The 57,671-nt window shown below is 62.2% G+C and carries 49 protein-coding genes and 3 tRNA genes (2 of these 52 cut by a window edge); 32 read left to right on the forward strand and 20 right to left on the reverse strand.

Annotated features, from left to right (window positions below; all coding sequences use genetic code 11):
• From aat to ASD12_RS09190, 6 genes are all read right to left on the reverse strand, one after another.
• A protein-coding gene (gene aat / locus ASD12_RS09165) for a leucyl/phenylalanyl-tRNA--protein transferase (protein ID WP_056584462.1) crosses the window boundary here: on the reverse strand, positions 1–610 show its 5' portion. Its footprint begins 8 nt before the window's first position; only the first 610 of its 618 coding nucleotides appear in the window; the start codon lies at positions 608–610; its stop codon lies off the left edge, out of view.
• A gap of 12 nt (positions 611–622) precedes the next feature.
• Positions 623–1,966, reverse strand: a complete 1,344-nt coding sequence (gene accC, locus ASD12_RS09170; RefSeq protein ID WP_056584465.1) for an acetyl-CoA carboxylase biotin carboxylase subunit — start codon at positions 1,964–1,966, stop codon at positions 623–625.
• Positions 1,967–1,976: 10 nt separating this feature from the next.
• Positions 1,977–2,435 carry an acetyl-CoA carboxylase biotin carboxyl carrier protein gene (accB, locus tag ASD12_RS09175; protein ID WP_056584659.1) on the reverse strand — a complete coding sequence of 153 codons (459 nt, stop codon included), beginning with the start codon at positions 2,433–2,435 and terminating at the stop codon, positions 1,977–1,979.
• A gap of 26 nt (positions 2,436–2,461) precedes the next feature.
• Positions 2,462–2,896 carry a type II 3-dehydroquinate dehydratase gene (aroQ, locus tag ASD12_RS09180; protein WP_056584469.1) on the reverse strand — a complete coding sequence of 145 codons (435 nt, stop codon included), beginning with the start codon at positions 2,894–2,896 and terminating at the stop codon, positions 2,462–2,464.
• Positions 2,897–3,046: 150 nt separating this feature from the next.
• Positions 3,047–3,850 (reverse strand): DsbA family protein, encoded by an 804-nt coding sequence (locus tag ASD12_RS09185; protein WP_056584473.1) that lies wholly within the window; start codon positions 3,848–3,850, stop codon positions 3,047–3,049.
• A gap of 61 nt (positions 3,851–3,911) precedes the next feature.
• Complete coding sequence (locus ASD12_RS09190) at positions 3,912–5,306, reverse strand: M48 family metalloprotease (RefSeq protein WP_082525340.1); 1,395 nt, start codon at positions 5,304–5,306, stop codon at positions 3,912–3,914.
• Positions 5,307–5,451: 145 nt separating this feature from the next.
• On the opposite strand from ASD12_RS09190, the gene ASD12_RS09195 reads away from it, so the two are divergent.
• On the forward strand, positions 5,452–6,600 hold the full coding sequence (locus ASD12_RS09195) for an aminotransferase class I/II-fold pyridoxal phosphate-dependent enzyme (protein WP_056584479.1): 1,149 nt from the start codon (positions 5,452–5,454) through the stop codon (positions 6,598–6,600).
• A gap of 4 nt (positions 6,601–6,604) precedes the next feature.
• A complete protein-coding gene (locus ASD12_RS09200; protein WP_056584482.1) occupies positions 6,605–7,552 on the forward strand; it encodes a glutaminase in 948 nt (315 codons plus the stop codon).
• 107 nt (positions 7,553–7,659) lie between these two features.
• On the opposite strand, the gene ASD12_RS09205 is transcribed toward ASD12_RS09200, so the two are convergent.
• Positions 7,660–10,614: a ribonuclease E/G gene (locus tag ASD12_RS09205; RefSeq protein ID WP_056584485.1), complete on the reverse strand. Its 2,955-nt coding sequence runs from the start codon at positions 10,612–10,614 to the stop codon at positions 7,660–7,662.
• A gap of 654 nt (positions 10,615–11,268) precedes the next feature.
• Between ASD12_RS09205 and ASD12_RS09210 the strand changes: the two genes are divergently transcribed.
• The 9 genes from ASD12_RS09210 to ASD12_RS09250 all read left to right on the forward strand — a co-directional run bounded on the left by ASD12_RS09210 (position 11,269) and on the right by ASD12_RS09250 (position 20,969).
• A complete protein-coding gene (locus tag ASD12_RS09210; protein ID WP_056584489.1) occupies positions 11,269–12,531 on the forward strand; it encodes an N-acetylmuramoyl-L-alanine amidase in 1,263 nt (420 codons plus the stop codon).
• Between the two features lie 213 nt (positions 12,532–12,744).
• The gene (locus ASD12_RS09215; protein WP_056584492.1) at positions 12,745–15,201 is read left to right on the forward strand and encodes a penicillin-binding protein 1A; all 2,457 of its coding nucleotides are present in this window, start codon (positions 12,745–12,747) and stop codon (positions 15,199–15,201) included.
• A gap of 117 nt (positions 15,202–15,318) precedes the next feature.
• Positions 15,319–16,450, forward strand: a protein-coding gene (gene prfB / locus ASD12_RS09220; RefSeq protein WP_156389105.1) for a peptide chain release factor 2 whose coding sequence is annotated in 2 segments (ribosomal slippage) — positions 15,319–15,384 and positions 15,386–16,450 — 1,131 coding nt in all. Because the reading frame shifts where the segments join, the coding sequence is not laid out codon by codon here.
• 78 nt (positions 16,451–16,528) lie between these two features.
• Positions 16,529–16,951: a GFA family protein gene (locus ASD12_RS09225; protein ID WP_082525342.1), complete on the forward strand. Its 423-nt coding sequence runs from the start codon at positions 16,529–16,531 to the stop codon at positions 16,949–16,951.
• Between the two features lie 192 nt (positions 16,952–17,143).
• Positions 17,144–17,521: a hypothetical protein gene (locus ASD12_RS09230; protein ID WP_056584501.1), complete on the forward strand. Its 378-nt coding sequence runs from the start codon at positions 17,144–17,146 to the stop codon at positions 17,519–17,521.
• A 158-nt stretch (positions 17,522–17,679) separates the two neighbouring features.
• Positions 17,680–18,048, forward strand: coding sequence for a GFA family protein (locus tag ASD12_RS09235; protein WP_056584504.1), 369 nt, complete (start codon positions 17,680–17,682; stop codon positions 18,046–18,048).
• 175 nt (positions 18,049–18,223) lie between these two features.
• Positions 18,224–18,874 (forward strand): OmpA family protein, encoded by a 651-nt coding sequence (locus ASD12_RS09240; protein WP_013531371.1) that lies wholly within the window; start codon positions 18,224–18,226, stop codon positions 18,872–18,874.
• A gap of 409 nt (positions 18,875–19,283) precedes the next feature.
• Positions 19,284–19,889, forward strand: coding sequence for a hypothetical protein (locus tag ASD12_RS09245; RefSeq protein ID WP_056584507.1), 606 nt, complete (start codon positions 19,284–19,286; stop codon positions 19,887–19,889).
• Positions 19,890–20,141: 252 nt separating this feature from the next.
• The gene (locus ASD12_RS09250; RefSeq protein WP_162252229.1) at positions 20,142–20,969 is read left to right on the forward strand and encodes an ankyrin repeat domain-containing protein; all 828 of its coding nucleotides are present in this window, start codon (positions 20,142–20,144) and stop codon (positions 20,967–20,969) included.
• Between the two features lie 195 nt (positions 20,970–21,164).
• Here the strand turns inward: ASD12_RS09250 and ASD12_RS09255 are convergent, their stop codons facing one another.
• The 3 genes from ASD12_RS09255 to ASD12_RS09265 all read right to left on the reverse strand — a co-directional run bounded on the left by ASD12_RS09255 (position 21,165) and on the right by ASD12_RS09265 (position 27,270).
• Positions 21,165–22,769 (reverse strand): DEAD/DEAH box helicase, encoded by a 1,605-nt coding sequence (locus ASD12_RS09255; protein ID WP_056584511.1) that lies wholly within the window; start codon positions 22,767–22,769, stop codon positions 21,165–21,167.
• Positions 22,770–22,961: 192 nt separating this feature from the next.
• Positions 22,962–23,735, reverse strand: coding sequence for an NAD kinase (locus ASD12_RS09260; protein WP_056584515.1), 774 nt, complete (start codon positions 23,733–23,735; stop codon positions 22,962–22,964).
• Between the two features lie 523 nt (positions 23,736–24,258).
• Positions 24,259–27,270 carry a caspase family protein gene (locus ASD12_RS09265; RefSeq protein WP_056584518.1) on the reverse strand — a complete coding sequence of 1,004 codons (3,012 nt, stop codon included), beginning with the start codon at positions 27,268–27,270 and terminating at the stop codon, positions 24,259–24,261.
• A gap of 274 nt (positions 27,271–27,544) precedes the next feature.
• Here ASD12_RS09265 and ASD12_RS09270 point away from each other — a divergent pair, with 274 nt between their 5' ends.
• From ASD12_RS09270 to ASD12_RS09295, 6 genes are all read left to right on the forward strand, one after another.
• The gene (locus tag ASD12_RS09270; protein WP_056584662.1) at positions 27,545–28,627 is read left to right on the forward strand and encodes an ABC transporter ATP-binding protein; all 1,083 of its coding nucleotides are present in this window, start codon (positions 27,545–27,547) and stop codon (positions 28,625–28,627) included.
• A gap of 5 nt (positions 28,628–28,632) precedes the next feature.
• On the forward strand, positions 28,633–29,553 hold the full coding sequence (locus tag ASD12_RS09275) for an ABC transporter permease (RefSeq protein ID WP_056584520.1): 921 nt from the start codon (positions 28,633–28,635) through the stop codon (positions 29,551–29,553).
• Positions 29,546–30,346: an ABC transporter permease gene (locus tag ASD12_RS09280; protein ID WP_056584665.1), complete on the forward strand. Its 801-nt coding sequence runs from the start codon at positions 29,546–29,548 to the stop codon at positions 30,344–30,346. Before ASD12_RS09275 ends, ASD12_RS09280 begins: the two co-directional genes overlap by 8 nt.
• Positions 30,347–30,386: 40 nt before the next feature.
• Positions 30,387–31,421, forward strand: a complete 1,035-nt coding sequence (locus tag ASD12_RS09285) for an extracellular solute-binding protein (RefSeq protein ID WP_056584523.1) — start codon at positions 30,387–30,389, stop codon at positions 31,419–31,421.
• A gap of 88 nt (positions 31,422–31,509) precedes the next feature.
• Positions 31,510–32,937 carry an amidase gene (locus ASD12_RS09290; RefSeq protein ID WP_056584525.1) on the forward strand — a complete coding sequence of 476 codons (1,428 nt, stop codon included), beginning with the start codon at positions 31,510–31,512 and terminating at the stop codon, positions 32,935–32,937.
• 128 nt (positions 32,938–33,065) lie between these two features.
• A complete protein-coding gene (locus ASD12_RS09295; RefSeq protein ID WP_056584668.1) occupies positions 33,066–33,767 on the forward strand; it encodes a TetR/AcrR family transcriptional regulator in 702 nt (233 codons plus the stop codon).
• A gap of 7 nt (positions 33,768–33,774) precedes the next feature.
• Here the strand turns inward: ASD12_RS09295 and ASD12_RS09300 are convergent, their stop codons facing one another.
• From ASD12_RS09300 to ASD12_RS09320, 5 genes are read right to left on the reverse strand one after another with little or no spacing between them, the layout of a single operon-like run.
• Positions 33,775–34,533, reverse strand: coding sequence for an MBL fold metallo-hydrolase (locus ASD12_RS09300; RefSeq protein WP_056584528.1), 759 nt, complete (start codon positions 34,531–34,533; stop codon positions 33,775–33,777).
• Between the two features lie 2 nt (positions 34,534–34,535).
• Complete coding sequence (locus tag ASD12_RS09305; RefSeq protein WP_056584531.1) at positions 34,536–35,600, reverse strand: ABC transporter ATP-binding protein; 1,065 nt, start codon at positions 35,598–35,600, stop codon at positions 34,536–34,538.
• On the reverse strand, positions 35,597–36,379 hold the full coding sequence (locus ASD12_RS09310; protein WP_056584534.1) for an ABC transporter permease: 783 nt from the start codon (positions 36,377–36,379) through the stop codon (positions 35,597–35,599). The genes ASD12_RS09305 and ASD12_RS09310 overlap by 4 nt, the downstream gene beginning before the upstream one ends.
• Before the next feature lies 1 nt (position 36,380).
• On the reverse strand, positions 36,381–37,247 hold the full coding sequence (locus ASD12_RS09315; RefSeq protein ID WP_056584537.1) for an ABC transporter permease: 867 nt from the start codon (positions 37,245–37,247) through the stop codon (positions 36,381–36,383).
• Positions 37,248–37,260: 13 nt separating this feature from the next.
• The gene (locus ASD12_RS09320; protein WP_056584540.1) at positions 37,261–38,352 is read right to left on the reverse strand and encodes a spermidine/putrescine ABC transporter substrate-binding protein; all 1,092 of its coding nucleotides are present in this window, start codon (positions 38,350–38,352) and stop codon (positions 37,261–37,263) included.
• A 91-nt stretch (positions 38,353–38,443) separates the two neighbouring features.
• On the opposite strand from ASD12_RS09320, the gene ASD12_RS09325 reads away from it, so the two are divergent.
• Together ASD12_RS09325 and ASD12_RS09330 are read left to right on the forward strand one after the other, a co-directional pair.
• Complete coding sequence (locus ASD12_RS09325; protein ID WP_056584543.1) at positions 38,444–39,058, forward strand: TetR/AcrR family transcriptional regulator; 615 nt, start codon at positions 38,444–38,446, stop codon at positions 39,056–39,058.
• A gap of 109 nt (positions 39,059–39,167) precedes the next feature.
• Positions 39,168–39,734, forward strand: coding sequence for a DUF2569 family protein (locus ASD12_RS09330; RefSeq protein ID WP_056584546.1), 567 nt, complete (start codon positions 39,168–39,170; stop codon positions 39,732–39,734).
• A gap of 706 nt (positions 39,735–40,440) precedes the next feature.
• On the opposite strand, the gene ASD12_RS09335 is transcribed toward ASD12_RS09330, so the two are convergent.
• Positions 40,441–40,516: transfer RNA gene (locus ASD12_RS09335), tRNA-Thr, on the reverse strand.
• Between the two features lie 155 nt (positions 40,517–40,671).
• On the opposite strand from ASD12_RS09335, the gene ASD12_RS34820 reads away from it, so the two are divergent.
• The 5 genes from ASD12_RS34820 to ASD12_RS09360 all read left to right on the forward strand — a co-directional run bounded on the left by ASD12_RS34820 (position 40,672) and on the right by ASD12_RS09360 (position 43,701).
• Entirely contained in the window at positions 40,672–40,839 is a 168-nt protein-coding gene (locus ASD12_RS34820; RefSeq protein WP_082525344.1) for a hypothetical protein, read from the forward strand.
• A gap of 156 nt (positions 40,840–40,995) precedes the next feature.
• A complete protein-coding gene (locus ASD12_RS09340) occupies positions 40,996–41,214 on the forward strand; it encodes a hypothetical protein (protein WP_056584549.1) in 219 nt (72 codons plus the stop codon).
• A 353-nt stretch (positions 41,215–41,567) separates the two neighbouring features.
• Positions 41,568–42,494, forward strand: coding sequence for an IS110 family transposase (locus ASD12_RS09350; RefSeq protein ID WP_056584555.1), 927 nt, complete (start codon positions 41,568–41,570; stop codon positions 42,492–42,494).
• A gap of 339 nt (positions 42,495–42,833) precedes the next feature.
• A complete protein-coding gene (locus ASD12_RS09355) occupies positions 42,834–43,139 on the forward strand; it encodes a BA14K family protein (RefSeq protein ID WP_056584671.1) in 306 nt (101 codons plus the stop codon).
• Positions 43,140–43,341: 202 nt separating this feature from the next.
• Entirely contained in the window at positions 43,342–43,701 is a 360-nt protein-coding gene (locus tag ASD12_RS09360) for a hypothetical protein (protein ID WP_056584558.1), read from the forward strand.
• Here ASD12_RS09360 and bhcR read toward each other — a convergent pair whose 3' ends face one another.
• Entirely contained in the window at positions 43,702–44,523 is an 822-nt protein-coding gene (bhcR, locus tag ASD12_RS09365) for an HTH-type transcriptional regulator BhcR (RefSeq protein WP_056584561.1), read from the reverse strand.
• A gap of 213 nt (positions 44,524–44,736) precedes the next feature.
• Here bhcR and gcl point away from each other — a divergent pair, with 213 nt between their 5' ends.
• From gcl to ASD12_RS09380, 3 genes are all read left to right on the forward strand, one after another.
• On the forward strand, positions 44,737–46,518 hold the full coding sequence (gene gcl / locus ASD12_RS09370) for a glyoxylate carboligase (RefSeq protein WP_056584564.1): 1,782 nt from the start codon (positions 44,737–44,739) through the stop codon (positions 46,516–46,518).
• Between the two features lie 13 nt (positions 46,519–46,531).
• A complete protein-coding gene (hyi, locus tag ASD12_RS09375) occupies positions 46,532–47,329 on the forward strand; it encodes a hydroxypyruvate isomerase (RefSeq protein WP_056584567.1) in 798 nt (265 codons plus the stop codon).
• 225 nt (positions 47,330–47,554) lie between these two features.
• On the forward strand, positions 47,555–48,472 hold the full coding sequence (locus ASD12_RS09380; protein WP_056584570.1) for a 2-hydroxy-3-oxopropionate reductase: 918 nt from the start codon (positions 47,555–47,557) through the stop codon (positions 48,470–48,472).
• A gap of 131 nt (positions 48,473–48,603) precedes the next feature.
• Here the strand turns inward: ASD12_RS09380 and ASD12_RS09385 are convergent, their stop codons facing one another.
• A complete protein-coding gene (locus ASD12_RS09385; protein WP_056584574.1) occupies positions 48,604–49,452 on the reverse strand; it encodes an RNA methyltransferase in 849 nt (282 codons plus the stop codon).
• Positions 49,453–49,650: 198 nt separating this feature from the next.
• On the opposite strand from ASD12_RS09385, the gene ASD12_RS09390 reads away from it, so the two are divergent.
• From ASD12_RS09390 to ASD12_RS09405, 4 genes are all read left to right on the forward strand, one after another.
• Positions 49,651–49,735: transfer RNA gene (locus tag ASD12_RS09390), tRNA-Tyr, on the forward strand.
• A gap of 88 nt (positions 49,736–49,823) precedes the next feature.
• Positions 49,824–49,897, forward strand: a tRNA-Gly gene (locus ASD12_RS09395).
• A gap of 137 nt (positions 49,898–50,034) precedes the next feature.
• Positions 50,035–51,393: a DUF6538 domain-containing protein gene (locus ASD12_RS09400; protein ID WP_056584577.1), complete on the forward strand. Its 1,359-nt coding sequence runs from the start codon at positions 50,035–50,037 to the stop codon at positions 51,391–51,393.
• A gap of 80 nt (positions 51,394–51,473) precedes the next feature.
• Positions 51,474–52,064, forward strand: a complete 591-nt coding sequence (locus tag ASD12_RS09405) for a tyrosine-type recombinase/integrase (protein ID WP_056584580.1) — start codon at positions 51,474–51,476, stop codon at positions 52,062–52,064.
• Here ASD12_RS09405 and ASD12_RS09410 read toward each other — a convergent pair.
• Together ASD12_RS09410 and ASD12_RS09415 are read right to left on the reverse strand one after the other, a co-directional pair.
• On the reverse strand, positions 52,024–52,278 hold the full coding sequence (locus tag ASD12_RS09410) for a hypothetical protein (RefSeq protein ID WP_056584583.1): 255 nt from the start codon (positions 52,276–52,278) through the stop codon (positions 52,024–52,026). The two genes, ASD12_RS09405 and ASD12_RS09410, sit on opposite strands and share 41 nt — an antisense overlap.
• Positions 52,279–53,393: 1,115 nt before the next feature.
• Positions 53,394–53,972: a phage integrase N-terminal SAM-like domain-containing protein gene (locus tag ASD12_RS09415; RefSeq protein WP_200953689.1), complete on the reverse strand. Its 579-nt coding sequence runs from the start codon at positions 53,970–53,972 to the stop codon at positions 53,394–53,396.
• A gap of 420 nt (positions 53,973–54,392) precedes the next feature.
• Between ASD12_RS09415 and hsdR the strand changes: the two genes are divergently transcribed.
• Positions 54,393–57,671: the 5' portion of a type I restriction-modification system endonuclease gene (gene hsdR / locus ASD12_RS09420; RefSeq protein ID WP_056584674.1), read on the forward strand. Its footprint extends 132 nt past the window's final position; the window shows 3,279 of its 3,411 coding nt (coding positions 1–3,279); it begins with the start codon at positions 54,393–54,395; the stop codon falls past the right edge of the window.

The raw sequence follows: 57,671 nt of genomic DNA on the forward strand, positions 1-57,671 counted from the left end.
AGAATACGGCCTCGCCCTTCAGCGCGTCGGCCAGCATCTTCTCATATTTGCCGCGCGGCACGTCGACCGCGCCGAAGCGCTTGAGGTGCTCGGTGGTGAACTGCGTGTCAAGCAGAACAAAGCCGCGCGCCTTCAATCGCTCGACGAGATAAAAAAGGCAGGTCTTGGAGGCGTCCGTCTCCCGGGCGAACATGCTCTCGCCAAAAAACACCCGGCCAAGCGATACGCCATAGAGACCGCCGACCAGCCGGTCCTCGCGCCACGCCTCGACCGAATGACAATGCCCTATCCGATGCAGTTCGACATAGGCTTCCCGGATCGGCGCGTTGATCCAGGTCGACCGCCGTTCCGCGCGCTTTTCGGCGCAGCCGTCGATCGTGGCTTCGAAATCGAAATCGAAACGGATGTCGAAAGGGTGCTTCTTGATCGTTTTCTTCAGGCTTTTCGGCGCGTGAAAACCATCGAGTGGAATGATGCCGCGTGTCTCCGGCCGCACCCAGAACACCTCCGGGTCGCTGGCGCTTTCGGCCATCGGGAAGACGCCCGAGGCATAGGCCTTGAGTAAAAGGTCGGTGGGGATGCGATAGCCGGGCGCGTAGGGACGGGTCATCGCGTTTCCGCGTTACTCTTCCTTGGCCAGATATTTTTCCAGCCAATGGATGTCATAGTCGCCATTGGCGATGTCGGCATTGCCGACGAGATCGCGAAACAGCGGCAGCGTCGTCTTGATGCCGTCGACGACGAATTCATCGAGCGCCCGGCGAAGCCGCATCATGCACTCGACGCGGTTGCGCCCATGCACGATCAGCTTTCCGATCAGGCTGTCGTAGTAGGGCGGAATCTTGTAGCCGGAATAGACGCCGGAATCGACGCGGATGCCGAGGCCGCCCGGTGTGTGGAAGTGGGTGATCGTGCCGGGCGAGGGGGTGAAGGTGCGCGGGTCCTCGGCGTTGATGCGGCATTCGATGGCGTGGCCGTTGAACTTGATGTCCTCCTGCTTCACCGAGAGGCCGCCGCCGGAGGCGACGCGGATCTGCTCGTGCACGAGATCGATGCCGGTGATCGCTTCCGTCACCGGATGCTCGACCTGCAGGCGCGTGTTCATCTCGATGAAATAGAACTCGCCATTCTCGTAGAGGAATTCGATCGTGCCGGCGCCGGAATAGCCGAGATCGGCGATCGCCTTGGCGCAGATGCCGCCGATACGGGCGCGTTCTTCGGCATTGAGGGCCGGCGAGGGCGCCTCTTCCCAGACCTTCTGGTGGCGGCGTTGCAAGGAACAGTCGCGCTCACCGAAATGCACGCCGCGGCCAAAGCCGTCGCCGAACACCTGCACTTCGATGTGGCGCGGCTTTTCCAGGTATTTTTCGATGTAGACGGCATCGTCGCCGAAGGCCGCACCGGCTTCCGTGCTTGCTGTCTGCAAGGCGACCTCGAGGTCAGCCTCGGTAAGGGCGACCTTCATGCCGCGCCCGCCACCACCCGCGGATGCTTTGATGATCACGGGATAGCCGATCTCGGCGGCAATGCGCTTGGCTTCCTTTTGATCGGTGACGGCGCCGTCCGAACCTGGCACCACCGGAATGCCGAGGCGCTTTGCCGTGCGCTTGGCCTCGATCTTGTCACCCATGATGCGGATGTGGTCGCCGGTCGGGCCGATGAAGGTGATGTTGTGGGCAGCCAGTATGTCGGCGAATTTGGCGTTCTCCGACAGGAAGCCGTAGCCCGGATGCACAGCGTCGGCGCCGGTGATTTCGCAGGCGGCGACGATCTGATGGATGTTCAAATAGCTGTCGCGCGATGGCGGCGGCCCGATGCAGACGCTCTCGTCGGCGAGCCGCACATGCATGGCGTCGGCGTCGGCGGTCGAATGCACCACCACCGTCTGGATGCCGAGTTCCTTGCAGGCGCGCAGGACCCGGAGGGCGATTTCGCCGCGATTGGCGATGAGGATCTTCTGGAACATCAGGCCCGCTCTACTCGATCACGACGAGCGGCATGCCATATTCGACCGGCTGCGAATCCTCGAACAGGATCGCCGTCACAGTACCGGTGCGCGGCGAGGGGATCTGGTTCATCGTCTTCATCGCTTCAATGATCAACAGCGTCTGGCCTTCCTTGACCTTCTGGCCGACCTCGATGAACGCCTTGGCGTCCGGCGACGGCGCCAGATAGGCGGTGCCGACCATCGGCGAGGTGACCGCATTCTTGGAAAGGTCTGCTACAACAGGCACGGCAACGGCGGCAGCTTGCGCTGCTGCCGGCGCATAGGCCGGCTGCGGCGCTGCGATCGCATGAACAGCCGGCGCCTGCCGCGAGACGCGCACCTTCAGGTCGCCCAATTCGACCTCGATCTCGGTCAGGTTGGTGTCGTTCAGTATGCCCGCCAGATCACGGATCAGCTGCTGGTCAACACCGGTCTTCTTTATCGACATTTTCGAGCCTTCTGTTTGTTGGCCGGTCATAGGCGTGCTGCCAGCGCCTGCAATGCCAGCGTGTAGCCGAGCGGCCCAAAGCCACAGATCATGCCGACGGCGACCGGCGCGACCATGGAGACGTGGCGGAATGGTTCCCGCGCATGGATGTTGGAAAGATGAACTTCGGCGACGGGCAGCGGCGCTATGGCGCGGATGGCGTCGTGGATGGCGATCGAGGTGTGGCTGTAGGCGCCTGGATTGATGACGATGCCGATTGCCTTGTCGCCGGCTTCCTGGATCCAGTCGACAAGGTCGCCCTCATGGTTCGACTGGCGGAAATCGATCTCGAGCCCCAGCGCCGTACCTGCCTGCTTGCAGTCGTCGGCGATCGCGGCAAGCGTCTTGCCGCCATAGATGCCCGGCTCACGCTTGCCGAGCGCGTTGAGATTGGGACCGTTCAGGACGAAAACCGTTTTCAAAAAAGCCGACCTTTCCCGGCGCCGACATCAAGCCGGCGCGCTGGGCCCTCTATAATGGGCATAGCCGCCCGCGGAAAGAGCGCAAGTGTGTTCTTTCACTGTCCACAACCGGCGGAAATGTGGCCGTGAGAAATTTGCTCGCGAGCAAGATCAGAGCGCGGCCTTCGCCGCCTCGATCTTTTCAGCCAGCACTTCCTGCCCGAGCGCCCCGAACACCACCTCATTGCCGACCACATAGGACGGCGTTCCGGTGATGGCCAACTTGTTGGCAAGGTCATAGGTCTTGGCGAGGGCCTCGTTGATTGTCGGGTCCTTCATTTTCTCGCGCAGCACCGCTTCATCGGCACCGAGCGACAGCGCGACCTTGAAAGCCGCCGCCTCGGTGGCGCGCCCCTGGCCGCCGAGAAGCGCATTGTGGAACTCGCCGTACTTCTCCGGGTGCATCAGGTGGAAGGCCATCGAGACGACGCTCGCCTTCTGCGAATCCGGTCCCAGGATGGGGAATTCCTTGAGCACGAAGCGCAACTCCGGATCGGACTTGGTTAGTGCCCGCATGTCGTCGATGGCGCGTTTGCAGAAGCCGCAATTGTAGTCGTAGAACTCGACGATGGTGACCTTGCCGTTCGGATTGCCGACAACGCCGTCGAAGGCGGAGTTGAAGATCTGGTCCTTGGCATTCTTGATCACACCGAGGTGGGCGATGCGCTGCTCTTCCTTCTGCTTGGCCTCAAGCGCGTCCTGGACCTCCAGAAGGACTTCCGGGTTCTTCAACAGATAGTCGCGGATGATACCTTCGACCTCGGCGCGGTCGATCTTGGTGTCGGCCGCAGCCGTTTCGACGGGCTGCGCGGTACCAGCCCTGGCAATTTGTGGGCTTCCAGCCACGAATCCGAAAGCCAGCATGGCAACAGCGACCGCAACCCCCGTGGTGCCCAGCAGCAGTGCTTTTTTCATCGTTCCTGTTCCTTTTACCTGTTTTCCGGTCTGGCTATGTCGCAGCGCGCGACCGGAAGGTTCACTTGATCTTGCTTGATGACCTGTAGTTTATGATATCCTGAGCGCGAAGCCAGCGCGGCTCGCCGCGTTTCATCTGCTGCTGCGCCCGCATGGCGAAAATCTTCGCATCCTTGTAGTTGCCAGAATAGAAATGGCCCTCGGCGGTGGCAAGTTCGGCGCCCGGTATGTCGCCCAACTCACCATAGGCCTGTGCCAGGTAGCGATACCCGGCTGAGTTTTCCTTGTCGCGCCCGAGGCCGTTGTTGATCTGCACGACGGCTTTTTTGAGAGAGTCGGGCGTGCCGACGGCCATCAGTGCCTGGCCCATGGACACCGGCAGCAGGCCGGAGCGTGCCGGATCGAGGCTGACTGCCTTGGCATAGGCTTCCGCCGCATCCCTGGGCTTGTTGGCCTTCATCAGGATGTCGCCGCGCAGTTCCTGGAAGTAAGCATTCTTCGGCTGCGCTTTGATCAGTGCATTGGTCTTGGTGAGCGCGGCGGCGATATTGCCGAACAGGTAGGTCGACTGGGCATCGCCATATTGCGCGGCGAGGGTCCCTTGCATCTTTCGCATCAGCCGCGACGCGGCGGCCTGGCCTTCCATGTAGACGGCGATCTTCACCCGCATCATGTCATGACGCTGCTGCAGTGCGGGCGGGTCGAGCTTGTCGACATTGGGGCTCTGTTTGACCAGCACTTCAAGATTGGCGATGCGGTCCTGCGGCATCGGATGGCTGATCCGGTAGGGATCGACCTGCGCGCCCGACAGCGACAGCGCCGTCTGGAAACGGTGGAACGTCTTCAGCATGCCCATGCCGGACTGGCCGGTGGCGTTGAGATAGGTGATCGCCGAGCGGTCGGCCGTCATCTCCTCGGTGCGCTGGTAAGCGAGGATGCTGCGCTGTGCCATCTCGCCGCCGCCGGCCGCCACGCCCATGCCAGCCCCGGCAAGGCCACGGCTGTTGGTGGTCGCGCCGGCGACCATGGCACCGGCGCCAAGCAATGTCGCGATGATGGCCATCGTCTTGGCGCGTTCGAGTTGGTCGCGCAGTTTCTGCTGGTGGCCGCCGGCGATATGGCCGGCTTCGTGGGCAATGACGCCGATGATCTCGTTGGGCGTTTCGGCTGTCATCAGCGCGCCGGTGTTGATGAACAGCCGGCGCCCGGTGACAAAGGCGTTGAAACTCTGGTCGTTGACCAGAACGATGTCGATGCCGTCATTCGCCAAACCCGCTGCCCTGAAGATCGGCCGTGCGTAATCGCGCACCAGCGCCTCGATCTCGGCGTCGCGCACCACCGGCACGTTCTGGGCAAAGGCGCTGACCGAACTCGCCATCGCAACGGCAACGCCAAGCGAAAGCGTCGCGAAGACGCGCGCTGCCTGGGCAATCGTCGATCTGGGTCGGCTCAACATGATGGCTCCACTGGTAGACGAGCGGGCGAAAGATGAAAAGTCGGCGCCGGAAACTTCCTCAACTTGTGATCCTCACATCAATCGGGCATTTGTGCGGCGCATGCGCCAGTGCTTGGCGCCGTCAGTCATCGGGAATACTGGTTAAATGGTCGTTTCGCTCTCACGCCGTGGCAATGTCGAGCCCTTCCATGCCATGGACATTCTGGCCGAGGCAAACCGGCTGAAGGCTGGAGGGGTGCCGGTTGTTTCGATGGCCGTTGGCCAGCCTTCCGATCCCGCACCGGTTCTGGTTCGCGCGGCCGCGGCCAAGGCGCTGCAGGACGGACGCATCGGCTACACCGACGCGCTCGGCCTCGCCGCCCTGCGCAAGGCGATCGCCGGACACTACGCCGATCACTATGGGCTTGATATCGAGCCCGGCCGGATCGCGGTGACCACCGGGTCATCGGCCGCCTTCAACCTCGCCTTCCTGGCGATGTTCGATCCGGGTGACCGCGTCGCCATCGCGGCGCCCGGCTATCCCGCCTACCGCAACATCATGGCCGCACTCGGCATCGACGTGGTCGAGATCGAACTCGACGCTGCCGCCTACCTGCATGCTGGCCATCTCGAGACCGCGCATCGTGAAAAGTCTCTGAAAGGCGTTCTGTTCGCCAGTCCGGCCAATCCGACCGGCGCGGTCATTCCGGCCGATGAACTGGCGGCTCTGGTGAGGACGGCACAAGACCTCGGCATCGCCGTCATCTCCGACGAGATCTACCATCGGCTGGCCTATGCCGCCCCCGACACCACGGCCCTTGCCTATGGAGGCGACGTGACGGTGATCAACTCGTTCTCGAAATACTATTGCATGACCGGCTGGCGCATCGGCTGGATGGTGCTGCCCGAAGATCTGGTGCGGCCGGTCGAGCGCGTCGCCCAAAGCCTGTACATCTCGCCGCCGGAACTGTCGCAGATCGCCGCGATCGAGGCGTTCAGGGCGACTGAGGAGCTGGAGGCGGTGAAAGGCCGTTACGCCTGGAATCGTGAGCTCTTGATGAAACGTCTGCCGGAACTCGGCTTTCCGCTGGCCGCGCCCATGGACGGCGCCTTCTATGCCTTCTGCGATGTCACCAGGCATACCAACGACAGCATGGCGTTCGCACGGAAGATGCTGGCCGAGGCGCATGTGGCGGCGACGCCAGGCCGCGACTTCGACACCCAGGCGGGACACCGGACCATGCGTTTCTCCTACGCCGGCAGCCACGACGACATGGTCGAGGCAATGGCGCGCATCGAACGCTGGTTGAGGTAGTCCCATGCCGGAACTCGAACAGGCCCCCAAACTTGATCAGGCGTTGGCCGAAGTCGCAGCCGAAATGGCTGATCGCACCGATCGCGGTGACGTCGCTTCCTACATTCCGCAGCTGGGCAAGGTCGATCCGAAGAAGTTCGGCATCGCGGCCGTCACCAATGACGGCCGCGTGCTGATGGCGGGTGACGCCGAACAGGTTTTTTCGATCCAGAGCATCTCGAAAGTGTTTACGCTGACGCTGGCGCTCGGCAATGTCGGCGACGCGCTGTGGCAGCGGGTCGGGCGCGAACCGTCAGGCAATCCGTTCAACTCGATCGTGCAGCTCGAGCACGAGAACGGCATTCCGCGCAATCCGTTCATCAATGCCGGTGCCATCGTCATTTCCGACATCCTGCTTGCCGGCCACCAGCCGCGTGAGGCGATCGGCGAAATCCTGCGCTTCATCCAATTCCTCGCCGACGACGAGACGATCATCATCGACCGCGAGGTCGCGGCGTCCGAACGGGCCACCGGCTATCGCAACTTCGCGCTTGCCAACTATATGAAATCCTTCGGTAATCTCCATCATGCGCCGGAGTTGGCGCTGGGCGTCTACTTCCACCATTGCGCCATCGCCATGAGTTGCCGGCAACTGGCGCTCGCCGGCCGCTTCCTCGCCAATGGCGGCAAGAACCCGGCGACCGGGCATAGCGTGGTGTCGGCCGAGCGGGCACGCCGCATCGGCGCGATGATGCTGACCTGCGGCCACTATGACGGCTCCGGCGATTTCGCCTTCCGCGTCGGCATCCCTGGCAAGAGCGGCGTCGGCGGCGGCATATTGGGCATCGTGCCGGGCGTGGCCTCGCTTGCCGTCTGGTCGCCCGGCCTCAATGCCAACGGCAATTCCAAGCTGGGTTCGATCGCGCTGGAAAAGCTGGCCAGGATGATGAACTGGTCGATCTTCGCGCCGTAAAGCGCTGCGCGGCCCATCGGAACGCCAGACACGAAAAATCCCGCGCCGTCTTTCAAGACAGCGCGGGGTTCTTTTTGTCAAAAAGTCACTTCAGGTAACTGAAAGGCTTAGAAAAAGCCTTTCCGCTGCCACCAGCCTGCGCGCTTCGGCTTGTCCTCGGTCTTGGCTTCGGGCTCCTCCGCGACGGTCGAAGACACCACCGGCACGACCGGTGCATCGACGGCCGCCGGCTTGCGCCGCGACGGGCGGGCCTTCGGTGCCTCCTTGACAGCCGCGATGGCTGCCTCGTCGGATGCGGTGACTGGCGTCTCGACCGGTGCTTCCGCGACCGCTTCGGCAGCCTGCTCCTCGGCGACGACCTCGGCCGCGGCCTTCTTCGGCTTGGCGGCACGACGTGGCTTCTTTGGCTTCTCTGTGCTCGGCGCGTCGTCATTGGCCGGAGCAAGCACCACCGGCTCTTCGGCCGACGCGGCGATTTCCGGCTCGCTGGCGATCACCTCGGTTGCCGAGATTTCGACTTCAGACACGTCGGCTGTTTCGCCGGCGCTTACCTCGGCCTCGCCTTCACCGTCTTCGCGGCGATTGCGTTTGCCGCCGCGCTTGCCGCGCCGGCGCTTCTTGCCCGGGCCTTCATCCGAAGTGCCTTGGCCTTCGTCCGACGCCTCAACCGTCTCAGACGTTTCGGCAACACCAACAAGGGCGTTGTCGTCTGCTTCCGCGTCGCTATCGCTGGCGGCTGAGTCGGAGGCCTCATCGGCCGACGCGGAAACGGAAGCACCGTCCGCAGGGGCGCCATGTTCGCGGTCGCGATCCTTGCCGCCGCGACGACGCCGACGCTTGCGGCGCTTGCGGTCGCGGCCTTCGCCTTCTTCGCCACCGGCAGCAGGTCGGGGTTGTTGCTGCGGCTGCTGGCGTGGCTGTTCGGCCTGCACCGGCGCCTCATCGTCTTCCTCGACGACGACAATCTCGTCCTCGGGCTCTTCCGGCTCGGCATAGGCCGGGAAGCTGCGCGCCTCGACAAAGCCTTCCGGTTTTTCAGCCAGCGCGCCGCGGAAGATCGCATAGTGCTGCGCACCGACCGAATCGTCGGCCTCGACGGTGATCGTCAGCCCAAAGCGGCTTTCGAGTTCCACCAGCGTGCCGCGCTTGTGGTTGAGCACGTAGAGTGCGGTCGCCGCCGGCGTCCGCACAGTGATGTGGCTGCGCGAATCCTTGAGCAGGAATTCCTCGATTGCCCGCACCACCATCAGCGCGACCGACGAATCGGAGCGCACATGGCCGGTGCCGCCGCAATGCGGGCAGGGCTTCATGGTCGATTCCAGCACGCTGGCGCGGATGCGCTGGCGTGACATCTCCATCAGGCCGAAATGCGAGATACGGCCGACCTGGATGCGCGCACGATCGTTCTTGAGGTGATCCTTCAGCCGCTTCTCGACGGAGCGGTTGTTGCGATTCTCCTCCATGTCGATGAAGTCGATGACGATCAGGCCGGCGAGATCGCGCAGCCTGAGCTGACGCGCGACTTCCTCGGCCGCTTCCAGATTGGTGTGGAGCGCGGTGTCCTCGATCGAGTGCTCCTTGGTGGAGCGGCCCGAATTGACGTCGATAGCAACCAGCGCCTCGGTCTGGTTGATGATGATGTAACCGCCGCTCTTCAGCGTCACTTGCGGCTGCAGCATGCGGTCGAGCTGCGCCTCGATGCCGTTGCGCACGAAGATTGGCGTCGTGTCGCGGAACGGCTGAACCACCTTGGCGTGGCTCGGCATCAGCATGCGCATGAAGTCCTTGGCCTCGCGATAGCCTTCCTCGCCGGAGACGAGAATCTCGTCGATATCCTTGTTGTAAAGGTCGCGCACCGAGCGCTTGATCAGGCTGCCTTCCTCATAGACCAGGGCAGGGGCCGTGGACTGCAAGGTGAGATTGCGGACATTTTCCCAAAGCCGCATCAGGTATTCATAATCGCGCTTGATCTCGGCCTTGGTGCGGCTCTCGCCGGCGGTGCGCAGGATGACGCCCATGCCTTGCGGCACTTCGAGATCGGCAACGACCTCCTTCAGGCGCTTGCGGTCGACCGCGCTGGTGATCTTGCGCGAAATGCCGCCGCCACGCGCGGTGTTCGGCATCAGCACCGAATAGCGGCCGGCAAGCGACAGGTAGGTGGTGAGGGCCGCACCCTTGTTGCCGCGCTCTTCCTTGACGACTTGCACCAACAGGATCTGCCGGCGCTTGATCACTTCCTGGATCTTGTACTGGCGGCGCACCGGCTTGCGGCGGTTGCGCACTTCTTCCAGCGCATCCTCGGCGCCGACCGATTCGACCTCGTGATCGTCAGGATGCGAGGACTGCACTTCCTCGAGCATGCCGCGATCATTGTCGCCGGACGTGGCTTCGCTGCCCTGTTCCGCTTGCGGAACGGCTTCGGAAATCACATCGCCTTCGACCGCGGCGGCGATCGATGTCGGGCCGCCCTCGCGGGGCTCGGCTTCGTCCTGACCGGTGGAATCCTCGCCATGTTCGGACGCATCGGCATGCCCCGAGCTATCTGAATGTTCCGATGTATCGGCTGCGTGTTCGATGATTTCGGAGGTGTGGGAGATCTCCTCGACAACGATGTCGCCATTGTCGCCGTCTTCGCTAGCCTCGTCGGGATCGGCTGCATCGCGCTTGTGTTCACCGCGGTCGCGGGGCTTGCCGCCCCGCCGGCGGCCGCGCCGTCCACGATCGCGGCTCTGGCGATCATCGCCGTCCGCGTCCTCGTTCTCCTCGTCCTCGGCCTCCTGCGCTTCCGCGCGCAGCAGTGCCTGACGATCGGCGACCGGGATCTGGTAGTAGTCGGGGTGAATTTCACTGAAGGCGAGAAAACCGTGACGGTTGCCGCCATATTCGACAAAGGCTGCCTGAAGGGAAGGCTCTACCCGCGTTACGCGGGCTAGGTAGATGTTTCCTTTGAGCTGCTTCTTGTCCTGGGATTCAAAGTCGAATTCTTCAATACGGTTACCGCGAACGACGACAACGCGTGTTTCCTCCGGGTGGGAGGCGTCTATCAGCATTTTGTTGGGCATTATTTCGTTTCCCCCCGGCAGCCGTCAGCCGCAGCTTGCGAGGCAAAGCCTGCTGCTGCGTGTCTGGAGTGTGGGTGCCGGATATCTTAACGTCCGCCGGCCGCCGCTTGAGCGCCATGGCGGTGCCGCCCGCAGCCATAATGGCGCGGTTTGATGCGGACCTTTCCATGATTGCGCTTGAAGCCATCGTCACCAGCAGAACCTTTTGAACCAAAGCCCGGACGAACCGGACCAGCTTGTTTGCTCATACAGAGCCGGCGCGGGAACAATCCCGGCCGTTTTCCTCACGCAGGCGATTCCCCCGCCACGGGCTCGCACCTGCGAAATTCGTCGCGATCACCTGAACCCTTTTCGCATGAAGCGAAAGGAGCCGCCTTTTTCATCTGACCCTGTAGCAGGAAGCTGCGGAGGAGGGCGGTTCCAGGATTGCAGTGATCCACCATCGCTTTTATGATTTGGCGGGGTGGAAGGCAACCCCGATTTCCGATGCCGGCAAAAAGCAGTTCCGTAACGTAAGCCTGGGTTACGACCTTGCGTGAAAAGGCTTGGTTAACCTTCTCTGGATACCAATCGTTAATCGAGTTCGCGGCCTAACCGGCTTTTCGACGGAACGACGGGGCGCCTGGCGCCAAACCGGGAGCGACTGGAAGAGAGATGGGACTGGCAGACTTCACAGACAAGGGATGTCGTGTTGGCGGCCGGATTCTCGGCGCCTTCTGCCTCCTGCTGCTGCTGGCGGTCTGTTCTGGCTTTTCCTCAGTCGCCAATGCCGCCGACGCTCCGCTCGTGGCAAAAGGCTACAAGATGGCGGGCGATGCCACCAAGATGCGCATCGTCATGGATTTCGATCGCGAACCCGATATCAAATGGTTCCTGCTGCGCGGTCCCAACCGCCTTGTCATCGATCTCGCGAATACGAGATTCGCCGTTGATGCCAAGGATTTGAAGGCGCGCGGCCTGGTCAAGGGTGTGCGCCTGGGCCAACTCGGCGAGGGCGTTTCGCGGCTGATCCTCACCGGCAAGGGACCGTTCGCCGTCGACAAGCTCGATGTGCTCAAGAACGAGGACGGAACCGGCTACCGCATTGCCATCGACATGTCGGCAGCCTCCGCGCGCGAGTTCGATGCAGCACTTGCCAATCAGGCGCTGACCACCGCATCGACGGTTTCGACCGATAAGGGAGGGCGGGTCGGCACCGGACCGGTCTCCAATCCGGGTCATCGTTTCACCGTCGTCATCGACCCCGGCCATGGCGGCATCGATGGCGGCGCCGAGGGCCTGAACGGCACCATCGAGAAGAACGTCACGCTGGCCTTCGCCACGGAGTTGCGCGACAAACTCGCCGCCGTCGGCAATTATGATGTGTTCATGACGCGCGACACGGACGAATTCCTGCGTCTGGATGATCGCGTGCGCATTGCCCGGCAGCATGAGGCCGACCTGCTCATTTCCATCCATGCCGACACAATCAGCATCAAGGGCATTCGCGGCGCCACCGTCTACACCGTCTCCGACAAGGCTTCGGACCCCGAGGCGCAGGCGCTTGCCGACCGCGAGAACCTCTCCGACCAGTTCGCCGGCATGGAGATCAAGAACGACAGCAAGGAAGTCACCGACATCCTGATCGACCTGATCCGCCGCGAAACGCACAATTTCTCGATGAGTTTCGCCCACACGCTGGTCGGTCAGTTGTCGACCAGCGTCGGCCTTATCAACAATCCGCAACGTTCGGCGGGCTTCAAGGTGCTCAAGGCACCCGATGTGCCATCCGTGCTGGTTGAACTCGGTTACCTCTCCAATGCCAAGGACGAGGCGCAGCTGCTCAACGCCGACTGGCGGGGCAAGGCCGCCCAGAGCATAACCAATGCCGTCGCGCTTTTCGCTTCAGCCAAGGCCGGACCGGGAACCGGAGGCTGACATGCAAGGCGGCGCCTGCAACCAGAGGCGGCGTTGCGCGACGACAACATCCGGTACTTTTATTTCCGGCTCGCGGCCGCGAAATCCCGCATTGCCGTATTTTGTCCACATGGTGGCGACAAGGGTTTTCGATTACGGATTGGGACCGGCTCGAAAGCTTGCGTGAAAGGCGGCTTCGTTTAGGAAATTCCCGAACCAAGGACTGGAGCGGGTATGATTCGTCTCATTGGCTATTTTTTCGGCATCGGCACGACGCTGGCCCTTCTGGTCGCGGCGGGCGTTGCGATCTACATCGGCCATTTGTCGAAGGATCTGCCCGACTACGAGGTGCTGGCCAAATACGAACCGCCGGTGACCACCCGCATCCATGCGTCTGACGGCGCGCTGATGGCCGAATATGCGCGCGAACGGCGCCTGTATTTGCCGATCCAGGCCATACCGGACCGCGTCAAGGCGGCCTTTCTGTCGGCGGAAGACAAGAACTTCTACAACCATCCCGGCATCGATGTGACCGGCCTTGGCCGCGCCATCATCGTCAACCTGCAGAATCTCGGCTCGGGCCGGCGTCAGGTCGGCGCCTCAACGATCACCCAGCAGGTGGCGAAGAACTTCCTGTTGTCCTCGGACCAGACCTACGAGCGCAAGATCAAGGAGATGATCCTCGCCTTCCGCATCGAGCAGGCCTATCCAAAGGATCGTATTCTCGAGCTCTACCTCAACGAAATCTTCTTCGGCTTCGGCGCCTATGGCGTCGCAGGCGCGGCGCTGACCTATTTCGACAAGTCGGTCAACGAACTGTCCGTGGCCGAGGCCGCGTATCTGGCCTCCCTGCCGAAGGGACCAAACAACTACCACCCCTTCAAGCATGCCGATCGCGCGATTGAGCGCCGCAACTGGGTCATCGACCAGATGGTCGAGAATGGCTACGTCACGCGTGAGGAAGGCGACAAGGCCAAGGCCGAGCCGCTGGGCGTGACGCCGCGCCGCAGCGGTACCTATCTGTTCGCCGGCGAGTACTTCACCGAAGAGGTGCGCCGCCAGATCATCGCCCGTTATGGCGAGAATGCGCTGTACGAAGGCGGCCTTTCCGTCCGCACCACACTCGATCCGAAGATCCAGCTCATTGCCCGCAAGGCGATGCAGAACGGGTTGATGAAATACGACACGCTGCGCGGTTATCGCGGGCCGGTGAAATCGATCGACGTGTCCGGCGACTGGGGCGTGCCGCTGGGCAACGTCAAGGGGCTGGAGGATGTTCCCGAATGGTCGCTCGCCGTGGTGCTCGACAGTTCGGCGACCGGCCTGTCGATCGGTCTGCAGCCAGCGCGCCAGGCGTCGGGCGAGATCGTCAAGGAACGCGTCGAAGGCACCGTCAGCAAGGAGGACATGGGTTTTGCCATGCGGCATGTGGTCGACGGCAAGACCGTCAAGGCCAAGTCGCCGGCGGAGGTGTTGAAGCCGGGCGACGTGATCTTCGTGCAGAAGAACGATGGCTCCGACAATGCCTACAGCCTGCGCCAGGTTCCCGAGGTGGAGGGCGGGCTGATCGCCATGGATCCGCACACCGGCCGCGTGCTGGCCATGGTCGGCGGCTTCTCCTACGCGCAGTCCGAATTCAACCGTGCGACGCAAGCCATGCGTCAGCCGGGTTCCTCGTTCAAGCCGATCGTCTATTCGGCGGCACTCGACAATGGCTATACGCCGGCCTCGGTGATCATGGACGGGCCGATCACCATCCAGAGCGGCAACACGACCTGGACGCCGAAGAATTACGACGGCACCGTTGCTGGTCCGGCGACCCTGCGCTCAGGCATCGAGAAGTCGCGCAACCTGATGACGGTGCGGCTCGCCAATGACATGGGCATGAAGCTGGTCGTCGAATATGCCGAGCGCTTTGGCGTCTACGACCATCTGGCGCCGTATCTGCCGATGGCGCTGGGCTCCGGCGAAACGACCGTGATGCGCATGGTGTCGGCCTATTCGATCATGGCCAATGGCGGCAAGTCGATCAAACCGTCGCTCATCGACCGCATCCAGGACCGCTATGGCAAGACGGTGTTCAAGCAGGATGAACGTGGCTGCCAGGGCTGCAATGCGCCCGAATGGCAGAACCAGCCGGAGCCGGAACTGGTCGACAATTCCGAGCAGGTGCTCGATCCGATGACGGCCTACCAGATCACCTCGATGATGGAAGGTGTCGTGCAGCGCGGCACCGGCGCCACCATCGGCGAACTTGGCCGCCACATCGCCGGCAAGACCGGAACGACGAACGACGAAAAGGACGCTTGGTTCATCGGTTATACGCCCAACCTCGTCGTCGGTCTCTACATGGGCTACGACACGCCGCGCGGCCTTGGCCACGGCGCCACCGGCGGTGGTCTCGCGGCACCAATCTTCAAGGACTTCATGCGGGTGGCGCTGGACGGTACGCCCAATGTCGACTTTAAGGTCCCCGAAGGCATGAATCTGGTCGCCATCAACCGCAAGACCGGCATGCGTGCCGCATCGGGCGATCCCGGCACCATCATCGAAGCCTTCAAGCCGGGCACCGGTCCCGCAGACAGCTATTGGGTGATCGGCATGGGCGCCGACGGCTCCAATGCCACCGGCGGCGCGCTGTCGCCGCAGGCCAATCAAGCCATCCAGTCCGGCGGCGGCGGCCTCTACTGACGATTTTCATGAGCGAATGGGCTGGCCTCGCGCCAGCCCATTTTGCTTTACAGCCGGCGGCGGCGTGCCTATGTATCGCGCCGACCGATTTCAGCAAACAGGACAGAACAGCCAGCCATGCGCGCGGAAACGCAGAATATTGTCGACGAGATCAGGCAGGCGATAACCCTGCTGAGGAGGCATCTTTGACTGGGATCAGGCCATAAAGCGGCTTGAATACCTCAATGTGCGCGCCGAGGACGCCAGCCTCTGGAACGAACCGCTGGAAGCGCAAAAGCTGATGCGCGAACGCCAGGGCCTCGAAGAAGGCATCGCCTCGGTGAAAGGCCTGACGCAGGCGCTGGAAGACAATATCGGCCTGATCGAACTCGGCGAGGAAGAACGCGACGAGGGCGTCATCGCCGAGGCCGAAGCTGCGATCCGCTCGATGCAGGGCGAAGCGAAGGCCCGCCAGGTCGAGACGCTGCTGTCGGGTGAGGCCGACGCCAATGACACCTACCTCGAAGTCCATGCCGGTGCCGGCGGCACCGAAAGCCAGGATTGGGCCTCGATGCTGCTGCGCATGTACACGCGCTGGGCGGAGCGACGCCGCTTCAAGGTCGAGGTGCTGGAAGTGCATGACGGCGAAGAAGCCGGCATCAAGTCCGCAACGCTGCTCATCAAGGGCCACAACGCCTATGGCTGGCTGAAGACGGAATCCGGCGTGCATCGCCTGGTGCGTATTTCGCCCTATGACAGCAATGCTCGCCGCCACACGTCTTTCGCCAGCATCTGGGTCTATCCGGTCATCGACGACACGATCGAGATCGACGTTTCCGAATCCGATGTCCGCATCGACACCTATCGCTCGTCCGGCTCGGGCGGCCAGCACGTCAACACCACCGATTCGGCGGTGCGCATCACGCATCTGGCCACCGGTATCGCGGTTGCCTGCCAGGCCGAACGTTCGCAGCACAAGAACAAGGCCAAGGCCTGGGAGATGCTGCGTTCGCGCCTCTACGAGGAAGAGCTGAAGAAGCGCGAAGCGGTTGCAAACGCCACCGAAGCGTCGAAGAGCGATATCGGCTGGGGTCACCAGATCCGCTCCTATGTGCTGCAGCCCTATCAGCTGGTGAAGGATCTCCGCACCGGCGTCGAGAGCTCCAACCCGTCGAGTGTGCTCGATGGCGACCTCGACGATTTCATGGAAGCCTCGTTGTCGCAGCGCATCGAAGGCGGTGCGGGCGAAGCCGTGGCGGACCTGGACTAGGATATGTCCATATTCAGGTGAGGCCTGCCTGACCTGAATCCAAACATACCCCGGCGTACCACAGCGACGGAGGAGAGGGTGCCGAACAAGCTCACCGGTAAGTGCTTTTGCGGCGCGGTTCACTACGAGGTCGCGGACGAATTCATCTATGCCGCGAATTGCCATTGTTCGAACTGCCGGCGCACCACCGGTTCGGCCTTCAAGCCTTTCGCCGGCATCGAACGCGGCAAGTTTGCCCTGACAGCGGGGCATGACAAGCTCCTGATCTTCGGCGACGAAAGCGGCCATGACGCGCATTGCGGCCGGTGCGGCTCCTTGCTTTATTCGCTCGTGCGCGACGGTGCCTATGTCCATGTCGCCATGGGAACCCTTGTCGAGGATCCGGCCATCCGTCCAAGCGCGCACATTTTCGTCGGCTCGAAAGCCAGCTGGTTCACCATCGCCGACGACCTGCCGCAGTATGAAGGGCACATCGTGGCTGCCGGATCCGTCGAAGAATAGGCTTCGACCGGCCACGCAGCAATTTCTTGCGCCGACTCACATTTGCGCTCACCATCACGGCCTTGAGGGGAGACAAAAAGCATTTATGGCCGGTCGCGGCATATCTGCAAGCTGACGATCCGGCCGCTGGGAAGACACGTTCCGGGAACGGGCAAGCGAAAAGCTTGATGCTCGTTTGAAAGGAACGTTTCCATGTCTGCTGCCACATCCAGATCGGCCAATGCCGTTCAACCGGCTGGCCGACTTTTGTTTTCCCTGTTCGCAATCGGCGCGACCGCAATGCTGACGGCAGCTGCCTTCGCGCATGACGCCACACCTACGGCGGCAAAGCCACAAGGCTGGAGTTACCCATTCGCATGCTGCGCCAATTATGATTGTCGCACGACCCATACTGGCGAAGTGTTGGAAAAACCCGAGGGCTATGTCATCGCCGGGACGGGTGAGGTCGTTCCGATGAGCGACAAGCGCGTCAAGGACAGCCCGGACGGCGAGTTCCACTGGTGTGCGCATCAGGCCGGTCTCGACGCCGGCAAGACGATCTGTCTGTTCGTGCCGCCGCGCTCTTATTGACGACAGAACGGCGGTCGGATGTCTTCGGTCGCGTGCGACGCGGGCCGCAGGCCGGGTTTCCGCGGTTCGGTGGATGCCTGCTGACAGATAGTTGTCAGGAGCACCTCTTTATGCTGCCTTTGCCGCACAGGTCGGCGGGCGACAGGAGGAGTTCGTTGATGACCATCAAGGCAAGCTGTCATTGCAAGGCGACGACATTCGAGGTTTCGCAGGCACCGCAGACGGTGACGCAATGCACCTGTTCGTTCTGCTCGAAACGCGGCTCGCTCTGGGCCTATTACATCCCATCGCAATTCAAGCTCACGAGCCCGCCGGAGAACGTTTCTGTCTACGAGTGGGGGTCGAAAACCGTAAAACACGGTTTTTGCGCCACATGCGGCTGCGGCACCTTCACGCAAACGCCGGACTGGTCGACCGGCGAGCCGGATTTCGACAATCCCAAGATCAGCGTCAACTCGCGGCTGTTCGATGATTTCGATCTCGACAAGGTCGAAGTGGTGGTCATCGATGGCAAGAATCTCTGGTAGCCTGATCAGCCCATTCCGGCACGGCGGTGTGGGGCTTGCGTCGGGCATTGGTCCCCCGGGAAAAGCCGTGGGCGGCGTTTTTGCCGTTCCGCTTTTCGCCGCATTTCATGGTACAAGTCGCGGGAAGGGCTGATTTGGCGCCACCGCAAGGCGTGACTTGGAGAGGGACCATCCTATGAAAAAGACTGTGCTCGTCGTCGTGGCGACGGCTGTGCTCGTGAGTGCCTGCACCACGACCGATCCGTATACCGGCGACCAGAAGATTTCCAATACGGCGGCCGGCGCCGGCCTTGGCGCCCTGGCGGGTGCCAGCCTTGGCCTGCTTGCCGGCGGCAATGACCGTCGCAACGCACTGATCGGCGCCGGCATCGGCGCGCTCGCCGGCGGCGCCATCGGCGCTACCATGGACCAGAACGAAGCCGAACTGCGCCGGCAGCTTGAGGGAACCGGCGTCAGCGTCACCCGTAGCGGCGACCAGATCATCCTCAACATGCCGTCGGACATCACCTTCAACTCGGATCAGGATGCGGTGAAGCCCGGCTTCTACCAGGTGCTGAACTCGGTTGCGCTGGTGCTGAAGAAGTTCAAGCAGACCACGGTCGACGTCTTCGGCCACACCGATTCGACCGGCGGTGACCAGCACAATTTCGACCTGTCGCAGCGCCGCGCTCTGGCAGTCGCCAACTATCTGTCCGGCCAGGGTGTCGATCAGCGCCGCTTCGCCGTCACCGGTTTCGGTAAGACGCGTCCCGTCGCATCCAATGCGACAGCCGAAGGCCGCGCCCAGAACCGCCGCGTCGAGATCCAGCTGTCGCCGCTCACCTGATCTGTTCGGCAAGCCAATGCGAGACGGCCCCCATCTGGGGGCCGTTCAGATTGATTACAAACCCCTCGGTTTTTGGCAGCGGTCAAAATCGAGGGGTTTTGATTCCGATTTGTTCATGGTCTGAATCTGTGACGGTCCGTGAATCTGACGGCGTTTTGACCTGGCCGGAGGTTTGTCAGCAGTCTGGAGGGCCCCCCGATGGGGGCCGTTTTTGTTTGATCTGATGTCGGCGCTCTTCAGAGTGGTGCGTCAGAGAGTTAGCTAGTACTAAATAACCGCTTTTCCGCAACCATGGAAAGGAATAGTATCATTGCTGTTCCGGAGGGGATGAGGCGGTACAACTGGCCGCGCAATCAGCATTTTCCGCCTCGGTCTTGCACGGCCAGATCAGAATGTCTGGGAGGAATGCATGACAAGAACAGCCAGCCTTGGGCGCTGCGGCGTCCTCGCTTTAACAAGTCTCGCAGGCGCATGGTTGGGCGTCGCCACGGCTCTGGCCGATGACGCCAACAAGGCCGACATCGATGCCTTGAAGAAGTCGCTCGCCAAATATGAGGACTACACTGCCGCCGTCCGCGACCTTTATCTGTCGACGGTCGGCTGCGTCTACTACAGCGGAGAAAAGATACCGGGCGCGATGGACTACCCGAAGGGCGCCATGGGTATCCATTTCGTCAATGTCCCGAGTGTCGGCCAGAAGCTCGACCCGATGCACCCCAATGTGCTGATTTACGAACCGACCAAGAAGGGCCTGCGCCTAGTGGGCGTGGAATGGCTCGTGCCACTGACGCCGGACGTCAAGGCGCCGCCGAAGCTTTTTGGCCAAACCTTCATGGGCCCGATGGAGGGACACTATCCGCTCATCCCGAAGGAGTTTGTCCACTACGACCTTCATGCCTGGCTCGGGGACAACCCAAACGGCATGTTCAGTCCAACGAACCCCAACGTGAAATGCAGCAAGGCCGAGTTTCCGATGCTGGAGAAACCGACCAAGATGATGCCTGGGCCGATGTAACGGGCGAGTGAGGCTTGCGGGGGCGTGAACTCATAGACGGGCATGGCTAGATCAAGCACGCATGTCTGCTTGCCAGGCGAAAGCGGCCATCCCCGGCAACCGTTGCCATGTCCCCGCCAGCAAGCCTTGTTCGGATAAACCCGTCATCGAACTCTCATCAGGGAGGATACAATGATCAAGCGGGGGCGCATGTGGGTGATAAGGGCCTCGTGGGCCCTTTGGCTTATTACACTGCCCGCCCAGGCGAGCAACTTGGGTGATCTTGTCAGGAATGGCGACGTCGCAGCGGTGACGTCCGCCTTGGACAAGGGCGCCGCTATCAACGAAATTGACGGTGTCACGGCGCTCTATATCGCCTGCGAAGCCGGACATGTCGAGTTGGCAAAACTTCTGATCAATCGTGGGGCGGACGTTAACCTGCCCGTCAGTTGGCAAAGAACGCCACTCTACGCCGCCAACAAGGGGGGGCACGCCGACATCGTGAAGCTGTTGCTCGACAATGGGGCCGATCCAAATCAGTTGGCCAAAGCCCAGACCCCGCTGCACGTGGCTGCAGAGAATGGCTGCCTTCAGTGCGTCATCCATCTTGTGGATGCTGGAGCAGAGATCAATGCACTGACATCGAATGGAAATCCGCCCATACATTTGGCCAAGCTCAGTGGTCACGACGACGTCGTGGCCTACTTGCGCAGTCATGGCGCCGCACGGCCGGCCCTAGCGCCGATTTCGCCACGACTTGCATCGGCAAACGCTGAATCGGGCAAAGAACTTTTCGGCAGAACGTGCGGGGTTTGTCATCTTGCAGCGCCGGGCGTCAAGGTTTCCAAAAAGGCCAATCTGTGGGGCATCGTTGGGCGGCGGAAGGCTTCGCAAAGCGATGTCGAGTATTCGTCAAGCTTGAAGGACGCTGGTGGCGATTGGACCTTCGAGGAGCTCAATCTTTTTATCTCAAACCCCGCACTCACTTTGCCTGGAACAGATATGATTTTCCCGGGTCTGCAGGACGAGAAGCAGCGAGCAGACGTCATCGCCCACCTGCGGACCTTGAGTGACACACCGCTGCCGCTTCCCAACAATTGATTGCTCTTGTCTGGCGGGTACTGTGGTGCCGGCCGATACACGCCTTGTGGCCGGAAGGCAGATCATCTTCCGCCAAGGTTCGCACGTTCCTGGATATGTTGGCGTCCGGCCTGGATCTCAAAAACCTTTAGCCGCCAGATCGCTTTCGCAAGCGGCTACAGGCTTTGCGCGTCCAAAAGGACGCGCGCCGCAATATCAGACCTTGGCGACGATCCGCATGAAGGCCGGCATGTCATCGCCGAAGCCTACGGTGGAGTCGTTGTCTTCCTGGTGGCGTTGGCGGGCAGGGCGGTTGTTGTCGCGCTGCGGTCTGGTGTCGCCGCGCTCCGGCGCGCGCTGTTCGTTGCGATCCGATGATTTGCGCTCGGTGTTTTCCGAACGGATCGCTTCCTTGCGCACGCGCCGTTCGCCGATGTCGGCGACCGCGGTCTCGGCCACATCGGGCTGTTCCTCGCGCACCGTTGCCGGTGCCGCATCTTCGCTGTGCCTGGCGTGGCGTTCGCGTGGTTTGCGATCGCCGCCCTTTTCCCTGCGATCATGGTCCTTGCGGTCATCGTCCTTGCGGCCGGCGCGGCGCGGCGCGCCCTTGCCACGGCGCGGAGCATCGTCCTCGCCGCCTTCGCTGGCGACCACTGTCGACAGGTCGCCGTCATGCCATTCGATCTTGTTGCCGATCAGCCGCTCGATGGCGTCGATGTACTTGGTGTCCGATTTGGTCGCGATGGTGAAGGACTTGCCCGAGCGTCCGGCGCGGCCGGTGCGGCCAATGCGGTGGACATAGTCCTCGGCATGGATCGGCACGTCGTAGTTGAAGACGTGGCTGACATCGGGGATGTCGAGGCCGCGCGCGGCGACGTCGGAAGCGACAAGGTAGCGCAGCTTGCCGTCGCGGAAATTGGCCAGCATCTGCATGCGCGCGCGCTGGTCCATGTCGCCGTGCAGCGCACCGGCGTCGAAATCATACTTCAGCAGCGAGCGGAACAGCTCCGACACTTCGACCTTGCGGTTGCAGAAGATGATGGCGTTCTTCAGCTCCGCATCCTCGGCCTTGATCAGGTTGCGCAGCGTCTCGCGCTTGTCCCATGGCTTGGAACCGGACTTGACCAGGCGCTGGATGATGTTGGTCGCCGCGGACGCGGCCTTCGAGACCTCGACGCGCACCGGCGCGTGCAGGAATTTCTCGGTGAGCTTGGTGATCTCTGGCGGCATCGTCGCCGAGAAGAACAGCGTCTGCCTGGTGAACGGGATCATCTCGCAGATGCGCTCGATGTCGGGAATGAAGCCCATGTCGAGCATGCGGTCCGCTTCGTCGATGACGAGGATTTCGACGCCGTTGAGCAGCAGCTTGCCGCGCTCGCGGTGGTCGAGCAGGCGGCCGGGCGTTGCGATCAGCACGTCGGCGCCGCGCTCCAGCTTCTTGTCCTGTTCGTCGAACGACACGCCGCCGATCAGAAGTGCGATGTTGAGCTTGTGGTTCTTGCCATACCTGATGAAATTCTCTTCGACCTGTGCGGCGAGCTCGCGCGTCGGCTCCAGGATCAGCGTGCGCGGCATGCGGGCACGAGCCCGGCCTTTTTCGAGGCGGGTCAGCATTGGCAGCACAAAGGAAGCCGTTTTGCCGGTGCCTGTCTGGGCGATGCCCAGAATATCCTTGCCGAGCAGGGCGTGCGGAATGGCGCCAGCCTGGATCGGCGTCGGCTGGGTGTAGCCGGCATCGGTGACTGCGGAAAGGACCTTCGGCGACAGGCCGAGGTCTGCGAAGGTCAACGCTTCTTGAGCGGTCGTGGTGTCTGAGGACAAGTGTTGTGGTCTTTGGCTGGTTCGGGGAAGCGCAACGGCGTCTGTCGCGGCAAGCGCCACGCGCCTGCAAGATTGGTATTGCGATTAGGCGCAAGCCCGCGATTTGTCAACAGAAACGGGCGGCATTGGCACGATTGTGAAGTTGTAACCTTAATCGGGATGCTTAATCGAGCTGTCGGTCATTGCGCCGGCTCAGTAGCGGAACTGCTCGGCGAGGATGCGTTCGTTCCAGGAATGATTGGGATCGAACAGCAACGTTGCTGTCGCCGTTGGTGATTCCCTGACCGTTACCGAGGTCACCGCCTTGACCTCGGTATGGTCGGCGGCGGCGTTCACCGGCCGCTTTTCCGGCTCGAGAATGTCGAAGCGCACGGTCGCCTTGTTGGAGAGCAGCGCGCCGCGCCAGCGGCGCGGGCGAAAAGGGCTGACCGGGGTCAGCGCCAGCAGCGGCGCATCGAGCGGCAGGATCGGCCCGTGTGCGGAAAGATTATAGGCGGTGGATCCGGCAGGCGTCGCGATCATCACACCGTCGCAGCTGAGTTCCTCGAGCCGTACCTGCTCGTCGACGGTGATACGGATCTTGGCCGTCTGGTAGGATTGGCGCCACAGCGCCACCTCGTTGATCGCCAGCGCTGAAACCGTTTCGCCTTCCGAGGTGACGGCCTGCATCTCCAGCGGGCGGATCGTTTCGGCGACGGCGGCCGCGATGCGCTCGGCGAGACCACCGTACCGGTATTCGTTCATCAGGAAACCGATGGTGCCACGGTTCATGCCGTAGACCTTCTTGCCGGTTCCCATCGTGTCGCGCAGGGTCTGCAGCAGGAAGCCGTCACCGCCAAGCGCGACGACGATCCCGGCATCCTCGACGGATGACTGGCCATAGCGCGCCGACAGGCTTTCCAACGCCGCCTTGGCATCTGATGTGTCGGACGAGACGAATGCGATGCGGCTGGCGGCTTTGCTCATGGCTCCCCGATGACGACGGTTGGCGGCGGCAGGTTGCTGGACCGCGCCAGCGTCGGGGTAGCATGTGCGGGGCATGTCTGCAAAGGGAGCCGCCATCCCGGATGGCAAGGCGACCGCGGAACGGCGGAATGCGGACTTGCCGTTCGCGCATCATGTCAAAGGCTACGCGAATGTGATGGTTAAGACCGGGCTTAAACTCTCGTAAAGCCGGATCGGTCATGTTAGCCGGCAGTGGATGGGTGGCGTGGGGCCTAGCCAGTAGAGGCCGACACATTGCCGGTAACACGCCTGATCATCGTCTTCCTGATGCTGGGAAGCTTCGCGCTTCTCTTTGCCGAACTTGTGCGCCAGTCCGAAGAGACGAGCTTCCGGCCTCAGCCCACGGCGTCGCGCTGTGGTGACGCCGCCGGGGCGCCATGCCCGCAAAGGGCGCTGTAACTCCCGAACGCATACGGATCATCGGCTTGATGACCAACGGCGTCAGCGCTTGCGTGGCCGAGGATTTGATGCAAAGAACGGCCGTTTACTGCATCACCACCTGCAAATTGGCGTTGCCGTAGAACGTGTAGGCAAGATAGGTAGGGTCGCCGGTTTCATAGAAGCGCTTGCGCACCACTTGCAGCATCTCGGCGAGATAAACCGGTCCGTCCTTGAGGCGCGTACTGATGCCACCATAGAAGTCGATCGAGAAGGCGGCGGCGGCGCGGTCGGTCAGCGGCCACATGCCGCCGATGAAGCCGGATGCGCCGCCCGCCAGCACCGCTGGACCCCAGCCCTGCACGAAACCGCCGAGCAACTGGGACTTGCCCGTATCGCAGGCATTGAAGAAATAGAATGGATTGCCCTTGCCATGCGCGGCGGCAACCAGCGCGCGCCAGGTATCGGGGTCGAGCGACTGGTCGACGAGGTCGATGGCAAAGATCGGCCGGCCGCTGCTCGGCTGGTTGACCGCACCGTGCCCGGAGAAATGGATGAAGCCGGTCGAGACCTCGCCGATCAGTTTTTCGAAGGAGACGAAATCGCCATCGAAGCGGCGGTAGCCGGCGAGCTTGCTCAGCGCGTCGATCTCGACCTCTTGGAACGGCAGCGACCGCTTGTCGACATAGGAGGGAGCGACAGCCGCGACGCCGGTAAAAGCCATGCGGTCGAGCGGATTGTCGACCTGCGAGGATGTGCTGCGCGGCGCCCAGCGCGCCAGCCGGTAGCTCATGCCGAGGAAGCCGTCGCGGGTTGCGCCATCCGCGCTTTGCGGGCGGATCAACTCCCAGGGCAGCGTGGGGCTGTTCGAGGTGATCTGGATCGAATGCAGTTCGCCCTTGTCGCGCAGCGACCAGAACACATCCTTGAACGCCTCCGGCGCGTAATCGCGGTAGAGCGCGTCGCCGAAGCCTTCTGCGGCCAGCGTGACAAAGCGCTTTTGCGCGTCCGGGTCGCTGCTTGTGGCAGGCTGTTGCAGTGACACCGCGCCGCGCAGGCTGAGGCCGAGTTGCAGCAGCCGGAGGTACTGCGAGTCCAGCCATGCCGCCATTTGCGGCGGCGTCGAGAACGTATCGGTCACCGGGCCGGCCAGATGCGGCGAATGGATGATGATCTGGCCAGGGCCAAGTCCGCTCGGGTCGTCATAAAGGATGGTGACATCAAGATCGGGAACGTCATCGCTGGTGTCGCCGCCAAGCCTGACATAGCCTGTCGTCGCCGGTTGCGGTGGCGCGGAGGCCAGCATCAGCGTGGCAGGCGCGGCAGGGCGATTGGCTGGCGCATCCTGGGTGCTGGCTTCAACGGGCGCCGTTCGACGAACAATGACGGGTCGCGACGCCGATCCGAGAAACCGTCCGGCGCTGTAGATACGGGCGATGAACTGGGCGGGCTTGCTGTCTTTTGCAATGGGCCGTGCCTTGAGGTCGAAGCGGATGAAATCGCTGTCCCCCTGGCGATAGAGGGTCGTCTGCCGGCTCCATTTGCCGCCGTCGACAAGGTCGAAACCGCTGGCGAAGAGATCGATGTCGATGGGCCATTGCTCTGCCCCGGCCGGCATGGCCATAGCCAAGGCGCCGTTTGCCGTCACCGTCGAACCGGGAGCCGCTTTCACCTTCACCTCAGGCGTCAATAGCTCTTCGGTCAGCGCGATCGAAACGGTCACCGTTTCGCCGGCCACGACCTCATCGGGCGCGTCGATGGTCGGATGTCGCACCACCTCGACCGCATTGTTATCGACAGGTGGAGACACCATGCCAGGAGGCGCGTCCAACGGCAGCACAGGAGGCTCTTCGGCGGTTGCCGTGTCGGGCAGCGGGGCAAGCGGCTCAATGACAGGGGGTGGGGCGGGTACCGGCGCCGGGATGGGCGGCAGTGCGGGCTCCATGCCGCTGGCTTGGCCATCCTCCTGATAGGTGCTGCCGAGATTGTCCTGCGCCGCGGCGGCGGCCTTGGCCGCCTCCTCTTCGTACTGTTTTCGAGCCTGTTCCTCATCCTGCCGTTGCTGCTGTTGTTGTCGGCGTTTGTATTCCTCGTATGCGGCGGCCTCAGCGGCACTGCTTCCCGCCCAAGAATCGGGACTGCCAGACCCCGGTGCAACGTCCATCGGGTAAGGCTCCTGGCTGCTGCCATCGAAGCTGCCGGAGCCATAGTCACCGCCGCCGCCCCAGCCGCCCCCCTCGGAATCGTAGCCACCGCCGCCGCCGCTTGCCATCGGTGGCGGCGCGGGTTCAGGCGCAACGGCTTTCGGCGGTGCCTCGGTCGGGCCAGGTGCGGCGGCGACCGGCTCGTCCGGCGCCGGCACAAATTGGCCGTCTGCCGAAAGGCCATAGGCCACCCACGGCGACTGAGCACCGAATGTCTTGTCGGCAACGGTTTGCGTGACCGAGGCGAGTATGGCGCGGATGTTCATGCCCCGCCTGCTCAGCGCTGCCGTGAGCGCGTCGGCAAACACCGTGACCGGTTTGGCTTCGTTCAGCGCGACGGTTCCCGGTTGGGCGGAAGAGGCGACGATGGCGTTGGACGGCGGACCCACCGCCGCCAGCCCTGGCGTCACGCCCGCAGCAGCGGTGGATCCATCGCCGGGATTATCCAGCAAAACCAGTTTGAATGTCGGCGTTGCCTCGAGCGCTTGCACGAACAGATCGAGAGGCAATGCCGTCTGGTCTATCGCTTGCTTTGAACCGGTCCGCGCGCCGCGCGTCAGCAGATAGTTCCTGTCATTGGTCCGAGCCGTATGGCCGACATAGTAGAAGATGCCGACGGAATCGGCGGCACTCAGCGACTTGGCGAAATCATACATGGCGCGCGCCACATCGGCGCGGTCGCCATCGGACACCTGCCGGACGGTGAACCCAAGGGACCGCAGGCTCGCTGCAATGAGTTCGGCGCTGAGCTCGGCGTTGGCGATGGCCGGCGCGCCCTCGTAGGTCGGACTGGCAACGACCAACGCGATACGCTCCTCGCCGCGCGCGGCGGAGAAGAGCACCATTGTCATCAGCAGCACGGCCGCCAGAAGGCGCATGACCTTGACCCAAGCCTCGCAAGCCGCGTTGATCATGCCAAAGCCCGCCCCAATTCAACTACGGCCTCATTGTTGACTATAGCATTCCGGATCGCCAGCGCACCGGCGCATGTTTGATGGCAACAAGGCGTCCTTCAGGCGAATTTGTCGACGCAATCCGGAGCCGCATGAGAATGGTCGCCCTTTATCGCATTGGTCGAAAAGATATTGACTGTATATTTAGTCACAGTTATTCCTGAGGTCGAGGATTGAGTTGGCCAGCCGGCGTTGCCGGTGAATGGTCACGAAGGAGGGGAATATCTTGACAGCCATGCGGCCCGCCGTTGAGGCGAACGGCGTCACCAGGGTCTTTCGGGGAACCGGCCAGGATTCGGTCAGAGCGCTCGACAACGTCTCCGTCGCGATCCGCGAAAATGAATTCTTCACGCTGCTTGGCCCATCTGGCTGCGGAAAGACGACGCTGCTCAGGCTGATCGCCGGCTTCGATTTTCCGACCGACGGCGAGATCCTGTTGTATGGCCAGGACATCGCACCGCTGCCGCCGTTCAGGCGGCCGGTCAACACCGTTTTCCAGTCCTATGCGCTGTTCCCGCACATGACGGTCGCCGACAACATCGGCTTCGGCCTGAAGATGCTGGGCAGGCCGAAGGCAGAGATCGAGGTGCGTGTCGACGCGATGCTGAAGCTGGTCCACATGCAGGAATTGAAGAACCGGCGCACCAGCCAGATCTCCGGCGGCCAGCAGCAGCGCGTGGCGCTGGCCCGGGCGCTCGCGCCACAGCCGAAGGTGCTGCTGCTCGACGAGCCGCTGTCGGCGCTCGACTACAAGCTGCGCAAGGAAATGCAGATCGAATTGAAGCGGCTGCAGCACGAGACCGGCATCACCTTCATCTTCGTCACCCACGACCAGGAAGAGGCGCTGACCATGTCGGATCGCATCGCGGTGATGTCGTCGGGCAACATCCTGCAGGTCGGCACACCATGGGATGTCTATGACCACCCGGCGGAGCGGTTCGTCGCCGACTTCATCGGCGAGACGAACTTCCTGACCGGCACGGTCGAAAGTGCGGGCAATGGCCAGGCGCAGGTCGCCTTGCGCTCGGGTGCGAAGATCCGCGCGACCGCCGCCGTCGACTTCCGCGTCGGCAGCAACGCGACACTGATGGTTCGGCCCGAACATGCGAAGCTCGTCAAAGGCCGCGGCGATCTCTGCGGCACGATCGAGAACATCGTCTATTTCGGCACCGACACGCATATCCATGTGCGGCTGGACGAAGGCGATGTCTTCATGGTGCGCCAGCAGAATTCGCGCAGCGCCGGCTGTGGTTTCGAAAACGGCACCAGGGTTGGCATTCAGATCGGCGACAATGCCGCGCAGTTGCTGAAGGACTAGGGGCCATGGCAACCGCGAGTGAGGTCGCCGAACAGGCTGAACGTGACGATATCCGGTTGCGCTGGCTGCTTTCGGCCCCGGCGCTGCTGATCGTCTTCCTCGCTGCCCTTGGGCCGCTGCTGATCGTGGTCGTCTATTCCTTCCTGACGCCAGGCAATTACGGCGATGTGAAATGGCAGTTCTCGACCGACGCCTGGGTGAGCGTGCTGTTCGAGCGTGATGTCTTTGACGACACGGTGTCCTTTGCCACTGCGTATCTGTCGATCTTCTGGCGCTCGGTGTCGCTGTCGCTGGCAACCACCGTTCTGACCCTGACCCTCGGCTTTCCCACCGCCTATTTCATCGCCACGCGGCCGGATCACCGGCGCGACATCTGGCTGTTCCTGATCACCATACCGTTCTGGACGAACCTTCTGATCCGCACCTTCGCCATGCAGGAAGTGCTGCGCAATGACGGCATCATCAATTCAGCACTGCAACTGCTTGGCATCGCCGACCACCCCGTCCAGCTGATGTACACCAACTTCGCCGTCCTGGCCGGCATGGTCTACGTCTTCCTGCCGCTGATGGTGCTGCCGCTCTACGCCAGCATGGAGAAGATCGACTTCCGCCTTGTCGAGGCGGGCTATGATCTCTACGCGACGCGGTTCGAGGTGTTGAGGCGCATCATCGTCCCGCTGGTAACGCCGGGCATCGTCGCCGGCTCGATCCTCGTCTTCATTCCTTCGCTTGGCGCCTACGTGACGCCGCGCGTGCTGGGCGGCGGTACCAATCTGATGATCGGCAATCTGATCGAGCTGCAGTTCGGCCAGGGCCGAAACTGGCCGCTTGGTGCGGCGCTGTCGATCACCTTGATGGTTATCGTCATGGTGGCGCTGCTGTTTTATGTCCGCAACACGACCAGGTCGGATGGCGCCCATGGCTAAGCGCTTCGACGTCCGGCGGCAGAACGGCTTCGTCAGCCTGGCGATACTGTGTTTCTTCCTGCTTTATCTGCCGATCGCCACCCTGGTGGTCTACGCCTTCAACGACAACGATTCCCTGGCGATCTGGAAGGGCTTCTCGCTGCGCTGGTTCCATGTGGCCTGGAACAATGGGCTGGTGATCGAATCGTCGATCCGCTCGTTCCAGATCGCCGCCGTCGCTGCGCTGCTGGCGACGATCTCGGCGACCATGGCGGCGCTCGCGACGACCCGGACCAATCCCTATCGCGGGCTGACCTTCAAATACGCCTTCATCAACCAGCCGCTGATGGTGCCGGAGATCGTCACCGCTGTGGCACTGCTGATCGTGTTTTCGCGCATCAAGATCTGGACCGGCTATTCCGGCCTCGGCTACCTCGTCGCCGCGCACACCGCTTTCTGCGTCCCCTTTGCCTATCTGCCGATCCGGGCGCGGCTCGAAAGCATGGACCTGGCGCTCGAAACCGCGGCGGCGGACCTCTATGCGACCAAATGGAAGACGTTCCGGCATGTGACCTTGCCGCTGCTTTGGCCGGGCATTCTGGCCGGGCTGATGCTCGCCTTCGTCGTCTCGCTGGATGACGTCGTCATCACCGAATTCGTCAAATCCGGCGGCCAGGACACGCTGCCCACCTACATGCTCGGCCAGATCCGCCGCGGCGTTACACCCGAGATCAATGCCATCTCGACAGCGTTCCTGCTGCTGTCGATCGGCATCGTCACCGCCTTCTTTTTCGTCAGCAGGAAACGGACCTGAGGCGGCTTTGCCGCCGGTCCCAACAATGGGAGCATGGAGCATGAACTGGAAATTGACCGCGACGGCCATCGGGCTGTCGCTGCTGACTGTCACGGGCGTTGCCCGTGCCGAGGGCGAACTCAACATCTACAATTGGGGCAACTACACCAGCCCCGATCTGATCAAGAAGTTCGAGGAGACCTACAAGGTCAAGGTCACCGTCACCGACTTCGATTCCAACGACACCGCACTTGCCAAGATCCGCCAGGGTGGGGCCGGTTTCGACATCGTCGTGCCTTCGGCAAGCGTCGTTCCGATCTGGATCAGCGAGGGGCTGTTGCTTGAATCGCGCCCGGACCAGATGGAGAATTTCAAGAATGTCGATCCCAAATGGGTCGACGTGCCATTCGATCCGGGCCGCAAATACACCGTTCCATGGCAGTGGGGCACGACTGGCGTGTCGGTCAACAAGTCGGTCTATTCCGGCGACATCAACACGTCCGCGATCTTCCTCGATCCGCCGCCCGAGCTCGTCGGCAAGATCAATGTCGTCCCTGAAATGGGTGACATCATGTTCCTCGCCATCGCCTATGAAGGCGGCCAGTACTGTACCGACGACAAGGTGCTGCTGAAGAAGGTGCGCGACAAGCTGGTCGAGGCCAAGGCGAAATGGCTGTCCTTCGACTATGGCGCCGTCGACGGCCTGGGCAAGGGCGACATCGCCGCCGGCGTCAACTGGAACGGCATTTCGCTGCGCCAGCGGATGCAGAACGACAAGATCGTCTACGGCTATCCCAGGGAAGGCTACCCGATCTGGATGGACAATGTCGCGGTGCTGAAGGACGCCAAAAACGTCGAGAATGCCAAGCTTTTCCAGAACTTCATCATGGACCCGCAGAACGCCGCCATGATCTCGGCCTTCGCGCGGTATTCGAACGGCATCAAGGGCTCGGAAGCCTTCATGCCTGCGGACATGAAAGGGGCGCCGGAAGTCGATGTTCCCGCGCAATTCGCCGCCAAGGGCCAGTTCATGCAGGCCTGTCCGCCTGATGTGCAGGCGCTCTACACGAAAATCTGGACCGACCTTCAGAAATAACCTGATCCGGGTTCTCCGCGCCGCGGCACGCGGCGCGGCCACCTCCCGTCCATGCCAAACGCGATCCGGCGATCGCAGGAGACTTCCCATGACCGATCTCGACCTTTGCTACATGCCGGCCAACGAGGCGCTGCGGCTGTTCAAGGCGAAGAAACTCTCGCCCGTCGACCTGATGCAGGCCACCATCCGGCGCGCGGAGGCCACCAAGCCGACGATCAACTGCTTGACCTTCACGCATTTCGACGAGGCGCTGGATCTGGCCAGGAAAGCCGAGGCGAAATACGCCAAGGGCGCCCGAACCGGGGCGCTCGAGGGTCTGCCCATCGGCATCAAGGACGAGAGCTATATCAAGGGCAAGCCGACGTCGCACGGCTCGCTGCTCTCGAAGGATGCCATCGGCGGCCATACCTCGACGATGAATGAGCGCATCATCAAGGCCGGAGGCATAGTCCATGCCCGCACGGCGACGCCTGAATTCAGCTGCGCCGGCTATACCTGGTCGAGACGATGGGGTGTCACGCGCAATCCGTGGAATCCGGAGTTCACACCGGGCGGTTCGTCCGGCGGTTCGGCGGCGACGCTGGCTTCCGGCACATCGTCGATCGCCACCGGCTCGGACATTGCCGGGTCGATCCGCATTCCGGCTTCAGCCTGCGGTCTTGTCGGCTTCAAGCCGCCCTATGGCCGCAATCCGGACGAGCCGCCATTCAATCTCGACTTCTACTGTCACACCGGACCGCTGGCGCGAAACGTTAGGGATGCGATCCTGCTGCAGAATGTCATGGCCGGGCCAAGCCCGCTCGACATCGCCACGCTGCGCCCAAAACTGCGCCTGCCGCTCGACCACAAGCCGATCAAGGGCTGGAAGATTGCTTTCTCGATGGACCTCGGTTCTTTCGAAGTGGATCCCGAGGTGCGCAAGAACACGCTTGCCGCCTGCGATGTGTTCCGCTCGCTTGGGGCCACTGTCGAAGAAGTCGACCTGGGCTGGGGCGACGACGTGCTCAAGGCCGGCATGGCCTATCTTGAACACCTCTTCGGCGCTTCGCTGTCGCAACTGCTCAAACAGCACGGCAAGGACATGACGACCTATGCGCGGCAGTTCGCCGAGGACGGGCAAAAGTCCAAGGCCACGGACTTTGTCGCCACCCTGGAGGTGGCGGCCAGGATGTACCAGACGCTGGGGCCGCTGCTGGAGACATACGATGTGCTGATCTGCCCGACCAACGCGCTTCCTTCAGTGCCGGCGGAGTTCGATCAGACCAGGGATACGGTCGAGATCAACGGCAAGCAGGTGAATCCCTCGCTTGGCTGGGTGATGACGACGCCATTCAACATGCTGAGCCGTTGTCCGGTTCTTTCCATGCCATCGGGCCGGGCGGCAAGCGGCGTGCCGACAGGCATCCAGATTGTCGGCCGCACCTATTGCGATGCCGATGTTTTCCGCGCGGCCATGGCCTTTGAAACGGCGCAGGGGCAATGGTACACGAACGCCGAAACACGCCCGTCGCTCTGATCGGGCGATGTGGTGGTGCTTGATCTCCGGCTTCGGCTATGGTGAGCCGACGCCGGACACCACGAATACACGGATCTGTGGCGGCGCCAGCGATCGCCGCCACAAGGTTCGAAGGGAACTGGACGAAGATGGCGCAACGCAAGGCAGCAGCGGCAAAACATAAAGGCGTAATGGCCAAGGACGGGGTTTCGGCAAACGATGCCGCGCCGCCCAAGGACCGTCGGCGCGAACGTGGCGAAGCCAGCGTGCAGCGGATCATAGACGCCACCATCGAGCTCATCGCGGAGGAGGGGCTGGCAAGCGTCACCATGCAGCGCATCGCCGAACATGTCGGCTCGTCCAATGCCTTGGTCGTCTTCCACTTTGGCAGCAAGGAGAACCTGTTTCGCGCCGTCCTGCAGTATCTTAGCGATCGATATGATGAACTGTGGGTGACACTGGTGCGGGCGCCCGGCCTGTCGCCGGTAGATCGCCTGCTCGGGGCGGTCAACTGCGCGCAAAACTTCGCCCGGCAGCATCCGAAATGGGTTTCGGTCTTTGTCGTGTTCTCCAGCGACCGCAAGAGCATGCAGATCTACAACGAGATCGGGCTGCCGAGCGACCTTGCCTACACTGCCGAGGCGCGCGAACTGCTGATCGAGATTTCGCGCAGCGGCGGCTATACCGGCGTCGACATAGACACGCTGTCGGAGAGCCTGAATTATCTGGTTCATGGCGCCTGGTACTGGGATCACCTGAACCCTCGCGGCCGTGACACCAACGTGCTGCGCAAGACCATGCTGCTCCTGCTGCATCAGGCATTTCCGCGGCATTTCGAACTGATGCGCTAACCCGCGCTCAGGGCTGCCGCAAATGGCAGCCGGCTTGCCGCTTCTGTTCCAGATACTCGTCGACAAGCTGGCGGTAGCGCACCTTGCCGAAACTCGGGAAATGGCCACCGTGCACGACCGAGACATCGAGGTCGCGCAGGCGCAGGAGTGTCGCCATGTAGTCTGGTATGTCTGAATGGTAGACATCGTCGATCAGCGGGCCGTCATAGATGATATCGCCGGATAACAGGATACCCGTCCTGTTTTCGTAGAGCGCGATGCCGCCGGGCGAATGACCGGGCGTGTGGATCACCTCGAAGGCACGGTCGCCGAGATCGACGACATCGCCCTGTGCGAGCAGGCGGCCGGCGGGTGCGGGCATAATGCGGTAGCGCGCCGTGTCCCAGCCTTGCGGCATGCCGTCAAACATCTCGTCGGTCGCATAGGTGCCGGCGGCGGTCCATTCATTGCGCGGATCGGCAAGGATACCGGCCTCGGCCGCGTGCACGCAGCGCTCGGGAAATTCGTGGTGGCAGCCGATATGGTCGAAATGCGTATGGCTGGCGACGCAGATCAGCTTGCGCTCGCTCACCAGCGGTACGTGGCGCCTGAGGCTGAAATGGCCAAGCCCGGTGTCGAACAGAAGGTCGCGGTCGCGGCCGCGCACATGCCACATGTTGCAGCGGAAGAACGGCTTTATCCACGGCTCGTGGATCAGCGTGATGCCGTCGGCCATGCGGATGGTTTCGTACCAGTCGGGAGCGTCGATGACCGCTAGCGTACCCATGTTCAATCCGTCAGCTGGATGATCTGGTCGGTATCGCAGGAAATCGCGACCGTGTCGCCCGGCTGGACGGTCGCCGTCGCGGGCAACTTGGCGATGAACCGCACCGAAGGGTCTTCGATGGAAACCGCGAGCACGCGCTTGAAGCTGCCCTGGAAGACGACGTCGCTCACACCAGCCGTGCCGAGCCTGACACCGCCTGCGGCCGTGCCGAGGACAAGATGCTCCGGCCGTATGGCCAGCGCAACGGCGGAGCCAACCGGCAAGGCGCCGGGCAGCGAAACCGAACCAACCGGCGTCGCGACGGTGCTTGTCCTTTCCGTCACCGCCGTGACCGTGCCGGCAAGGATCGTGCTCTCGCCCATGAAGGTGGCGGAAAAGCGCGTCGCCGGCCGCGCGTAGACCCGCTCGGGCGGTCCTTCGTCCTCGATGCGCCCGTCATTCATCACCACGCAATGGTCGGCCAGCGCCATCGCCTCTTCCTGGTCATGGGTAACGTGGATGAAGGCGGTGCCGACGCGCTTCTGGATCGCCTTCAACTCGTCCTGCATCTGCCGGCGCAGCTTCAGGTCGAGCGCACCGAGCGGCTCGTCGAGCAAAAGCACCGCCGGCTCGATCACCAGCGCACGCGCCAGCGCCACGCGCTGCCGCTGGCCGCCGGAGAGCTGATGCGGCTTCTTGTCGAAGGCGGCGGCGAGGCCGACCAGCGCCAGCGCTTCACGCGCCTTTGCCGCCCGGGTAGCGCCATCGACGCCCTGCATGCGCAGGCCGAAGCCGACATTGCTGCCGACGCTCATATGCGGAAACAGCGCATAGTCCTGGAACACCGTCGTCGTCGGACGCCTGGCCGGCGGCACCGAGGTGCAGTCCTCGCCACGGATGAACACCTTGCCTTCGCTGGGCGTGACGAAGCCGCCCAGAATGGACAAGAGCGTCGTCTTGCCGGACCCCGAGGGCCCAAGCAGGACCGTGTAACTGCCGGGCTCGATCTGCAGCGAGACATCCTTCAGCACGGTGTGCTGGCCGAAGCGGTGCGAGACGGCACGAATATCGACCAAGGGCGCGGTCATGCCTTTCTCCTGCGCAGCAATGTCAGTTCGAACAGCACGACCAGCACGATGGAGACGGCGAAGACCAGCGAGCCGACCGCATTGGTCTTGGGATTGAGGCCGGAGCGCAGCAGGTTCCAGATTTCGACAGGCAGCGTGGTGTCGAAGCGGGTGAGCAGGAAGGAGATCACGAACTCGTCCCAGGAAAAGGTCATCGACAGGAAGAAGCCCGCGAAGATGGCAGGCGCCATCACAGGCACGGTGATCAGCAGCAGCACCTTCCATTCCGGTGCGCCGAGATCGCGCGCGGCGCGTTCGATGTTGATCTGGTGGTCGCCCATCTGGCTGTAGATGATGGCAAAGCACAGCGGCAGGTTGATCACGACATGGCCGATGCCGGCGGCAAGCAGCGATTTCGGCACACCTGCCCAGTTGAACAGCACCAGCAGCCCCATGCCGATGATGAGATAGCTGACCGTCAGCGGCAGGGTGATCAGCCCGCGCAGCAGGCCGGAGCCCGGCAGGACGAAGCGGGCAAGACCCCAGGCGCAGAGGAACCCGAGCGTGACGGCGGCGAGCGAAGAGATGGACGCGACCAGCAGCGAATTGACCAGCGCCGAGGTCAGCCGCGTGTCCGAAAGAACCGCATCGTACCATCGCAGCGACGGTCCGGTGAAAGGCGGGATCGGGAACGATGTCGCCTGCAACGAAAACAGCACCAGCACGATAACCGGCAGGAAGATGAAGCCGTAGACCAGAACGGCGTAGAGCCAGGAAGCGATGCGGAGGAGCTGGCGCATCTCAGGTCCGCTCGATCTTCAGCCAACGGGCGCAGGCGAGGTAGGCGATGGTGACCACCGCCATCAGGATGATCGACAGCGCCGAGGCCAGCGGAAAATCGCCGCGCCGGCCGATCTGCATCATCACCAACTGCGGCATCAGGAGCTCGTTGTTGCCGCCCAGGATCTGCGGCGTGATGTAGTCGCCGATGCACAGCACGAAGGTCAGGAAGGCCCCCACCATGATGCCGGGCAAGGTCAGCGGCAGCACGACATGCAGGAAGGTGCGCACCGGTCCGGCGCCGAGATCGGCGGCGGCCTTGCGGTAGCTCGGGCTGAGCTGCTTCAGGTTGGCGAAGATGGTTAGCGTCAAAAGCATGACGAAGAAATGCACGAAGCCGGTGACGGTGGCAAAACGCGTGTTGGCGAGTTGTAGCGGCTCGGCAAACAGGCCCGAGCCGGTCAGAGCACGATTGACGACGCCGTTCTGCGCCAGCACCAGCAGCCAGGAGTAGGAGCGCACGACATAGGAGGTCCAGAACGGCAGAACGGCCAGCATCAGCGCCAGCCGCTGCCAGCGTTCCGGCACCTGTTCGGCCAGGATCCAGGCAAAGGGATAGGCGAGCAGCACCGAGATCACGGTGACGATCGCCGTCACTTGCAGCGAGTTCACCATCGCCTGCCAGTAGGAGGGGTTGGTGAAGAACTGGCTGTAGTTGGACAGAGTGAAGCCGCCGCCCTCATGCGCCGTCAGGCTGGAAAGCCCCATGGCGATGAAGGGCAGCACGAAGAACAGCAGCGTCCAGCCGAGCGCTGGCGTGACCAGCGCCCAGGGCAGGGCACGGCCCGCCCGGGGCAGGGCACGCCCGTTGTTTGCCGAGCTGCTCATGAGCGGTATTGGCTCATTTTACCTGCAGCATTTCGGTCCACATGTCCTGCATCTTCTTGTCGAGATCGGCATTCGGCGCCGGATAGGCCTGGGCGCGCGCCAGGAAGCCCGGCTGCTCGTCGAAGCGCAGGACCTTCTTCTGGTCGTCGGTCAGCGCTGCCTTGGTGTTCGCCGGCATGCCCCAATAGCAGGACGAGGTGGCAAGCCGCGCCTGGCCCTCCGGGCTCATAATGTACTGGATGAATTTCAGCGCCATGTCCTTGTTCTTGGAATCCTTGAACATGGCCAGCGACTGCGACCACAGAACCGCACCCTCCTTGGGGACGGAGAAGTCGAGCGCCGGGTTCTCCTTGGCCAATCCCGCCGTCACCCATTCGCCGCCGCCGACCAGTATGTCGACTTCGCCCGTGGCCAGCGCCGTCTGGCTGGCGGTCACTTCACCGACCAGCTTGGCATTGGCCTTCATCTTCAAAAGCTCTTCCTTGAGGGCGGGGAGGTCGGCTTCGGTCAGCTCAGCCGTCTTCTTGCCGATGGCGAGTGCTGCCATGCCGATAACCGGCAGGTAGTAGTCGTAGATCGCAACCTTGCCCTTGTACTTGTCGCCGGTCAGCGCCGCCATCGACTGCATGTCTGCCGGATCGACCTTGGTCTTGTTGTAGCCGATCGTGTTGTAGCCGAACTTTTCGGTAATGCCGTAGCGCTTGCCGCCGACCACGGTGGAGCCGTCCATCTTCACCTGCGGGAACAGGTCGGCCAACGGCAGTTTGTCTTCCGGCAATGGCTCGAACAGGCCCTTTTCGACACCGCGCGGCACGTCGATGCTATCGATCACCATCACGTCCCAGTCGCCCGGCTGCGACTGCTCGACGATGGCGAGGCCTGCGCCGGTGCCTTCGAATTCCTTGACGTTGACCTTGACGCCATTGGCCTTCTCGAAGGGCTGCAGCAACGCTGGATCGGCATGATCGCACCAGATTAGCGCGTTGAGGTCGGCGGCCTGGGCAGCGCTGCCAGCTCCGAGCAGCAGCGCCGTGGCGGCGCACGCTGCATGCAGATGGCTTGTGAGAATGGAAAGCGGATTCCTGGATGCGGATTTTGCGGACATCGAGTGTTCTCCCTTGCCTTTGTGGCTTCTTGCAAAAAATTGAACCAATTCTAAAATTGAGTCAATTCTGTTTTTATGGCAAGGGGCTCTCATGAGCGGATTGCGGGCAAGGCAAAAGGCGGACCGGCACCGGCGCATCATCGAGGCGGCGGCGGAACTGTTTCGCGAGGCCGGCTATGAAGGCGCCAAGATCGAGGCGATCGCCGCCCAGGCCGAGGTCTCGGTCGGCACCATCTACAACTACTATGAGAACAAGGGCGACATCCTCGGCGCCATCGTCTCATTGGAGGTCAACGAGGTGCTAAATGCGGGTGAGGGCGTCGTCGCCAGGCCGCCGGCCAATGTCGGCGACGCGCTGGACACGCTGGTCGGCATCTATATCGAGCACTCGCTGCACTATCTCAGCAAGGAGATGTGGCGGCAGGCGATGGCGATCTCGACGCAACTGCCCGACAGCCCGTTCGGCCAGGCCTACACCGCGCTCGATCGCGCGCTGACCGAGCAGATCCGCGCCCTGATCGCCCGGCTGCAGGCGCTCGGCCTCGTGCGGCAGGATATCGACGGCGCAGCACTTGGCGAACTGATCTTCAACAACATGAACATGATGTTCATCGAATTCGTGAAGCGCGAGGCGGCGAGGATACCGGAGCTACGCGCGGCGATACGAAGGCAGAACCGCATTTTGGTGGCGGCGATTGCGGTGTGATTGGCAGGAAAAGGCAGCAGCATCGATCGATGGATCAAAAACCGCTGTTCGGCCTCTTGAGTGGCATTTAAAATCTGCTACAACCCCAGGATGCATTAGGGAGGGGTCGATGCAGTTTTCAATTTGGCATTGGGCAATAGTTCTGTTGTTGATTGGCGTGCCTGTCTTCTTTGCGCTCCGATCGGCTCGCAAGCCCTCACAGAACTCGGCAGATCTCGCCGGATTCGGAGGATGGCTGATGCTTCTCGCGATCGGGCAGGCCCTGTCCCCATTGCGCACGCTCGCCGAATTGGGTTCCTCGATCGATGGCTACAACCAGCTCATGCTGGTGCCGAACGGACCCATGGTGGTCTATGTCGAGGTTGCGCTGCTGCTGGCATTTCTGGTGCTTCAACTGGTGGTGCTTGTTGCCATGCTGTGGCGGAGCCGTCGGTTCAAGCAGTTGTTTCTCATCCAGTGGCTTGCAATCCCGGTGGTCTTCATCCTGGACGCGGCCTGGGTTTCCATGGCTCTCGGGGTTCCGGTCGGGCAATTGGTCACCGGAGACACGCTTGCGGTGCAGATAGTCTCGTTTGTGCTGACAGGACTCTGGGTCGCTTACGTCTACAAGTCCGTCAGGGTGCGGAACACGTTCACCCGGGTGAGGGCATCCGCCCAGGTCGCGAGCGCGTCCTAGAGGCCATAAGGATCGGCGTGACCGCTGCGTCTGCCCGTCGCTACCTGATGAGGGTGGGTCAGAAAGAAAGACGCCAAGATTGCTCTCGGCGCCTTCTTTATCACATGATCATCTAGACGATGGTCGCTACTACCCAAAGGCAGAGCGCCACATCAATCTTGACCACTATGGTCGGATTGGTGCGTTTCCACATGGGAAAGCCCCTGGACCACGGCGCCGCAGCCCTTTGGAGGGACACGGTTAGCGCACCATCGAAGGACTTATACCCGGCCTTCATGGCAGCATCGGACCGGCTTCTGCGTTTGCAACCACTTCCGCCGGGCCCGTCCGAATCTGCGGGGCGTCGCGATTTTTCCATTGGCACCGCCAACCGATTCCGCTTCGGGCCCAGTACGGGCCTCAGGGTGTTCCCTTCGGGTCTCCACTTTTCGAAGGCGTTCCGTCGGGGCCTGAGCGCCGGAGATATGGGAGCGCTAGCTATGTGGCGCAATGCCCAAGTCCAACATGTTGCGGCACAGTCGGCGCGGGGGAAAGTGCGAAATTCGGAGCGGTGTCGCCTGAGGGACTCGAACCCCCGACCCAATAGTTTGCAAGGGTACTAATCAACCAGCTGAGCTGGAGGCGGCGCATTACCCCTACCATTACCCAAACACTGCAATCCTAGATTTCTTAGAGCCGAAGAATACAACTAAGTCATTGATTTTGCTGGTGCCCCCGGACGGAATCGAACCGCCGACCTTCGGTTTACAAAACCGCTGCTCTACCAGCTGAGCTACAAGGGCACGGCGCTCCGTTAGCATATTTGTTGCGCCAGTAAAGACAAAACTCCGTTTTTTACCCGGCATGTCGCATGGGCCGTCGGCGAGGCGCATCCTGAAAAGCGCCGGATTGCTTCCTACATCTAGGGAAGGTGCAATTGCTTCGAGCAGGGTGTCGCATGATCAGATTTGTCATCATTCTCCCGATCATCTTCGTGTCCTGGATGCTGCTGGTGAAGATCGTCAGCGATGTGAAGAGGGCCAATGTCGACTGGACCGGCGTCACCACCATCATCGGCTTCATCGCGCTCGCCTTCTGGCTTCGCCATGTCACGGGTATGGGGTGAGAGAGGGGGGAATAGGGGAATAGGGGAATAGGGGAATAGGGGAATAGGGTTCCCCCTCGAAAAAATCTCCTTGACCTATCGAACCTTTTCCCGCGCTGCGCCGACTGATCTCCAGAGGCGAATGGGTCGCCTCGATCAAGGATCCAGGAGATCATCATGTTCAAGCGCACTCTTACCTCAGGCCTCGTCGCCATTTTCGTCGCCACCGGCGCGCTCGCCGGCACTGTCGGCACGTCGTCAGCCCACGGCATGCACGGCCATCATCATCACCACAACCATCACAAGAAGCACTTCAAGAAGTTCTGGTGGAAGCACTACAACCACCACCACAACCATCATCACCACAGGCACGGCAGGGTGATCATTTTCCTTTGATGGAGGGACCCATTCTTCCAAGAGGGCGGCTTCGGCCGCCCTTTTTTGCATTGGCGATCACCTTGTGAAGCGGGACGGCAAAGCTGCCGATCTCCCCCCATGGGCATGGCTATCGCATATGGCGCTCCCCTCTCCGTCTCGGGCTTCGCCCGAGCCACCTTGTATCTACACGAGAGAGATTTCGTGGGATTAGAGCGATTGAGCCAAGGTCCGGGTGGCCGCCCGGACCTTGGCTTGGCGAAGTCGCCCGTACCCCCTGAGGTTACAGCCGCGGGAGAGCTTGGGACCTTCGCCTTCATCACGCACGACCGAACAGTCGCTTGGTTCCAACCGTACGCACAAGGCAGGTTACCGTGAACAAGATTATTTGTGGAGTTGATGTTTCGAAAGATTGGCTGGACGCGCATGTCTGGCCGGGCGGAGCGGCAGAGCGCTTCGCCAACGACGCGGCCGGGATCGCAGCTCTTTGGCTGTTCTGTCGCAGCCATGGTGCAGCCCTCACGGTGATGGAGGCGTCCGGCGGCTATGAGCGGCTGGGGTTCATGCTTTTGTGGGCGCACGGCATGCCGTGCGGCGTGGTCGTGCGCCGTTTCGCCGAGGCGATGGGCTATCTTGAGAAGACCGACAGGATCGACGCTGCTGTCATCGCCCATTACGGCGCAGTCAAGAACACGGTGCCGACGCCGCCGCCAAGCGCTGCCCAGCAGCGGCTTGCCGCGTTGGTTGGCCGGCTTTGCCAGATTGTCGGCGATGCGACCATCAACAAACAGCGTAGAAGTGCCGCACGCGACGCTGAGGTATGCGCCAGCATCGAGGCGATGCTGGCCTTCCTTAAGCGCGAGCAACGGCGCCTGGAAGGCGAGATTGCCTCGATGATCGATGACGATCCGCTGTGGGCTAGGCTGGAGCGGGCCTTTCGTTCGCTCAAGGGCGTGGCCGGACGCACCGTCGCCCGCCTGATGGCCGAACTGCCAGAGATCGGCCTCATCTCCAACAAGGCCATCGCCAAGCTGGCAGGCCTCGCTCCCTTCGCCAACGATAGTGGCAAGCGCACCGGCAACAGGCATGTGCGAGGCGGACGCGCCGGGCCGCGTGGCATCCTCTTCATCGTCGCAGCCATCGTGGCCAAATTCGATCCTCATCTCAAAGCTTTCGCTCAACGGTTGCAACAGGCGGGAAAGCCCAAAATGCTCATCCGCATCGCACTCGCCAGAAAACTCCTGGTCATCCTCAATGCAAAAGCACGCGATGCGCGCAACGAGGTCGCAATTGCAACTTGACACCCCAGATAGTCGCTCTCCCCCACTTTGTTGGGGCGAGGAACCCAGGCCTTTGAAGGCCGCGACCTCGGCGGTTGGTTTCCTCGCCCCCATGAAATGGGGGAGAGGTGGCCGCGTAGCGGTCGGAGAGGGGGCTGGCGCTGCCCTGGCCGCAAGCGGGAGATCGCTGTCAATCGCCAACGTTTTGCAGGTCGAACTCGACGCCGCACGTCCTCCGCCCAGGCGATCCAAGCCAGCTCCAGAAAAATCGAAAAAAAATTCGAACCTTTTTCCGTGCCGAAACGACTGATGATCAAGAGGCGGACGGATCGCCTCGGTCAACGAAGCAAGGAGATCATCATGTTCAAGAACACACTCGTTTCCGGCCTCATCGCCACCGCCGTCGCCGCCACCGCGCTGGTCGGCACCGTCCAGCCTTCGGCCGCTCACAGCCATCATCACAACCATGACCTCGGCATCGGCATTGCCGCCGGCGTCGGCGGCTTCGTCCTCGGCAGCCTGCTCGCCCAGCCGCGCACCGTCTATGTCGACGAAGACGGCGGCTCCTGGCACGTCCGCCGCTGCTACGATCGTTACGCGAGCTACGACGTGGACTCCGACAGCTATCTCGGCCACGACGGCTACCGTCACTACTGCCGGCTCTGAGAGGAGGTGGCGTTTCAGCAACAGAAGAGGGGCTCGCGCGAGCCCCTTTTCTGTTGCTTCGATGGTAGCGGAGCCTGCTCCATCGGTCGACTTTCAACGTCGGTGGCACAGAGCTGAAGCGATTGCCTTGGGCGGCCGACCTGGGCGGTGTATAGTGATTTTCCGAGCGTCTATTCTAAGCTTAATAAGTGGGGAGAGACCCTTGGACGAGCAGAACCCGAAGGAAGACCTGATCGAAACGGTTTTCCGAAACGGCACCGTCACCACTGTCGGTATCCTGCTAGCGTTTTCGCTGGGCTTTATCACCCATTGGGCCGCCAACCCGATCCCGTGGCAGACCTATCATCTTGTCGCCGTCCTGCCGATCCTCATCGGCATCGCCTTGCAGATGCGGGCGCTGTCGCTCCTCCTCGACATAAAATCCCTGCAGCGGCGGGTCTATAAACACGCTAACCGCATCTTTATCGCCGGCCTCGTCTTCACCGCCTGCGGCGTCGGCTTGGCGATTCTGCTCGATTTCTTCGAAATTGCGACCAAGAGCGCGCTGCCCGGGGCAAGCTGATCAGCCTGCCTTCACACCGCCGATCATCCTGGTTACTTCGGCAGCGGCATCGCGCACCAGCGGGCCGATTTCGGCCAGCCGCTCCGGCGTCACCCGAACGGTCGGCCCGGAGACCGACACGCCGCCGATCGGCTCGCCGAATTCGTTGAAGATGGCGGCCGCCACGCAGCGCATGCCGGGGTGCCGCTCCTCGTCGTCGACCGACCAGCCGCGCAGCTTGATAACAGCCAAGTCGTGGGCAAGTGCCGAAATGTCGGACAGCGTCCTGTCGGTGAAGCGCTGCAGGCCTGCCTTGCGCAGGATGGTTCCGACGCGCTCCGGCTCGAGATGCGCCAGCACCGCCTTGCCGATGCCGGACGCGTGGAAGGGGCTGCGCGTGCCCGGCCGGAAGAACGCGCGGATCGCCTGATGCGTCTCGACCTGGCTGACGAAGACGACGCAATCATCCTCGGCGACGCCGAGATTGGCGGTTTCGCCGGTTCTTTCCATCAATTCCTGCATGACCACGCGGGCGCGGTCGACCAGCTTGCGACGGCGCAGGAACGCCGCGCCCATGCGGTAGGTCTCGACGCCGATCGACCACAGCTGGTCGCTGGTGTCGAATTCGACCATGCCGTGGTTTTCGAGCGTCATCAGCATGCGGTAGGCGGTGGAGGCGGCAAGGCCGCTCTGCGCTGATATCTCGCTCAGCGACAGGCCACTTCCTTCCGCGACAATGGCCAGTATGCGCAGCGCCCGATCGAGCGACTGCACCGAACTGGCCTCGGATGGACCGTTGAAGGCGCGCGGCCGGCCGCGCTGGCGTTTCTCAGTCGATTCCATAGCGCCATTCTCGGCCGATTTCGCTAAACGCACAATGAAATAGTTTTTCACGCGGCTCGTGGGATGAATACCTGGAAAACGGAAAATTCAATAAAATCAGAAATATGACGCCGTTTTCTAGAAATGAAAAAATATTCTGAAAAAATTGAAAAATAGCCGGCTTGGTGACATTCTCAGCTCATCCAACAATGACAAACCCGTGGAGGGCTGAAAATGGCCAGGATGCGCGCTGTCGATGCCGCGGTTCTCGTTCTCGAAAAGGAAGGCATTTCCTGCGCTTTCGGCGTGCCGGGCGCGGCGATCAACCCGTTCTATTCGGCGCTGAAAGCGAGGGGGACGATCCGCCACGTCCTTGCCCGCCACGTCGAGGCCGCCTCGCACATGGCGGAGGGCTATACCCGCGCCAAGGCAGGCAATATCGGCCTGTGCATCGGCACCTCGGGTCCGGCCGGCACCGATATGATCACCGGGCTCTATTCGGCGGCCGCGGATTCCATTCCGATCCTGTGCATCACCGGGCAGGCGCCGCGCGCGCGGCTGAACAAGGAGGATTTCCAGGCCGTCGACATATCAGCCATTGCCGCGCCGGTCGCCAAATGGGCGGTCACCGTCATGGAGCCCTATCTGGTGCCGATGGCGCTGCAGAAGGCATTTCATCTTATGCGCTCGTCGCGGCCGGGTCCGGTGCTGATCGACCTGCCGGTCGACGTCCAGTTGGCCGAGATCGAATTCGACATCGATGCCTATGAGCCGCTTGTCCCGTTCAAGCCGGCGATGGCGCGCGCGCAGGCCGAAAAGGCGTTGACGATGCTCAATGCGGCGGAGAAGCCGCTGATCGTCGCCGGCGGCGGCATCATCAACGCCGATGCGTCGGATCTGCTCATCGAATTCGCCGAGATCACCGGTGTGCCGGTCATCCCGACCCTGATGGGCTGGGGCGCGATCCCGGACGACCACCGGCTGATGGCCGGCATGTGCGGGCTGCAGACCTCGCACCGCTATGGCAATGCGACGATGCTGGAAGCCGACTTCGTCTTCGGCATCGGCAACCGCTGGGCCAACCGCCACACCGGCTCCGTCGATGTCTACACCAAGGGGAAAAAATTCATCCATGTCGACATCGAGCCGACGCAGATCGGCCGTGTCTTCGCGCCGGACCTCGGCGTCGTCTCGGATGCGGGCGCGGCGCTGAAGATGCTGCTCGATGTTGCCACCGAGTGGAAGACGACTGGCAAGCTGCGCGACTGGTCCGGCTGGGCGAAAGAGTGCCAGGCCCGCAAGAAGACAATGAAGCGCAAGACGCATTTCGACCAGGTGCCGCTGAAGCCGCAGCGTGTCTACGAGGAGATGAACAAGGCGTTCGGCCGCGACGTCACCTATGTCACCACCATCGGCCTGTCGCAGATCGCGGGCGCGCAGTTCCTGCATGTCTACAAGCCGCGCAACTGGATCAATTGCGGCCAGGCTGGCCCGCTCGGCTGGACCTTGCCGGCAGCGCTTGGCGTCCGCGCCGCCGATCCCGACCGCACAATCGTCGCGCTGTCGGGCGACTATGACTTCCAGTTCATGATCGAGGAACTGGCGGTCGGCGCGCAGCACAAATTGCCCTATCTGCATGTCGTCGTGAACAACGCCTATCTCGGCCTGATCCGCCAGGCGCAGCGGGGCTTTTCAATGGATTTCGAGGTCAGTCTCGCCTTCGAGAACATCAATCGATCAGGCGATCCCGAAGCCGGCTATGGCGTCGACCACGTTGCCGTTGCCGAGGCGATGGGCTGCAAGGCGGTCAGGGTGCGCAAGCCTGAAGAATTCGCCGGCGCCTTCAAGGAGGCCCAGCGGCTGATGAAGGAACATCAGGTGCCGGTCGTGCTCGAATTCATCCTCGAGCGTGTCACCAACATCTCCATGGGCACGGAGATCGACAAGGTCACCGAATTCGAGGACCTTGCCGAACATCAGGAAGACGCGCCGACGGCGATCGTCATGCTCGACTAGAAGGACAAAAAGAATGCCGCGTTTTTCAGCCAATCTTTCGATGCTCTTTGGCGAGCATGATTTCCTCGACCGTTTCGACGCCGCCGCCCGCGCCGGCTTCAAGGGCGTCGAATATATCGGCCCCTATGACCATGCGCCCGATGTCGTCGCCGCGAGGCTGAAGAAGAACGGCCTGACGCAGGTGCTGTTCAACCTGCCGGCCGGCGACTGGGGCAAGGGCGAGCGCGGCATTGCCGTGCTGCCGGACCGCGTCCCGGAATTCCGCCAGGGCATCGCCAAGGCGATCACCTACGCGCAAGCGCTCGGCTGCCAGCAGGTCAATTGCCTGGCCGGCATCGCCCCCGCCGGCGCCGACCGCAAGGTGCTGGAGGATGTGTTTGCCGAAAACCTCGCCTTCGCGGCGGAAAAGCTGGAGCAGGCGGGCATCAGGCTGTTGATCGAGCCGATCAACACACGCGACATTCCGGGCTTCTTCCTCAATTATTCCGACCAGGCCCTGGCGCTGATCGATCGTGTCGGCTCAAAAAACTTGTTCCTGCAATACGACATCTATCACATGCAGATCATGGAGGGGGATCTCGCCCGTACCATCGAGGCAAACCTTAACCGCATCGCGCACATCCAGCTTGCGGACAATCCCGGCCGTCACGAACCGGGGACGGGCGAGATCAACTATCCCTTCCTCTACGAGCACATCGACCGCATCGGCTATTCCGGCTGGGTCGGGGCTGAGTACAAGCCGAAGGCGGGTACAGAGGCTGGGCTGGGGTGGTTGAGGGAACTGGCCGGGCAGGGAAGTGCCGCGGCTTAGCGGCTACCGCAGTCGAAGCCGTTCCTTAGCGCCCCCCTCTAGCCTGCCGGCCATCTCCCCCACAGGTGGGGAGATCGGCAGCTTCGGCCCCGGCTCGCAACTTTGGCAGCTTCAACAATTGGCGAAGGCAGCGGTGACATCCAATCTCCCCCTCGTGGGGGAGATGTCCGGCAGGACAGAGGGGGGCGTGACAGAGCGCGGCCTAACAGAAGACGGAGAACCACAATGGAAACCATCGGCTTCATCGGCCTCGGAATCATGGGCGCGCCGATGGCGGGGCACCTGCTGGGCGCGGGCTATCATGTCATCGCCAGCGACCATCGCTCCAAGCCGCCTGCCGATCTCGTCGCCAAGGGTCTGAAAACGGTCGCTGGCCACACGGCCGTCGCCAAGGCTGCCGACATCATCATCCTGATGGTGCCCGACACCCCACAGGTGGCCGATGTGCTGTTCGGCGAGAATGGCGTCGCATCGGGATTGTCGAAGGGCAAGCTGGTCATCGACATGAGCTCGATCTCGCCGATCGAGACCAAACTGTTCGCGAAGAAGATCAACGATCTCGGCTGCGACTATCTCGATGCACCGGTCTCGGGCGGCGAGGTTGGCGCCAAGGCGGCGTCGCTGACCATCATGGTGGGCGGCGAGGAAAAACCCTTCGAGCGCGCCAAACCCGTGTTCGAGAAGATGGGCAAGAACATCACCCTGGTCGGACCCAACGGCGTTGGCCAGACCACCAAGGTGGCCAACCAGATCGTCGTCGCGCTGACCATTGAAGCCGTCGCCGAAGCGCTTGTTTTTGCATCGAAAGCTGGCGCCGACCCGGCCAAGGTGCGGCAGGCGCTGATGGGCGGGCTGGCGGCCTCGCGCATCCTCGAAGTGCATGGCGAGCGCATGGTCAAACGCACCTTTGCGCCCGGCTTCCGCATCGAACTGCACCAGAAGGATTTGAACCTCGCGCTGGAGGGCGCGAAAGCACTCGGCGTGGCGCTGCCCAACACCTCCACCACGCAGCAGCTGTTCAACTCTTGCGCGGCCAATGGCGGCGCAAAGGAAGATCATTCGGCGCTGGTCAGGGCGCTGGAGCGGATGGCCAATTTCGAGGTCGGCGGCGAGGCAGCCGACGTCAAAGGCAAAGCGGCATAGGTCAGGAGAGTGCGGCGCAACGTTCCCAATGCGCCAACTCTTGGCCCATCGAAGAACGGATTCCGGCGTCTATGGCCGGAACCCGTTTCTCGTTTCGAGATGGTTCCTGGCAGGCGGCCTGCCCTTCCCAGTCAACCGCGCTTCAAAAATGTCCTCGCCACGTAAAGGCTGATCGCCGCGGCATTCGATACGTTGAGCGAATGGATGGCGCCGGGCATGTCGAGCCGCGCCAGCGTCGTTACCGTCTCGCGAGTCTTCTGGCGCAGGCCTTTGCCTTCGGCGCCCAGCACCAGCGCGATCTTTTCTCCGGCAAAGCTCTTTTCGAGCTCGGCCGGCGCGTCCGAATCAAGCCCGATGGTGCGGAAGCCCGCCTCGTGCAATTGGCCGAGCGCGTCGGCGAGGTTCTTCACCTCGATCTGGTCGATGTGCTCCAGCGCGCCGGAGGCGGATTTCGCCAGCACGCCCGATTCCTGCGGGCTGTGGCGGGCCGTGGTGATCAGCGCGCCGGCGCCAAAGGCGACCGCCGAGCGCAGGATGGCGCCGACATTGTGCGGATCGGTGACCTGGTCGAGCACCAGAACCAGCTTTGCATCGCCAAGAGCATCGAGCCGCTTCGGTTTCAGCGGTTCCGCCTCGATCAGCACGCCCTGATGCACGGCGTCCCACCCGGTGATCTTGTCGATGTCCCTGGGTTCGACCAGTTCCGTCTTGAAGGGCAGGGCGGCGAGATCGGCGATTTCCAGGCGCTCGGCCGCGTTGCGCGTCACCAGCATCTTCCTGATCTTGCGGCGCGGATTGTCGAGTGCGGCGCGCACCGTGTGCAGGCCGTAGAGCCGTACAAGGCCGTCCGCGGCATTTTCGCCCGGCGGAACCGGCTGTCGGGGCCTGAACGCCGGCGCGCCGCCGCTTTTCTCGTCGCGATAGGCGCGGCGCAGCTTGGCGTAATGGGTGTCTTTGGGAGTGTTGGTTTTATCGCTCATGGCTGGCTTCTATAGCCGTGTCCTCCGGCCAAGGATATGGCCCGTCGCCACAGCCGGCGAACAGAAACGAAAAACCCTGGCTGCGCGGTTGACACCCAATGGGCTTGCCGCCATAAGGCGCTGCGCTGGTTTCGGAGAAGACACAACTCGGGTCCGGATTGGCGCGAATGCCTCGTTGCATGGCTCCGGCGGCAGACTGGAGAGGTGCCCGAGTGGTTAAAGGGGACGGACTGTAAATCCGTTAGCTTAGCTTACGTTGGTTCGAATCCAACCCTCTCCACCACTGCCGGCCCGGAAGCCCTGAAACGCGAAAGAATCGGACCGAAAAGTGCATGGCGCTTTTCGGGTGAATCCGATACTTCAGGAAAGGCGCGGGTATAGCTCAGTGGTAGAGCAGCAGCCTTCCAAGCTGAATATGCGGGTTCGATTCCCGCTACCCGCTCCAGCTTCCAGCCCCCAGAAACCCCTCTAAGCCTTGTAAGGCAAGGCGTCGCGCAATGCGGCTCGCCATGAACCGACTTGACTCGCTGGAAGATTGTGATACAGTTCGGGACACATGCAGCGATACCGTGGAGGCGCGAGATGGGGCGCTGGTCGAAGGTCGATCCCGACCGCTACCTGCTGACGCGGCAGGGAATCTACTATTACTGGCGGCGCATCCCGGCCATGGTCGCCGCGATGGTTGCGCGTCCTCTGGTCCGGAAATCGCTCAAGACCGACGACCTGGCCGAGGCCAGAGCCAAGCGAGACGCGCTGGAGGCGGCCGACAACGACTACTGGCGGGCCCTGTTCCTCGACGAGGACGAGGCCCGGGCGCGGCTACGGTACCAGGCGGCGGTCCGGCGGGCGGAAGCGCTGGGGTTTTCCTACCGGACGAGTTCGGAGCTGGCTTCAGGCCCGCTTCTGGAACTCGTCCGGCATGTGCTTGCGATCGTCCCGGGAGGAGCGTCGCCCGAAGCGGAGGCTGCGGTCCTGGGGCGCGAAGACCGCCCGAAGGACGGCTGGTGGAAGGCATACGACGTCTACAAGGGCGAGATCAAGAAAGACGAGCTTGCAAAGAAAAGCCCGGGACAGCTGACGCGCTGGGACAACACGAGGAAGGGCGCGATATCAAATTTCCTTTCGCTGGTGGGCGGCGACAAGCCGATCGCCGAAACGACGCGTGGAGACGGCCTGACCCTGCGCAGATACTGGCTCGGCAGGGTGGTCCCGGACGACAAGGAGCAGAAGCGGTGCTCCCCGAACACCGCCAACAAGCAGATCGGCATTCTGCGGGAGATTTTTTCGGCGTACTGCAAGCACGTGCAGGAGGAGGACAGGAAGAACCCATTCTCCGACCTCAGCTTCAAGGACGGGGGCGGGCTGAAGAGAATGCCGTTTGCGGAAGAGTGGATCCGGGACAAGCTTCTCGCCCATGGCGCGCTTGCAGCCATGAACGGCGAAGGCCGCGGAATCACCCTGGCGCTGGTCGAAACAGGCTGCCGCCCTGGGGAGCTGTGCAACATCGCGCCGGAGGACATCTTCCTGGACGACGAAGTCCCGTACATACACATCCGGGCCAGGACCGACCCGGACGACACCCGGGACATAAAGACGAAGCAGTCGGACAGGAAAATCCCGCTGCTGGGCGTCGCCCTGGAGGCGTTCAAGCGGCACCCGCAGGGTTTCCCCCGATACAAGGACAAAGAGGACACCTACTCGGCCATGGCCAACAAATATTTCAAAGAAAATGGCCTGAAGCCGAGCCCGCAGCATAGCATCTACTCCCTGAGGCACGCCTTCGAGGACCGCATGCTTGAAGGCGGCGTCGATCTGGAGCTGAGGGAGGTCCTGATGGGGCATAAGCTCGACAGGCCGTTGTACGGCGAGAAGGGCACCCTGCGCTTCCGTCAGAAGATCCTGGGAGCGATAGCTTTCGACTTCGATCCAGCGATCGTCTGACACGCGCCGGATTTCGTTCAGGTCGCCGGCCTGGCTGCTGGGAAAAGACTGTTTTCGGGGGCGGCGAACGAGGCACGCAGATGACAACAGAGCCATTTCGGAGAAGAGAGCCACTTCCGACAGAGTGGATTCAAGCCCGGCTCCTCGCCCCCGGCGCGTTGTCTGGCCTTAATGACCAGGCGCGCGGAATCACCCTGGCGCTGGTGGAAACGGGCTGCCGCCCGTCAGAGCTGTGCAACATCGCGCCCGAGAACATCTTCCTCGACGAAGAGCTGCCTTACATACACGTCTCTCCAAGGGACACGACGGAATTCAAAACGCGATGGCAGGACCGACGGATTCCGCTTGTCGGAGTCGCTATGGAAGTGTTCAGGCGGCACCCGAACGGGTTTCCGCGGTACAGGGACAGGGAGGACAACTACGCGGCGGCGACCAACAGGTACCTGAGGAGACAGGGCCTCTGGCCCGGCCCGCGGCACTCCCTCTACTCGTTCAGACTCTCCTTCATGGACCGCATGGCGGAGCACGGCGTCGACTGGGAGCTAACGAAGGTGCTGATGGGGTACAGGTTCGACAGGCGGACGTGGCTGTTTAGCGATACGGTGCCGCTGCGGCATTGCCAGAAGGCGCTCAGCGCGCTGGCCCTCGACTTCGATCCAGCGATCGTCTGACGCGCTCTCGGATATCGTCCAGCGTCGCGGCCCGTCGCCTGATGGCGGCTAGCTCGGCGTTCAGCCTGTCGTAGATGGGCAGGTAGACGGCGCCGCGCTTTTCATCGCTGACGATGGCCTGGGCGACCCGGTCCATGCACAGTTCGAGCAGCTCGGCCGTGATTGACAATCCGGAGCCTGCGTCTGGAACTTCGGTCGAGGGCATCTTCTCCATGGGGCGCCATCGCTACTAAACGATCCGCCGCCTCGGAAAAGCCTAGGCGGCATCCACTCCATACTCGTCGTCCGGGCGCAGCCGTTCCTCCGTCGCCGCACCCGCTCGACGGGCGCGAATTGTAGTTGCTCCGGCGAGCTTAGTCAAATCGCGTAGTTTCCTGTTATCGGTGTAATGTCAACAATTTGGACTGAATCCTTAATGCGGAACTTTAGAGGATTCCCCTCCTTAAAGGACTCGTAGTTGGCGATCCCCGCGGTCGGTTCCCGGACCAAAGGATTCGAGGTACGACGGAAAACTGTAGGACGCTCGGGGCTATCCAACGTCGGGGACCCTCGAAGGCGAACGGAAGTCCCTGGAATTGCTCATCGCCTGGCTCAAAGCCCAGTTCTCGGGTCGCGCCCAGGGGGCAAGCGAAGCTCGAGAGAAGGATTCGTCAGATGGCCGCTCGGCAATCCTGACGCCGACCCGCGCTCCGCGACGCAGTATGGGGCCTTTCAATTCCTCGGCAGCTTGTGGATCTCCAGCCTTACTGGCCCCACCTCGATCGCAGCTGGTGCAGAACAGGGCCTTTTCGACGGTGCTGAAAAGCGCACCTTTGCCATATCGCCCCTGATAAGCCCAGCGGCTTCACCTCGGCATGATGCGAGCAGTGTTTGCACCAGGCTCGCAGCGTGTGCCACTCGCGGAGATCTCCAAGTGAAACGTCCAATCCTGCATGAATGCTGGCGTCAATGATCGTCTGCGGAACCTTTACTTCGCCTGGCGTGATGATCTTTTCCATGACGTGGCGGCTGTTGTAGTGGATCAGCAGCATTCCGGGCCGGCGTCGAATGGCGGTATGAACTCCGGCTTAGAGCCGCAAATTTCCAGCTTAGCGTCGTCATTTCCCTAGGTGCCGGCACAAATTGGCAGCTTTAGGCGCAAGATAACAGCGAAGCGTCGCCAGAACAGCGGATCTTCCAGCATGTTGCGGCGAATTGCCTGTGTCTGCCTCGGTATGCCTAGACCATCTAAGCGACGGATAGGCATACCGCTCAGAATGAGCACCGTCTCACCGCAGCGCGGATGAAATGGATAGTAAATCCGCGTCGGCGGCCTGCCGTCGCGATGCATTACGCGCCCTGCTGACGTCCGACCTTCCACCACTCACGCAGAAGCATGAGCAGGTCCTCCGAGAGCATGGCGTTGCGATAGCGCCCGCCCTTGCCACGCTCGACGCGCAGCAGCATGCGCTCGCTGTCGACGTCGGCAACCTTCAGCATCGACACCTCGGCGACACGCAGGCCCGCGCCATAGGCGACCGACAGTGCGGCCTGATGCTTGGTTCCGTTGAGCAGCCGGGCGACCTCGTCGCGACTGAGCACCACGGGCAGGTTGCGCGGATGCGACAGCCGGACGAGCCGGCGCGCCAGGTCCGGGCGGTCGAGCGTGTGGGTGAAGGAGAAGCGTAGCGCCGACACGATGCTGTTCATCGTTGGCATGGGAACGCCGTCTTCCTGCTGCTCGATCTGGAACCGACGCAGGTCGTCGGCGGTCGCTGTGTCTGGTGAACGCCCGAGGAATGTCGCCAGGCGTCCGATGTCGCGGAGATAGTTGCGCTGCGTCTCGCGTGAGAAACGCCGCATGTTCATGTCGTCGATCAGCCGTTGGCGCAGAGGGCTGATCACTGCATCGAGAATGGGATGGTGCATGGTCTGGCTCCTTGTTGAAGAAGCCCGCCATGCTCTGCTCCAGCCGAACGAGGCTCAACGCGAGCGCGAAGACCGGTTCCTTGATCTCTACCTCAACTGCGGCGCCTTTCCCGCACAGCGGGTTCGTTCCCCGGACCCAATGCTGCCGGCCGGCAATGCGCCTCAAGTCAGACCTATTGGCAAATTTTGCCTTCGCCCGAAAGCGGACTGTACGCTGGCGCGAAGCAGATGGTGGCACGCGCCTCATGTCAGACGAATGGGCAAACGCAGCCGGGGCCGAAACCCGACGTTACGGACGAACAGCGAGTGGTAGCAACGATCTACTCCATCATCAGCTAGTGTCTGCAGCGCTTGTTTGCCTACCTTTGTGAGATGTGCCATCGTTCAGGTGCGGGGCATAGAATGCATGTGAGTGGGGCATTGTCGGCCAACTTCGATTATTTGAAGGAGCTCAGTCCTGAACTCCATCGTCTGGCTGTACTTGCCGAGCGATTCTTTGCGCTGGACGCTAATACCTCGCTGGTCAAGAGCCGCCAATTTGGCGAATACATGGTTAAGGAGATTGCTGCGCTCTCCGGGGCCTATAATCCGGATCGTCGTGAAACAACGTTCGAACTGCTGCGGCGCCTTCGGGCTGCGCAGATCGTTCCGCGTGAGATTGGTGACATCTTCCATGCCATCCGTAAGAGCGGGAACGAAGCCAATCACGACTTCGGGGGAACCCCAGCGGAGGCCTTGGCCGCGCTTAAGTTTTGCCGGACACTCGGCGTCTGGTATCGGCGAACATACGGTAGCGACCCGCAGTTCAAGCCCGGGCCCTTCGTTCCTCCGAAGCCCTCGAAGGACACCGACGACTCGACGCGACAGGAACTGGACAAACTGCGTCGGCAAGTGAGGGAATCAGAGGAACGGCTTCGAACACTCGAAGCCTCGGCCGAGGACCTCGCCAAGGCTCGCGCAGCGGCAGAGGAACTCGCGCGCCAAGCCTCCGAAGAAAGCGCCGTCTGGGAACAGACGGCGATCGAACTCGAAGCCAACCACGCTGAACTGACACGCAGGCTGTCGGAGCTTCAGGCGACGGCCGAGACCGTGCCCGAGCAGCAGCTGCTGGAGTTGAAACAGGCAGGCTTCGAAGCAGCAAGTCGGGTCGAGCTCGACGAGCAGCAGACGCGCCTTCTGATCGATGTTCAGCTGAGCGAGATGGGGTGGGAAGCCGATTCGGACGCCTTGCGCCATTCCGCTGGCACACGACCGGAAGACGGACGGGCATTGGCTATCGCCGAATGGCCTTGCGTGGGCGGAAGCGTCGACTATGCCCTTTTCGTCGGCATGGTTTGCATCGGCGTGGTCGAGGCTAAGCGTGGGTCCTTTGACGTCCCTTCCACCCTCGTCCAGGCTGAACGCTATGCCCGAACCATCTTGCTTGCGCCGGAGCAGCAACACCCAGACGGCCCATGGCAGCACGGACTCGAAGAGCCGTTTCGCGTTCCTTTCGTCTTCGCCACGAACGGTCGCCCCTTTGTCCGGCAATGGCTTACGAAATCCGGCATCTGGTACCGGGACGTGCGACGAGAGACCAACCATCCTGTGGCTCTGCCGCAGTGGTTCTCCCCTAACGATCTTGTCGCCAAGCTGCGGACCGACGTCGATGCCGCCGTTCGCGGGCTTGCTGAGGAAAGCCTGGGCAAGGGCAAGCTTCGCCCCTACCAAGAAGATGCTGTCGCCGCGATCGAACACGCCGTTGAGGCGGGCCAGCGTCAGATTCTAATCTCAATGGCCACGGGGACAGGCAAGACCCGTACGGCTATCGCGCTCATGTATCGCCTCCTCAAGCATAAGCGCTTCCGCCGCATCCTCTTCCTAGTCGATCGTAAGGCCCTCGGCAAACAGGCGGGCGATGCGCTGGAAACAACGGAGATCGAAGGGCTCCTGAATTTCGCCCAGATCTACAAGGTCGCGGGCCTCGACAAGAAGGTTCCCGAACCGGAGGATCAGGTCCAGGTGGCGACCGTGCAGTCGCTGATCGCCCGCATCCTAAATGAGCCGGACGTCTCGCAACGGCCGACTCCGGGCACATTCGACTGCATCATCGTGGACGAGGCGCATCGCGGCTACACGCTGGACGCCGAGCTGCGCGAGAGCGACATCGGCCTTCGGAATCTCGAAGACTACCAGTCGGCCTACCGCCAAATCCTCGACTATTTCGATGCCGTGAAGATCGCGCTTACGGCAACGCCTGCTCTTCACACGCGCGAAATCTTCGGACATCCCGTCTTCCACTACGGATACCGCCAGGCTGTCGTCGAAGGTTATCTTACCGATCACCTGCCGCCGAGGCGTATCACGACAGCGCTCTCGGAAGCCGGCATCCATTTCGAAGGCGGCGAAGAGGTCGAGATCGTCGATCGTAAGACAGGACAGATCGACCTCTTTGCTCTGCCCGACGATGTCTCTCTTGATTATGATCTCGCCGACTTCAACAGGCGCGTCTACTCGGAATCCTTCAACCGCATTGTCTGCCGCGCCATCGCGACCGAGATTCCCCCGGACAAGCCTGGCAAGACGCTTATCTTCGCTGCCCGCGATACCCATGCAGACGACATCGTGCGACTCCTGGTCGAGGAGCTGCAGGAAGAGTATGGAACGGACGCCGTTCCTCACATCATGGTAGCGAAGATCACCGGCACGATCGACAAAGCCGACGAGCTGATCCTACGATTCAAGAACGATCCTCTTCCGAAGTACGTCGTCACCGTCGACCTGCTCACCACCGGAATCGACGTGCCAGCGATCTCGAACCTCGTCTTCGTGCGGCGGGTGAAGAGCCGCATTCTCTACGACCAGATGATTGGCCGCGCGACCCGGCTATGCCCCGAGATTGGCAAGGAGCACTTCCGCATCTTCGACGCCGTCGATCTCTACGCCGAGTTGCAGGAGATGACCGACATGCACCCGGTCGTCGTCAAGCCTGATATCTCGCTCGGCCAGCTGGTCGCCGATCTCGGTAAGGCCGTGGACGACGAGGACAGGCGCTGGGTCGCGGGCCAGGTGATCGTGCGCATGCGCGCACTTGGCAAGGGCATGGACGCCGAGAGCCGCGAGAGCTTCGAGCGCCACACCGGCGAGTCACCGGAGGATGCCGTCCAGCGGCTCGCGACCCGTTCCGGCATTGAGCTCGCAGAGTGGCTCAAGGCGCATCCGCGCGCGATGGAACTCCTGGAGCGTCGCCCCTCCGGCACGGTCCGGGCCAACGATGGCGTAGTGATCTCGACGCACGAGGACGAGCTGCTGCGCATTGAGGAAATGTTCGGCAAGAACACCACGCCCGAAGATTACATCTCCGGTTTCGAGCGCTTCGTCCGCGAGAACATGAACCAGGTCCCGGCACTTATCGCCGTCACGCAGCGGCCTCGCGACCTCACCCGCAAGGAGCTGTCAGAACTGGCTGGTCTGCTCGACGAGCGGAACTATTCCGAATCAATGCTGCGCGCGGCCTATGGCAAGGCTCGCAATGCCGACATCGCGGCCCACATCATTGGCTTCGTGCGGCAGGCGGCGCTGGGTGATCCGTTGGTGCCATACGCGACACGGGTCGAGCGGGCGATCCTGGCCATCGAGAAGTCCCGAGCCTGGACGCCGAAGCAGAAGAACTGGTTGCGCCGCATCGGCCGGGCGCTGAAGGACAAGCCTGTGGCGGAC

Source organism: Mesorhizobium sp. Root102, from assembly GCF_001425625.1.
GTDB lineage: Bacteria > Pseudomonadota > Alphaproteobacteria > Rhizobiales > Rhizobiaceae > Mesorhizobium.

What these genes read in the sequence shown, in the direction of transcription:
- ASD12_RS09205 (WP_056584485.1), bottom strand. Translation starts at nt 10,614, where the DNA reads ATGCCCAACAAAATGCTGATAGACGCCTCCCACCCGGAGGAAACACGC.
- gcl (WP_056584564.1), top strand. Translation starts at nt 44,737, where the DNA reads ATGGCCAGGATGCGCGCTGTCGATGCCGCGGTTCTCGTTCTCGAAAAG.
- ASD12_RS09240 (WP_013531371.1), top strand. Translation starts at nt 18,224, where the DNA reads ATGAAAAAGACTGTGCTCGTCGTCGTGGCGACGGCTGTGCTCGTGAGT.
- ASD12_RS09405 (WP_056584580.1), top strand. Translation starts at nt 51,474, where the DNA reads ATGACAACAGAGCCATTTCGGAGAAGAGAGCCACTTCCGACAGAGTGG.
- ASD12_RS09340 (WP_056584549.1), top strand. Translation starts at nt 40,996, where the DNA reads ATGTTCAAGCGCACTCTTACCTCAGGCCTCGTCGCCATTTTCGTCGCC.
- accC (WP_056584465.1), bottom strand. Translation starts at nt 1,966, where the DNA reads ATGTTCCAGAAGATCCTCATCGCCAATCGCGGCGAAATCGCCCTCCGG.
- ASD12_RS09290 (WP_056584525.1), top strand. Translation starts at nt 31,510, where the DNA reads ATGACCGATCTCGACCTTTGCTACATGCCGGCCAACGAGGCGCTGCGG.
- ASD12_RS09325 (WP_056584543.1), top strand. Translation starts at nt 38,444, where the DNA reads ATGAGCGGATTGCGGGCAAGGCAAAAGGCGGACCGGCACCGGCGCATC.
- ASD12_RS09300 (WP_056584528.1), bottom strand. Translation starts at nt 34,533, where the DNA reads ATGGGTACGCTAGCGGTCATCGACGCTCCCGACTGGTACGAAACCATC.
- ASD12_RS09185 (WP_056584473.1), bottom strand. Translation starts at nt 3,850, where the DNA reads ATGAAAAAAGCACTGCTGCTGGGCACCACGGGGGTTGCGGTCGCTGTT.
- ASD12_RS09315 (WP_056584537.1), bottom strand. Translation starts at nt 37,247, where the DNA reads ATGAGCAGCTCGGCAAACAACGGGCGTGCCCTGCCCCGGGCGGGCCGT.
- hyi (WP_056584567.1), top strand. Translation starts at nt 46,532, where the DNA reads ATGCCGCGTTTTTCAGCCAATCTTTCGATGCTCTTTGGCGAGCATGAT.
- ASD12_RS09285 (WP_056584523.1), top strand. Translation starts at nt 30,387, where the DNA reads ATGAACTGGAAATTGACCGCGACGGCCATCGGGCTGTCGCTGCTGACT.
- ASD12_RS09380 (WP_056584570.1), top strand. Translation starts at nt 47,555, where the DNA reads ATGGAAACCATCGGCTTCATCGGCCTCGGAATCATGGGCGCGCCGATG.
- ASD12_RS09245 (WP_056584507.1), top strand. Translation starts at nt 19,284, where the DNA reads ATGACAAGAACAGCCAGCCTTGGGCGCTGCGGCGTCCTCGCTTTAACA.
- ASD12_RS09215 (WP_056584492.1), top strand. Translation starts at nt 12,745, where the DNA reads ATGATTCGTCTCATTGGCTATTTTTTCGGCATCGGCACGACGCTGGCC.
- ASD12_RS09260 (WP_056584515.1), bottom strand. Translation starts at nt 23,735, where the DNA reads ATGAGCAAAGCCGCCAGCCGCATCGCATTCGTCTCGTCCGACACATCA.
- ASD12_RS09415 (WP_200953689.1), bottom strand. Translation starts at nt 53,972, where the DNA reads ATGCACCATCCCATTCTCGATGCAGTGATCAGCCCTCTGCGCCAACGG.
- ASD12_RS09265 (WP_056584518.1), bottom strand. Translation starts at nt 27,270, where the DNA reads ATGATCAACGCGGCTTGCGAGGCTTGGGTCAAGGTCATGCGCCTTCTG.
- ASD12_RS09270 (WP_056584662.1), top strand. Translation starts at nt 27,545, where the DNA reads ATGCGGCCCGCCGTTGAGGCGAACGGCGTCACCAGGGTCTTTCGGGGA.
- ASD12_RS09190 (WP_082525340.1), bottom strand. Translation starts at nt 5,306, where the DNA reads ATGTTGAGCCGACCCAGATCGACGATTGCCCAGGCAGCGCGCGTCTTC.
- ASD12_RS09230 (WP_056584501.1), top strand. Translation starts at nt 17,144, where the DNA reads ATGTCTGCTGCCACATCCAGATCGGCCAATGCCGTTCAACCGGCTGGC.
- ASD12_RS09410 (WP_056584583.1), bottom strand. Translation starts at nt 52,278, where the DNA reads ATGGAGAAGATGCCCTCGACCGAAGTTCCAGACGCAGGCTCCGGATTG.
- ASD12_RS09280 (WP_056584665.1), top strand. Translation starts at nt 29,546, where the DNA reads ATGGCTAAGCGCTTCGACGTCCGGCGGCAGAACGGCTTCGTCAGCCTG.
- ASD12_RS09295 (WP_056584668.1), top strand. Translation starts at nt 33,066, where the DNA reads ATGGCGCAACGCAAGGCAGCAGCGGCAAAACATAAAGGCGTAATGGCC.
- ASD12_RS09200 (WP_056584482.1), top strand. Translation starts at nt 6,605, where the DNA reads ATGCCGGAACTCGAACAGGCCCCCAAACTTGATCAGGCGTTGGCCGAA.
- ASD12_RS09210 (WP_056584489.1), top strand. Translation starts at nt 11,269, where the DNA reads ATGGGACTGGCAGACTTCACAGACAAGGGATGTCGTGTTGGCGGCCGG.
- ASD12_RS09400 (WP_056584577.1), top strand. Translation starts at nt 50,035, where the DNA reads ATGGGGCGCTGGTCGAAGGTCGATCCCGACCGCTACCTGCTGACGCGG.
- ASD12_RS09355 (WP_056584671.1), top strand. Translation starts at nt 42,834, where the DNA reads ATGTTCAAGAACACACTCGTTTCCGGCCTCATCGCCACCGCCGTCGCC.
- ASD12_RS09310 (WP_056584534.1), bottom strand. Translation starts at nt 36,379, where the DNA reads ATGCGCCAGCTCCTCCGCATCGCTTCCTGGCTCTACGCCGTTCTGGTC.
- ASD12_RS09385 (WP_056584574.1), bottom strand. Translation starts at nt 49,452, where the DNA reads ATGAGCGATAAAACCAACACTCCCAAAGACACCCATTACGCCAAGCTG.
- ASD12_RS09235 (WP_056584504.1), top strand. Translation starts at nt 17,680, where the DNA reads ATGACCATCAAGGCAAGCTGTCATTGCAAGGCGACGACATTCGAGGTT.
- accB (WP_056584659.1), bottom strand. Translation starts at nt 2,435, where the DNA reads ATGTCGATAAAGAAGACCGGTGTTGACCAGCAGCTGATCCGTGATCTG.
- ASD12_RS09320 (WP_056584540.1), bottom strand. Translation starts at nt 38,352, where the DNA reads ATGTCCGCAAAATCCGCATCCAGGAATCCGCTTTCCATTCTCACAAGC.
- ASD12_RS09275 (WP_056584520.1), top strand. Translation starts at nt 28,633, where the DNA reads ATGGCAACCGCGAGTGAGGTCGCCGAACAGGCTGAACGTGACGATATC.
- ASD12_RS09330 (WP_056584546.1), top strand. Translation starts at nt 39,168, where the DNA reads ATGCAGTTTTCAATTTGGCATTGGGCAATAGTTCTGTTGTTGATTGGC.
- ASD12_RS09195 (WP_056584479.1), top strand. Translation starts at nt 5,452, where the DNA reads ATGGTCGTTTCGCTCTCACGCCGTGGCAATGTCGAGCCCTTCCATGCC.
- ASD12_RS09305 (WP_056584531.1), bottom strand. Translation starts at nt 35,600, where the DNA reads ATGACCGCGCCCTTGGTCGATATTCGTGCCGTCTCGCACCGCTTCGGC.
- ASD12_RS34820 (WP_082525344.1), top strand. Translation starts at nt 40,672, where the DNA reads ATGATCAGATTTGTCATCATTCTCCCGATCATCTTCGTGTCCTGGATG.
- bhcR (WP_056584561.1), bottom strand. Translation starts at nt 44,523, where the DNA reads ATGGAATCGACTGAGAAACGCCAGCGCGGCCGGCCGCGCGCCTTCAAC.